We start from the raw sequence: 55497 nt of genomic DNA, 5'->3' as shown, positions 1-55497 counted from the left end.
GTGCGCCCTGACCGATCGGTTCCTGGTGGTCAGGGGGGATCTGCGCACCTACAAGATCCATCTGGGGTCGGCGAACATCCTCATGGAGCCCAACGACGCCTACCTGTGCGTCGTCTCCGCCGGCGACCCGCGCGCCGGGCTGTTCCTGCCCTTCGAGGAGGACGGCAAGCTGGCGCTCATCCTCAGCAAGGCGTTCCTGCTGGCCGGCGACACCGCCATCACCGACCCCACCATCACCCGGCAGATCCTGGCGCCCTGACGGCTCTAGGCGGCCACTCCGGCGGGGCGGCGTACCGGGGCGGTGGCGACGATCCGGCCGGTGGCGGTGTCGATGGCCGAGACCAGGTGGGCGCGGGTGCTGCAGACGTACAGGCGGCTTCCCTCCCCGGACAGGGTGAGCGCCTCGGGGCTCTCGCCGACCTCGGCCCGGGAGACGATCCGCCTGGTCAGGGTGTCGATGCCGAGGACGCTCCTGCTGTAGTAGTGGGTGACGTAGACCCGGTCGTGGGCCGGTGAGGCGGCGATGCCGTAGGGGCCGGACTCGACGCCTATGGTGGCGACCTCCTCCAGGGTGGCCGTGTCCAGGACCAGCACGTGGTTGTCCTGGCCGGGCAGGTTGGCGCCGGTGGTGGTGACGTAGACGTGGGCGCCGTCGCGGGTCACGGCGACGCCGTTGGGGTGCAGGCCGACGGGGACGGTGGCGATCACCTTGCCGGCCGCCGTGTCGATCACCGACAGGTCGTGGCTCTCGAAGTTGGTCACGTACAGGCGATCGCCCGACAGCGCGGGGGCGGCGGCGTTGCGGCCGACGGCGATGGTGGCGGTCACGGCGCCGCGCCGCAGGTCGATCACCGACACGTCGCTGCTCTGGTAGTTGGTGACGTAGGCGTGGCGGCCTTCGGGGTCGACGACGATGCCGCCGGGGTGGTCGCCGACGGGGATGCGGCCCACGACGGCCAGGGTGGCGGTGCTGATGACGGTGACGCTCCCTCCGCCAAAGTCGGTGACGTACAGGCGCTCGCCCGCCAGCGCCGGCGCGTACGGCCGCGCCCCCGCGCCGACGCTCGCCAGGTGTTCGAGGGTGACGGCGTCGAGCACGGCCACGGACGAGGTGTCGGGGCCGGCCACGTAGATCCGGTCGTTCATGAGCTCGCCGCCGACAGGAGCTGGCCGGCCGCGAGGTCGCGGTAGAGGCCGTCGGCCATAAGCAGTTCCCGATGAGTTCCCGCCGCGCGCACTCTGCCCTCCTCCAGGACGATGATGGTGTCGGCGTTGACCACGGTCGACAGCCGGTGGGCGATCACGATGACGGTGGTGGTGGCGGCGATCTCCTCGACCGCCTGCCGCAGGGCCAGCTCGGAGGCGGCGTCGAGCTGGGAGGTGATCTCGTCGAGCAGCAGCAGCCGGGGACGCCGCAGCAGGGCGCGGGCGACCGCGACGCGCTGGCGCTGCCCGCCGGACAGGGTGGTGCCCCGGTGGCCGACCGGCGTGTCGAGTCCCTGGGGGAGCTGGTCGAGCAGGGGCGTGAGCCCGGCCCGCGCCAGCACCTCGTGGATCTGCTCGTCGGTGGCCTCGGGCGCGGCGTAGCGCAGGTTGTCGCGCAGCGTCCCGGCGAGGATGGGCGCGTCCTGCTCGACGTAGCCGATGGCCGCCCGCAGCTCGGCCAGCGGCCAGTCCCGCACGTCGCGCCCGGCCACCTCGACGGCGCCGTCCTCGACGTCGTAGAAGCGCTCCAGCAGGCCGAACAGCGTGCTCTTGCCCGCTCCCGACGGGCCCACGACGGCGGTCATGGTCCTGGGCGCGACGCTGATGTCCACGTCCCGCAGTACGGCGCCGCCGCCATAGCCGAAGCGCACGCCGCGGAAGCGAACCGAGGCCCCGTCGCCATCGGGGTCACCGGGCGCCTCCAGGGGTTCGGCGGGCAGGCGGTCGACCTCCTGGAGGCGGCGGACCGCGGCCAGACCCACCTGCACCTGCGTGAACGCCGACAGGATCTGGCCGATCGGGCCCGACAGGTACATCAGGCAGAACAAGAACATGATCATCGAGGGCAGCGTCAGCGTGCCCTGGCTCACCCGCAGGCCGCCCAGGCCGAGCACGACGAGGAAGGTGACCTGCGTCGACAGGGTTCCGGCCACGCCGGTCGCCGACTGCCAGCGGGCGGCGGTGATCGCGTGCCGCCACGCCGTACCGGATGCCCGCGCGGCGCGCGCGCTCTCGCGGCGCTCGCCGCCGCTGGCCTTGACCGTCCGGTAGGCGCCGAGCACGCGCTCCACGATGGCGCCGAGCAGCCCGACGGCCGCCTGCGTGCGCTGGGTGGCGGCCGAGACGCGCGGCATGACCAGGGCCATCCCGGCCAGCGTGAGCGCCAGGACCGCGGCGGTGGCGCCCAGCAGCACCAGGTCGGTCGTGGCCATGAGCGCGAGCGCCCCGGCGCCGAGTACCAGGCCGGTGGCTCCGGTGACGACGGCGTTGGTGGTCGCCGAGCGCAACAGGGTGATGTCGGCGGTGAGCCTGGACATGAGGTCGCCGGGTTCGAGCCGGTCGAAGTCGGCCAGGCGCAGGCGGAAGACGCGCTCGGTCAGCCGGTCGCGGGCGGCGCGCACGACGTTCTCACCGGCGACCTCCAGCACGTAGCGGCCGCAGGCCGACAGCACGGCGCCGGCGACGAGCAGCGAGGTGAGCAGGGCGAGCGTGCCGAGCACCGGGGTGCCGGCCAGGAGGTCCTCGGTGACCATCTTGGCGGCCACCGGCTGGATCAGGCCCGCGGCGCCGCCGGCCAGGCCGAGCAGGCCTCCGGCCAGGATCCGGCCCCGGTGCGGGCGTACCTGGGCCAGCAGGGCGCTCCAGGCGGCCATCACGGCCCCCAGGTGACGGGCAGGCGGGTGACGCCCTGCAGGGACAGCGCGGGTTTGACCGGCAGGCTCCCGGCGGGCTCGGCGAGCCGGAGCGTGGGCAGGCGGGTGAGCAGCGCGCTCAGCGCGGTCTCCAGCTCGGCTCTGGCCAGGTTGCTGCCCAGGCACTGGTGCGGGCCGTGGCCGAAGGTCAGGTGGCGGGCGTCCCGGCGGCCCAGGTCGAGGTCGTCGGGGGCGGGGAAGGCCGCTGCGTCGCGGTTGGCGGCGGCCAGGAGCACGACGACGCCGTCGCCGTCCCTGATCAGCCGGTCGCCGAGCGGGATGTCGGCGGTCGCGACCCTCGGCAGCGGGTCGGCGACGCTCGTGTGGCGCAGGAGTTCGTCGACGGCCTGGGGCATCGTGGCGGCGGTGAGCGCCTTCAGCCCGCCCGGCCTGGTCAGCAGCGTGAACACGCTCAGCGCGAGCGTGTTGGCGGTGGTCTCGTGCCCGGCGATGACCAGCATGGCGGCCATCTCCTCGGCCTGCCGTCCGCTCAGCTCGCCGTCGGCGACCCGGCGGGCCAGGGCGGAGAGCACGTCGTCGCCCGGCCGGGCCGCCTTGTCGCGCAGGAGCCGGGCCAGTAGGTCGTAGACCACCCGGAACGGCGGGCCGGTGGACGGGTCGAGAAGCGTCGGCCAGCGCAGGTGATCGGTGAAGACGGCCTGGTCCTCGCGCGGCACGCCGAGCACCGCGCAGAGCGTCAGCGCGGGCAGCGGCGCGGCCAGAGCGCTCACCAGGTCGGCGGGCGGTCCCGCGCCGATCATCGCCGTGATCAGCCCGTCGGCCAGCGAGCGCAGGTGCGGGCGCAGCTCGCGCACCCGGCGCGGGCCGAAGTGGGGGATGACCATCCGCCGGTGCTCGGCGTGCAGGGGGTCGTCCATCTCCACGAAGCTCAGCGCCTGCCTTTTGCGCTCCGGGTCCGGCGGCGGCGCGCCCTTCTCCCGCGCCAGGTGCGGGTGGGCCGGGTGCAGGGCGTCCGACGACAGCCGCGGATCGGCCAGCAGCGAACGCGCCCGCGCGTGGCCGGTCACCACCCAGACCGGGGTGCCGTCGCGCAGGACGGCGCGCGCCAGCGGGCCGTGCCCGCGCAGCCGGTCGTACCCCGGCGGCGGGTGGTGGGGGCAGCCGCGTGGCATCGGGATCTCCGGCAGCTCGCTCATGGGGTGGCCTCCCGTGGCACCTGCAGCAGGACGCGGTGGTAGCCCGGCGGGGCGGGCTCGTCGACGGGCCGGCCCTCGGCCAGGACCCAGGCGTGCGCGCCGAACGGCGGCAGCACCCGCACACCCGCGCACCAGGTCGGCCAGCTCCCCCGCGACCTGCACAGCAGCGCGGTGGCGATCGAGCGGGGCAGGCAGCCCTTCGGGCTCGCGCACGCCCTGCTGGTGCGGGTGACCACCTCGCGGGCCCGGCTGGCCTCGGCGTAGGTGGCCGGGCGGGTGCCCGCGCTGACCCGGCCCAGCACCCTGACGATGGTGCTCGGCGAGCGTCTGGCCAGCGCCTTCGCGGCCAGCACGGCCAGGCGGGCGCGCCAGCGCTCCAGCGGCGGGTACGCCCGCGGCGCGAGCGCCATCGTGGGGTCGACGCTCATGCCGGCCTCCGCACGAGGATGCCCATGGTCACGAGGCTGTCCATGAGGTGGGCGACGTCCTGGGCGGCTTCGCCGCCGTCCACGTCGAAGGCCGCGACGAGCCGGTCGACGGCGTCGCCGGGGTCGCCGGACTCCAGCGCGGAGCGCAGCACGATCGCTCCGGTGGGGTTGAGGCTCCAGTACTCGCCGCGTACCTGGTGGAGCAGGGCCATGCCGTAGTCGGTGTCGACGGCGGAGATGTCAGGCGCCAGCGCGTACACGCTCGTCCTCCTTCACGGTGCGCAGCCACATCTCGCACGCCAGCGTGGGCTCGATGCGGCGGTGCTGGGTCAGCACGTCGATCGGCCCGCGGCAGGTGGCGCGGAAGAGATCCGGGTCGATGAGGCCGAGCTCGCCCAGGAGGCTGTCCTCGGCGAGTGCCATGATCTGGTCACGGTGCTTCCTGCTGCCCATGACCGCGCCGGCGGAGGTCTCCGACTTCGTGGTACGGCCCAGCGTCACCGCGGGCACGATGCCGCGCATGGCGTCGGCCAGCACCGGCTTGTACCTGGCCGGGTCGTAGCGGTCCCCGGGCCTGGCCGCCAGCGCCGCCTCGACGACCCGGTCGTCGAAGAAGGGCGCGGACAGGGTGATGCCCCGGGCGGCGGCGATCTGCTGAAAGTCGCCGACCATCTGGCAGCCGCCGTGGATCGCGGCGAGGTTGTGGTGCGCGCCGCGCCCTCGTGCCAGCGGCAGGTGGCGCGCGGCCGCCTCGCGCAGTTCACCGGCGGCCAGTTCGACCGCGTACGGCGTCGCCCACGCGGGCATCGTCGGCGGCAGATCCCACCCCAGCGCGGGCCCGTCCACGCCGTGCCCGTCGCGGCCGAGGCGGTCGGCGGCGGCCCGCATCCACGCGTCGTACGCCCTGCCGGTCACCAGGTGCCGCAGCGTCCGCCGCAGCGGCCAGCGGTTCTTGGCCGCTGCCGTCAGCAGGTGGCGCGTCCCGGTGAGCGGCGCCTGCCTGATCAGCGTGGGCAGCCAGGTGGGCATCATCGTGGCGGCCTCGTCCCCGCCCAGCCCGGCCAGGTGGGCGGCGGGCGCGTACGCCTGGCCGCGCCGCAGGATGTGCGTGAGCCGGCTGCGGTGATGCAGCAGCAGGAACGGCGCGTCGAAGCGCTCGTGCGCGCCGAGCATGTCGTGGTAGACCAGCGGGCACTCCTCCGCGGAGATGATCTCGTGCCGCACCGGGTGTCCGGCGGCGGCCAGCGCGGCGGCGGTGCGCCCCGCCCACAGCACGTCCTCGTCCATGGGGTCGGGCTGGGCGGCGGTCAGGGCCACGACGTCGGCGCCGGTGCGGGCGGCCAGGGAGCAGACCGACGAGGAGTCCATGCCGCTCAGGTGCGCGACGACCGTGCGGCCGGGCCCCGCGCGCAGGGCGACCGCCTCGCTCAGCGCGGTTCTGAGCGCCTCGACCGCCTCCTCGCGCGCCATCGGCTCGGGATAGCTCCACCAGCGCGCCTGTGTGAGGCCGCCGCGCTCGTCGAGGACGGCGTCGTGGCCGGGCGGCACGGCGTCGACGCCGTCCCACACCGGCAGCCAGTTCAGCGGCCACGGCGGGTGGGCGAACAGCAGCCGGGTGGCGAGCCTGGCCGGGTTCGGCGCGGCCCCGGTCAGTTCCGCCAGCACGAGCGCCCGGTTCGCCGCGACGGGCGTCCCGCCGACCCGGCAGGTGTACACCCTGCGCAGCCCGGAGGCCGTCCCCCGCACCCGGACCCGGCCGCCCTCCGACACCATCAGGTACGCGCTGCCGGGAGCCGTCGCCGGCAGGCCGGGCGCGCCCCCGGACAGGTGCTCCTCGCTCATCGCGTGCTCGCCGAAGGCCGCGACCGCCGCGCCCGCCCTCCTGCCGACCGTGAGCGTGCCGGGCTGCCAGCGCCCGATGAGCCACGGCCGTCCGGAGGGGTGGCTCACCTCGTGCGCGCCGCCGCGGGTGTCGTGGATCCGCCGTGCCACGTCCGTGCTCTCCTCCCGGTCGGGCAGGACGGTGAACCATGGGTCTTCTGTCACGGACAAGGTCGCTCTCCCCTCCTTCGCGGTACGGCAGGCGGCCGGGCGGCCGCCTGCAATACCTCATGGGCGGTTAACGGCAGTAGTTCGGGTAGATCCACTCCCAGTGCGGGCCGCCGCAGCCCCCGTTGGTCAGGGTGTGGAAGTCGCCGGCGAACGTGATCTCCGGGCGTTCGTAGACGCGCATGTCATTCACCTCCAGGTGTCCGCTACCAGTCGAGACGGTCGGTAAGCCATTCCCAGACACAGCCGCAGCCGGCGTTCGTCAGGGCCGTGAATCCGCCTTCCGGCGTGATTTCCGGACGTTCGTAGACACGCATTCAGCTCACCTCCTTTCCTGCTCGGCCTTCGATCCGGCCGGGTTCCGGCTCCGGATCCCGAACCTGGGCGGGACCGTGGGGCGAGAGCGCCTCGATCCCGGTCATCAACCGGAGCATGCGGGCCAGCAGCAACGTCAGCACCAGCAGCCACACCAGCGCCCCGTAGACCAGGATCGTGGTCATGCCCGCCTCCTCTCCCTGTGCGCGGACTGGACGGTGAGGTAGGTCCCGAAGGCCGCGGGCAGGCCGATGACCAGGACCGTCAGGCCGAGCGCGTCCGCCACCGCCCCCGCGTGCACGGCGGGCGCCCCGGTCAGATACACCACCAGCGCGGCCAGTGCGCCCGCCGCCATCGCCGCCGCGCGCACCGGCGTCACCCAGGACAGGTGCGCCTGCCCGAACAGGCACCCGCAGGCGAAGCGGTCCCCGCGCGCCAGCGCCGGAACCGAGATCGCGATGAAGCACAGCGACAGCGCTCCCGCCATCGCACATCCCGCGACGGTCAGCGGTGGCGGCCCCAGCAGCGCCACCGCAGTGAGCAGTTCCACCGCGCCGAGCCCGACGGCGAAGACGGTGCTCTCCCGGCGCATCACCCGGAACTGCACCGCCGCGCGGGCGGCCGAGCCCGGCCGCACCACCTTGCCCACCCCCGCGACGCCGAACAGCAGGGCCAGGACGATCCGCACCGCCAGCACCGCCGGCGCGCCGAGCGATTCCCACGAAGTCGTTATGACGCTCACGGGTCCGACACTGCGTCGGTCTTGCCCGTCTCACCAGGGAAATGAGATGCGATGAGAAATCCGGGCGGGATGAGCTGGGCATTTGCCATGGTTCGTCCCGCCGCGCGGTCATCCCCAGGATGGCATGGTGGAAAATGACGGAGGCCGTCGTGACCGGGGGGACGGATGCCGGAATCTGAGGCACGGCAACAATTCGCTTTCATGCTGCAGTCGTGGAAAAAGCGCTCCGGCCGCAGTTATCAGGCGCTGGGCCGGCGGCTGGAGCTGAGCCATTCGACGGTCCACCGGTTCTGCACGGGCAAGCAGCTGCCGCAGGACGCCGCGCAGGTCGAGCGGCTGGCCGCCGCTCTGGGCGCCGACCGGCAGGAGGCGGAGATCCTGCGCGGGGTGTGGCGGCTGGCGCGGGAGGCACCGCCGGCCAGGCCCGACGCCGCGCCCCCGCCCCCGCCCTCGCCCGGCGAGTTGCCCCACGACGATCTGCCGCGTGACATCGCCGACTTCACCGGGCGGGCGGAGGAGCTGGGCGCGCTGCTCAAGGCCGGCGGCACGCCCAGCGGCGTCTGGACGGTCGACGGGATGGCGGGCGTGGGCAAGACGACGCTCGTCCTGCACGCGGCGCACCAGCTCAAGGAGGGCTATCCGGACGGACGGATCTTCCTCGACCTGCACGGGCACACCGCCGGCGTCGCGCCGATGCCGGCCTCTGACGCGCTGAAGGCGCTGCTGAGCGCCGCCGGAGTACCGGAGGAGGGCATTCCCGCCGAGGCCGGCCGGCGCGCCTCCCTGTGGCGTTCGGCGCTGGCCAGGCGGCGCATGCTGATCGTCCTGGACAACGCCGTCGACGCCGAGCAGGTGATGCCGCTGTTACCCGGGGCCACGCCGTCCCTGATGATGATCACCAGCCGGGCCCGGCTGGTGGACCTGGACGGCACGGGCACGATCACGCTGGGCGAGCTCAGCGCCGAAGACGCCCTGGCCATGTTCATGAAGATCGCCGACGCCGGCCCGCCCGCCGACCTCGGTGACGCCGAGGAGACGGTACGGCTGTGCGGCTACCTCCCCCTCGCCATCAGGATCGTCACCGCCCGGCTACGCCACCGCCTGTCGTGGACCCCCGGCCACCTCAACGAGAAGCTGCGCCAGGAGCACCGGCGCCTGGCCGAACTCCAGGCGGGCAGCCGCAGCGTCATCGCCGCCTTCTCCACCTCCTACGGCAAGCTCGGCGGACCGGCCCGCCGGATGTTCCGCCTGCTCGGCCTGATCCCCGGCGTGGACGTGGGCCTCGCGGGCGCCGCCGCGCTGACCGGCCAGCCGGTCGAGGCCGCGGAGCCGCTGCTGGAGCAGCTCATCCAGGCGCACCTGCTGCAGCGCCCGTCGGCCGACCGCTACCGCTTCCACGACCTGGTGCGCGACTACGCGCGGGCGGTGCTGGCCGAGCGGGAGCAGCAGGAACACCGGCAGGCCGCCCTCGGCCGGATCGTCGAGCACTACCTGCGCATCGCCGACCACGCCGCCGAGCTGATCGAGCCCAGCAGACGCCCCAACCCGCTCACCGGCCCGGTCGCCGCCCCCGCCCTGCGCCTGGCCGACCGCCGGGAGGCGATCTGCTGGCTCGAACGCGAGCTGCCCAACCTGATCGCCGCCATCGAGAGCGCCGCCGCCGGGGGCCTGCTCGTCCACACCTGGCAGCTGGCCCGCTCGCTGTGGCACTTCTTCCTGCTGCGCGGCGACACGCGCGACTGGATCCACACCCACCGGCTGGCCCTGAGCGCCGTGCAACGGCTGGGCGACCGCGAGGGCGAGGCCGAGACGCTCAAGAACCTCGGCGTCGCGTACTGGCTGTCGGACGACCGGGAGGGCGCCATCGCGCTGCACCACCAGGCCCTGGTGCTGGACTGCTGGAACGGCGACCCGGTCGGGCAGGCCAAGACGCTGACCCATCTCGGCTACATCCACCACCGCGCGGGCGAGTACGCCGTGGCCGCCGACCACTTCCTGCTGTCCGTCATGCTCTACCGGGAGGTGGACGACCCGGTCGGGGGCAACCGCGGGCTCAGCGGGCTCGGCGACAGCCTGCGCAGGATGGGGCGGGCGGAGCGGGCGATGCCGTACCTGCTGGAGGCCTTGTCCCTGAGCAGGAGCGCGGCCGATCCGTGGGGGGAGATCCAGGCGCGCACCGCGGTGGCGCTGGCGCACCTGGAGGCGGGCGAGGCGGGGCTGGCCTGCCGCCACCTCGTACGCGCGCTGGAGCTGAGCAGGCTGCTGGGCGACCGGCTGAGCGAGAGCACGGTACGCACGGCCCTGGGAGCCACGTGGCTGGAGGTCGGCGACGCCGGGATGGCGCGCAGGCACTTCACCAGAGCCCTGACGCTGAGCAGGCAGAGCGGCGACCGCTGGGGCCAGACGGAGGCCAGCGCGGGCCTGAAGGCCGCGCGCACCCGGCAAGGGTAAAGGGAGCAAAGATCACGAGGTCCCGGCGGGCACATGACGGCCCCGGCGGACCGCGTCCCTGCCCAGCGGACCTGCCGACTAAACGAAAGGCTCGACATCGGAAAACTAGCAGGTGAGGCACTCTCCGGCGAAAGCTCACATAGGAAAGGTTGCCGTTTTCGTTAGAGATCGGCCCCTCTATTTATTTGCGCTTTAACGTGGGTGCCGCGAAACAGCTCGAAGCGCCGGTCGCGGCGGCTTCCCGCCCGGCGGGCACGGACCTCCGACACCGCGCTGAACAGGCATGATTGACGCTTTTCCGGGGTCGCGCGGCCGATTATCGGGCGGGGCCTCCCGGGCGCCGCGTCAAACCCTGCCCAAATACTCCCCTAATGGCCGATATGACGCGATTCGGGTGTTAGCGTCCTATTTGTCAGCACAGGCAGCACTCGCATGTGAGTGCACGCACAAAGGAGGGGGATCATGACTCCTGTCGGTTTCCCTACGCGTCACTGGGATGACTGGGGATGGGGCGGCGGCGGATGGTGGGGCGGCCGCAGACGCTGCCGTCGTCGCCGCCGCTGCGGCTGCGGGCGGCGGAGGTGGTGGTGGTAACCACCACTGGGAAGAGCCGGCGGGTTTCCCGTCGGCTCTCCCTTTCCGCCCAGCCGGGGGCGCGATCGGGCCCGCACGGCCCGGAGCTCGCGCCCGCCGTCATGATCCGCAAGACCTTCGCCGAGTTCTGGCCCGACACCCGCGGCGTCCGCAGGCTGTTCGTCATCGGCGGCGTGCTCGCCATCGTGGCGGCGCTGTGCGAGGTGGCGGCCATCGGACTGTTCGCCGTCATCACCGACGAGGTGCTCGCCCGGCAGGATCTGGGGGCGTTCTGGACCCCGGCGCTCACCTGGCTCGGCCTGGCGGTGGTCGCCGGCATGGCCGCCTTCGGCGGCGCCTACATCACGGCGCTGGCCGCCGAGCGCTTCCTGCTGAACCTGCGTGACCGGGTGTTCGCGCACGTGCAGACGCTCACCCCGGACTTCTTCAACAACCGGCGCCTGGGCGACCTGATGGCCCGGCTCACCGACGACATCGAGGCCATCGAGACGCTGGTCGGGTCCGGCCTGGTCAAGGCGTTCACGACGGTCATCAGCGTGATCGTGTTCGCGACCGCGGCGTTCATCGTCCGCTGGGACCTCGCGCTGATCACCTTCGCGCTCATTCCCGGGTTCGTCATCATCTCCAAGCTGTTCGCGGCCAAGTTCAGGGGCGCGGCCGCCCGCGAGCGGCAGAGCAACGGCATGATGAACAGCGTCATCGAGGAGAGCCTGTCCAACCAGACCCTGGTGCAGGCCCACAACCGCCAGGAGGCCGAGGCGGGCCACCTGCACCGCCAGGGCGAGACCTGGCTGCGGGCCAACATGTCGCAGGCCTGGCTGTCCGGCCTGTACGGCCCCGCCGTACAGGTGCTCGAGACCATCTGCATGATCGTCATCCTGGGATTCGGCGCGTGGGAGATCTCGGCCGGCCGCCTGACGATCGGCGGGCTGCTGGCGTTCGCGGCCTACCTCGCCTTCCTCTACCCCGCCGTCCAGAACCTGGGCGAACTGGCGCTTACCGTTTCCGAGGCCGCGGCCGGCTCCGACCGCGTGATGGAGGTGCTCAAGGCCCGTCCCGGCGTCGCCGACAGCCCAGCCGCCCGGCCGCTGATCGGGCCCGTGCCCGGCCGGATCACGTTCGAGCAGGTGGGCTTCACCTACCCGAACCGGACCAGGCCGACGCTGGCCGGACTGTCCTTCACCGTCGAGCCCGGCCAGACCATCGTCTGCACCGGCCCCAGCGGCGCGGGCAAGTCGACGCTGGCCAAGCTGCTGCTGCGCTTCTACGAGCCCACCAGCGGCCGGATCCTGCTGGACGGCACGGACATCCGCGACATCACCAGCACCTCGCTACGCGACCACATCACGATCCTGCAGCAGGAGAACCTGCTCTTCTCCGGTACGGCCCGCGACAACATCGCCTACGGCAAGCCCGGGGCGAGTTTCGAGGAGATCGTGGCCGCCGCCAAGCTGGCCGACGCGCACGACTTCATCAACCGGCTGCCCGACAAGTACGACACCCCGCTCGGGCAGCGCGGGCGGCTGCTGTCCGGTGGGCAGCTCCAGCGCATCGCGATCGCGCGTGCCCTGCTGCGCAACGCGCCGGTGCTCGTCCTGGACGAGCCGATGACCGGCCTGGACGCCGCGACGGCGGCGCGCGTGCAGGAGCCGATGCGGCGGCTGATGGAGGGCCGCACGACCATCCTGATCACCCACGACCTGCGGCACGTGCCGCCGGACGCGGCGATGATCGTGCTCGAACCGGTCCGGCGGTCCAACCGGATCCGGCTCAAGCACATGCCGCCCGCGCTGTCGCGCCTGGGCCGCTGACGTGACCGGGTCCGGGAGGGCCCGGTCGCGCGGGCATCGCGCCGCGCCGGCGCGTGCCCGATGGGCCGGCACCGATCGGCCCGTCGAGGCGCTCAGTGGTGTTCCTGCCGTGGGAACACCACCTCGCCGACGATCAGCTGGACGGCCGCGGCGACCGGGATGGCCAGGAGCGCGCCCACGACGCCGAGCAGGGCGCCGCCGATGAGCGCCGCCACGATCGTGGTGGCGGCGGGCACGTCGACGGAGGACTTCATCACCCTCGGCGCGATCAGGTAGTTCTCGATCTGCTGGTAGACGACGAAGAACACCAGCGTGGCGATCGCCACCGGCACCGAGACGAACAACGCCACCAGCGTGGCCACCGCCGCGCCGATGCCGGCCCCGATCAGCGGGATGAGGTCGGTGATGGCGACGATGAGGGAGAGCGGCAGCGCGTACGGCACGCCGGCGATCGACAGGAAGAAGAAGCTGGTCACACCGGCGATGAACGAGATGATCAGGTTACCGGCCACGTACCCGCCGACCCGGTTGAGTATCTCGTCGCCGAGCAGTTGCACGCGGGCGCGGCGGCTCCTGGGGACGAGCCGGTAGCCTGTGCGGGTGACCGAGCGCAGGGAGGCCAGGAAGTACAGGGTGAGGATGAGCACGGTCAGCGCCGAGAACACCGCGCTGACCAGGACTCCGGCCACGCCCAGCAGCCCGCCGAAGACCTGCCGGCCGAGATCTCCGCTGGTCAGGTAGGTCTGCAGGCGCTCCAGCAGGCCGTAGCGCTGGTCCAGGTCGCGTATCTGGGGGTTGTTCTGCAGTTGCTCGACGTAGGCGGGGACCTGGTCGATGAACTGGCCGGCCTGCTGCGACAGCGCCGGGACGACCGCGAGGCCGAACCCGGCGAAGAAGGCGATCACGCCGGCGAACACCACCGAGATCGCGGCCCAGCGCGGCAGGCCGCGCTGTTGCAGCCACCGCACGGCGGGGTCCAGGCCGACGGCCAGGAACAGCGAGACGACGATCAGGATGATCATCGAGGCGGCCGCGGTCAACGCCTGGACCAGCATCCAGGCGGTCAGCACGCCGAGGGCGGCGGTGAAGCCGAACGTGAACGGGCTGCCGCCGAACGGCCGTCCCGGCTTGCCGAACGGCATCATCCCGGCGGGCTCGGCCGGCCCGCGAGGGCCGGGCACCGGCGTGCCGGGCTCCGGTGTGCCGGGCTCCGGCGTGCCGGGGCCGCTCCCCGCGGCGGGGGCCGGGCGCCGGGCGGGGTGGGACGGGTCGGGCGCGGGCGCGTCGTCGGACATGGCGGCTCCTGAACGTGAGGGACGACATCTGCCCTCACCGGCCGCCTTCTACCGTCCTGACCGCGCCCGCGGGCTCAGTGAGCGATCCGCGCGTGGCCGGTCTCGCCGTCGGACAGGAACGACGCCAGGGCCCGTCCCTGCTCGATCACCTCCGCGTGCTCGGCCCGGGAGAAGGCCCGCAGCGGGGTGACGGTCACGACGCCGGACTCGACGGTCCAGGTCGCGGCCACCCGGCCGTCGGCCAGGACGACGCGGGTGCCCGCGACCGACACGCCGCGGTGGGCGTCGTCGACGATCCGGGTGCGATCGTCGTAGCCGAGGAGCGCGTTGTCGAAGGCGGGCAGGAACCGCACCGGGGCGGGCGTGTCCGGGTCGGGGCGCGGGGCGCCGGGGAGGTCCAGGAGTTCCCGGCCTCGTTCGTCGCGGAAGGCGACCAGCTCCGCGCGGATCGACGCCACCGCCGCGGGCAGTCCGGCCAGGCCGCTCCAGGCGCGCACGTCGGCCGTCGCGGCGGGGCCGTAGGCGGCCAGGTACCGCCGGACCAGTGCCGCGCCGGCCGGATCGGCGCCGTTCGCGGGCGAGGGCACGACGTCCCGGCCCAGCCAGGTGGACAGCGGCGTGTTGCGCACGCCGCCCTTGGTCCGCCACACCCCGCGCGGCGGCATCTGCGCCATCGGGATGAGCGCGGCCACCAGCATCTCGCCCAGGGCCCGCGTCCCCGGCTCCGGCCAGCGATCGGCCACCGCGCGGGCGAGCTCCGCCATCGAGCGCGGCTCGCCGTCGGCCATGACGGCCAGGCCCGCCGCGGCGAGTTCGCCCAGGTCGACGCCGGCGAGCTCGCGGCGGTAGGTCCCGAGGACCCGCTGCCGCAGCATGGCGTCGTGGCGGGGGCGCCAGGCCAGGACGTCCTCGGCGGTGAGCAGGTGAACGGTTCTGCGCATGAGGTGGGTACGGACCACGCTCCGCCGTACCAGCAGATCGGACAGCTCGGCCGGATCGAACGCCCGCAACCGCGACCAGAGCCCCACGAACGGTTCCTGCGGCTCCTGCGCCTGCAGCCCGCACAGGTGCGCGACGGCGTCCAGGGCCGGCAGGTCGGCGCGGTCGAGCAGCATCTGACGGGCGAGGGTGGCGCGGTTGAGCGCCCGGGTGCCGAGTACGGTCATCCTCCAAAGATCGCAGAAGAAGCGGTCAGTTTGTGTCCTCTTCTCAGGGCAACATAGAGGTCATGCTCAAGACGTCGGCACGGCTGCTGTCGCTGCTCTCCCTGCTCCAGGTACGCCGCGACTGGCCCGGCGCCCTGCTGGCCGAGCGGCTGGAGATCAGCCCGCGCACCGTGCGCAGGGACGTGGACCGGCTGCGCGAACTCGGCTACCCCATCGCGGCGGTGAAGGGCCCCGACGGCGGCTACCGGCTCGACGCCGGCACCGACCTGCCGCCGCTGCTGTTCGACGACGAGCAGGCCGTCGCGCTGGCCATCGCCCTGCAGAGCGCGGCCACCAGCGGCGCCGGCATCGAGGAAGCCGCCGCGCGGGCGCTGAACACCGTCCGGCAGGTCATGCCCGCCCGGCTGCGCCGCCGCATCGACACCCTCCAGATCACCGCGGTCGACCGGGCCCGTCAGCACCCCCCGGCCGACAGCGGCGTGCTCACGGTGCTCGGCGCCGCCGTCCACGCCCGCGAGGTGCTGCGCTTCGGCTACGCGGGGGCCGACGCGCCGCGCCGGGTGGAGCCCCACCACCTGCTGACCTGGGGCGGCCGCTGGTATCTGGTCGCCTGGGATCTCGACCGCGGCGACTGGCGCACCTTCCGTGCCGACCGCGTCACCCCGCGCACCCCGTCGGGTCCCCGCTTCACCCCGCGTGATCTGGGGGACGTGGCGGCGTTCGTGGCCGAGAGGTTCCGGGGCGTCGACGCCTCCGGCGACTGGCCCTGCCGCGGCGAGGTGATCCTCAGCCTGCCCGCCGCCGACGTCTCCCCCTACGCCCGCGACGGCGTCGTGGAGGAACTCGGCCCGGACCGCTGCCGGCTCATCCTCGGCTCGTGGTCCTGGCCCGGCCTGGCCGCTGCCATCGGCCGGTTCGACGCCGACATCGAGGTCGTCGGGCCACCCGCGCTCAAAGACGCCTTCGCCCACCTTGCTCGCCGTTATGCGAAAGCATCAGGATAAAACCCCGGAGGCCGCTATTTCTGCTGAGCGCGACACTCCTTTGGAAAACGCCTTAGTCTGCGGGCTCATCGGCACGGCCGGCCTGTTCGTTCTGGCGGAGGCGGCGGGCCGGCTGGGAATCGTCTCCACGGCGCAATTCCCGCTGGCCTCCACCGTGCTGGCCACCGCCGCGCGACTCGCCATGGATCCGGCGTTCCTGCTGGATGTCGGCGCCACCTTCGCCGGCTGGGCGCTGGGACTGCTGCTCACCGTGGCGGTGGCCGTACCGGCCGGGCTCCTGCTCGGCAGCGTGCCGCCGATCGAGGCGGCGCTGCGGCCGGTGATCGAGTTCCTGCGGCCCATCCCGTCCGTGGCGCTCATCCCGCTGGCCGCGTTCGTCTTCAGCGAGCGGCTCGACATGAAGATCGCGATGATCGTGTACGCCTCCGTCTGGCCCGTGCTGATCAACACGATGTACGGCCTCAAGGAGGTCGATCCCCTGGCCAAGGAGACGCTGCGGGCCTTCGGGTTCGGCCGGATCGCGGTGTTGCTGCGGGTCTCGCTGCCGAGCACGGCGCCGTTCATCGCGACCGGGATCCGGGTGGCCGCGACGATCGCGCTCATCCTGGCCATCAGCACCGAACTGCTGGCCGGCGGGTCGAGCGGGATCGGCGCGTTCATCATCCTGGCCGGCAGCAGCCCCGACGGGCTCACGCTGACGGTGGCCGCCACCGTGTGGGCCGGAGTGCTGGGCGTCGTCACGAACGGCGCGTTCGCCTGGGCGGAACGCCGCCTCTTCCACTGGCGGGCGGCCCGGTGATCGCGCGGGTCGTGGTGGTGCCCGCCGTCCTGATCGTCTGGGAACTGGCCACTCGGGCCATGGCGCATCCGTTCTTCCCGCCGCCGTCGGTGATCGTGGCGCACATGCGCGAACTGTGGTTCACCGGCTCCCCCGCCCGGCTCTGGCTGAACGACACGGCTCTGGCCAACTTCCCGCCCAGCCTCGGCAGGCTGCTCGCGGGCTGGGCCGTCTCGGGCGTGGCCGGTGTCGCGCTGGGCGTGGCCCTGGGCCGGTCGCCGCTGCTCTACCGGCTCCTCGACCCGGCCGTCCAGTTCGGAAGGGCGCTGCCGCCGCCCGCGCTGCTGCCGTTGATGCTGGCGCTGTTCTCGACGGGGACCCGCATGCAGATCGCCGTGATCACGTTCGGGATCGTCTGGCCGGTGCTGTTCAACGCGGCCGACGGCGCCCGCCACGTGGACCCGCTGCATCTGGACACGGCGCGGGCCTTCGGCCTCTCGCGCGGGCAGCGCGTGTTCCGGGTGATCCTTCCGGCCGCCGCACCGAAGATCTTCGCGGGGCTGCGCCTCAGCCTCTCCCTGGCCCTGATCCTCATGGTCATCGCGGAGTTCTTCAGCACCGAGGGCATCGGCTTCCAGCTCCGCGCCGCCCAGCGCGCCTTCGACCTGCCGGGCGTCTGGGGCGCCATCGTGCTGCTGGGCGTGCTGGGCTATGTGCTCAACCAGGGCTTTCTTTATCTGGAACGCCGCATCCTCACCTGGCATGACACCGCGCAAGATAACAGGTCATGACATGGGAGCCATTCACGAGTAGTCTCAAGATCACCGTTATATCGGCCCTTGGAGCTCTTATGTTAGAGTTTCGCCGCTTTTCTCTCTTTTGTGCCGCCACGCTGGTGATCGCCGCGTGCGGCGGCAATTCGGCCGGGCAGGAAAATGGCCGGGAAAAGACCGATATCACGATCGGCATGCTGGCCCTTCCCGAAGTGGCGCCCGTGCAACTCGCCATCGACAAGGGCTACTTCGCCGCCGAAGGGCTCAAGGTCGAGGTCGAGGTGATCGCGGGCGGCGCGGCGGCGATGCCCGACCTGGTCTCCGGCAAGCTCGACGTCCTGCACAGCAACTACGTCTCCGCCCTGGCCGCCTCCGCCGGCGGCGTGGTGAAGACCAAGATCATTGGTGACGCCTACGTGGCCAAGCCCGGCAACTTCGTCCTCATGACGAAGAAGGGCTCGCCGATCACCACGGTCGCCGGGCTCAAGGGGGCGACGATCGGCGTCAACACCCTGAACAACGTCGCCACGCTGTCCGTGAGCGCCCTGCTGAAGCCCGCCGGGCTCACGCCGGCGGACGTCAGCTTCGTCGAGCGGCCCTTCCCCGAGATGGGCGCGGCGCTGGAGGGCGGCCAGGTGGACGTGGCCTTCCTGCCCGAGCCGTTCCACCAGGCGGCGGCCAAGAAGGGCGCGGTCGTGCTGAGCGACATCTTCACCGGGCCCACCGCCGACTTCCCGATCTCCGGCTACCTCACCACGGAGACCTTCGCGCGGAGCAACCCGAAGGCCGTGGCCGCCTTCCAGCGCGCCGTGCGCAAGGCCGCCGGCCTGGCCGTCGCCAGCCCCGCCGAGATCGCCCCGGCCCTGGAGAAGTACACGAAGATCGACCGCGCCACGGCCGGCGAGATGAAGCTCGGCGGCTACTCCACGTCCGTCGACGCCGCGCGGCTCCAGCGGGTGGCGGACATGATGCTCGAGTTCGGCTACCTGAAGCAGAAGTTCGACGTCACACCGATGCTGGCCGGAGGTGCCTCCTCATGATCGCTCCCTACCAGGCGGTGGGGCTCGTGCCCACCATGCGCGGCATCCGTCACCGCGAGGACATCCACCACAACATCGACCACATCGGCCACCTGATCAAGGCCGCCTCCTGGCTGTCCAGCCTCGACCTCCCGGTACGGCTGATCGCGATCCCGGAAGGCGCGCTCCAGGGCTTCAACGACGAGGTCCTCGACCTCGACCACGAGGACTTCGCCGCCAACTGCGCCATCGACGTGCCCGGCCCGGAGACCGCCCGGCTGGCCGAGCTGGCCGTCCGGTGGGACGCCTATCTCATCGCCCAGGCCAAGGCCCGCCACCCGGAGTTCCCCGGCCTGTTCTTCAACCTCGGCTTCGTCATCGACCCGCGGGGCGAGATCGTGCTCAGGCACTACAAGACGGTGCCGCTGCTGCCCGTGGAGCACTCGGTGACGCCCCACGACGTGTGGGACCGCTGGGTGGAGCTCTACGGCGAGACGCTCGACAGCTTCTACCCGGTCGCCGACACCGAGATCGGCCGCATCGGCATCCTCATGGCCAACGAGGGCTCCTACCCGGAGAACGCCCGCGGCCTGGCCATGAACGGCGCCGAGATCATCTACCGCGGCCCCTACCCCCACCCGCACGCCGGCAACGGCATCTACGAGGTCCAGAACCGCGCCAGGGCCCTGGACAACAACGCCTACCTCATCGCCTGCAACCTCGGCACCTACTACCTCGACGCCGACTCCGAGCACCCGATCGACGCCTTCGGCGGCCAGTCGATGATCGTCGACTACAAGGGACAGGTGGCCGGCCGGCACGACTACAGCGGCGGCTCGTCCTGGGTCGCGGGCACGATCGACATCGGCGCCCTGCGCCATTTCCGCTCCACCGCCCAGTGGGACAACTGGATCAAGGACCTGAAGACCGAGCAGTACCGGGTCATCTACGACCAGCCCATCTATCCCAAGAACATGTACCTGACGCGCAAGCCGTACACCCACGCGGAGTTCCGCTCGGAGGTCATCAGCCGGCAGATCGAGCTCATGCACGATCGCGATGTCTGGGTACGTCCGGAGAAGTCCTGACCCGGCGCGGCCAGAAGTTCTCGGCGAACAGGCGGGCCACCAGCTCGCCCCTGCTGGACACCCGGACCTTGCCGAAGATCGCTTTGATGTGGTCGCGGACGGTGTGCGGGGAGATGAACAGGCGGCCGGCGATCTCCCCGGTGGTCAGGCCGAGCGCGATCAGCTGGGTGATCTCCAGTTCGCGGGGCGACAGCTCGTACGCCTCGGCCACGATGACCGCCATGTCGGAGGCGGCGGCGGGCTCGATGACCAGGACGGTCGGGCCCGCCGCACCGCCGGGGCCGCTCATGGCCGAGGCGTGGCACACCAGCCAGTGCCCGTCGGCGGCGCGGATGCGCACGCGGGCGGCCTGACCGGGCGCGCAGGCGCGGGCCTGCAGGGCGGCGGTGACGATCCAGATGGGCAGGCGCACGCCCAGCTCGCTGCCCGCCGACGGACCGGCGGGGAGTCTGGCCAGGTAGTGGCGGGCCTCCTCGTTGACCGACGTCGCCCGTCCCGACGCGTCGAACAGCACCAGGCCCGGACCGGGCGCGTCCGGCGCCGGCCGTAGGCCGGCGGGCCGGGCGAAGGAGCGCAGCCGCGCGGCCAGCGGCGCCGACAGGCTCGCCACGAACTCCAGCTCCTCCGGCCCGAACGGCGCCCGCCCCTTGTCGCGGAACAGGCTCACCACGCCCCACGTCCGCCGGCCGGTGCGCAGGACCGCGCGCAGCTCCTCGTTCTCCGCCTGCCAGGGGCGGCCGCCGCCGTGCCGCCGGCTCGCCACGGCCACCTCGGCGCGGGCCAGGTCGCGGAAGGCGAAGGGGCTCTCCCCCAGGATCTCGCTCTCCCAGTAGGCCGCGCAGTGCTCGCCGCCGCCGAGGTTCTCCACCCGCATCGGGGCGGTGACCAGCCCGGTCTCCGGGTCGGTCGCCGACCACACCGCGGCGTCGAAGGCCACGACCCGCCGGAGCCGCGCCGAGGTGACGGCGAACAGCTCGTCGGCGTGCCGCGCCCGTTCCGCGCGAGCCAGCACGTCGGTACGGCGCCGCCGTACCGCGGAAGGAGAACCCACGCCTCCACCCTGCCTGTTCACGGGCGGATACGCGCATCCCCCAGATGAGGGATGGGCCCGGGGCGGGGCGGCGGCCAGCATCTCCCTCATGAGAATCGCCATCGTCGGAGGCGGGGCCGCCGCGGTCGCCCTGCTCGACTCCCTGGCCCGGCTGGACGCGCGGCCCGCCTCCGTCACCGTGTTCGAGCCGTCGGCGCGGCTGTGGAGCGGGCGGGCGTACGGGCCCGACCTTGACGCCGTGCGGGTGAACGCGCCGCCCGTGATCATGTCGATCCGCGACGGCGACCAGGGGCACTACGCGCGCTGGCTCGGCGAGCGGGCGGCGGCGCACCTGGACGAGCGCTTCGGCGTGCCGCTGGTGCCGCGCGCCCTGTACGGCGAGTACCTGCACGAGACCGCCACCGCGGCGGCGGCGCGGCTGCCGGTGGACGTCCGCCGCGACCGGGTCACCGGCGTGGCGCGGCGCGACGCGGAGCTGGTGGTGCGGACGTCCGGCGGCCACGAGCAGGCGGTGGACCGGATGGTGCTGTGCGTCGGCAGCGGGACTCCGCACGACCTCTTCGGCCTGGCGGGCACGCCCGGCTACGTCGCCGACCCCTACCCGCTCGCCCGCACCGTGCGGGACGTGCCGCGAGGCGGCGCGGTCGCGGTGATCGGCAGCGGGCTGACCGCGGTCGACGTGGCGGTCGCCCTCGCGTCGGCGGGCCACGCGGGCCCGATCACCCTGCTGTCGCGCAGCGGCGTCCTGCCCCACGTGTGGCAGCGGCCGGTCCGCCACGAACCGCGGCACCTGACGGCGGCCCGTCTGCGCGAGGTCCGCACGACCGGCGACGTGGCCCGGCTGGTGCGCGCGGAACTGGACGATCTGGGCGAGGACTTCGACGCCTTCGCCGCCGACCTGCTGGCCACCCCGTTCGAAGATCCGGCCGTACGGCTGCGCCGCCAGCTCGCCGCGATCGACGCCCCGGAGCTGGGCCGCCGGATCGTGCAGCAGGCGGCGCACACGCTCGGCCCGCTGGCCTGGAGCGTTCTGGAGGACCGCGACCGGCTGACCGGCGCGCACCACCGCACGGCCGTCAGCCTCAGCTCGCCGATGGTGCCGGTGAACGCCGTCCGGCTGGACCGGTTGCTGGAGGCCGGGCAGCTCACGCTCGTCCGCGGCCTGAGCGCGGTCGTGCCGTCGGACCCGGGCTTCCGCATCACGGCCACCGGCGGCGGCTCACGGGCCGACGTCGTGGTCAACGCCGTCAACCCGCCGCCGCAGGCGGTGCCCGAGCCGGCCGCGTCCCTGGTCGCCTCGCTGCTGGCCGAGGGCCTGGCGGCGACGGCGCCCGGGGGCGGGCTGGAGGTGCCGGCCGGCGCTCCGCTGCACGTCGTGGGCGATCTGGCGGCGGGCGGGACGTTCGTGACCTCCAGCATCCCGGCGGTCGCCGCCCAGGCCGCCGCCACCGCGCAGGCGCTCACCGCTCAGTAGCCCACGCACCCCCCGCGCGGATACCCCGGTCATCAGATCCTCCTCAGGCTGGGTGCTCTCGATTCCGGCCGGGGACCTCCCGCGCGCCGATGGACACCCGCCGGAACTCCGGCCCGCCGTGCGCGACAGCCGCCGATGGGTCGGGGAGGATCTCGACGTAGCCCTCGGCGCCGTTCACCCGGATGAGCTGGCCGTCCTTGATCCGGCTTGTGGCTCCTTCCACGCCGGCGACCGCGGGCAGCCCGTACTCGCGGGCCACCACCGCGCCGTGCGTCATCACCCCGCCGACCTCCATGACGACGCCCTTGACCGAGACGAACAGCGGAGACCAGCTCGGGTCGGTGAACACCGTGACGAGGATGTCCCCCTCGCGCACGTCGGCCTCCGCGATGTTCAGGATGACCCGCGCCCGGCCCTCGACGACGCCCGACGACACGGCGATGCCCGCCAGCGCCCCGTCCGGCAGACCTCCCGCGTCGTACTCGCCGCTGATCACCTCGCCCTCGGAGGTGATCACTCTCGGCGGCGTGAGCTTCCGGAACGTCTCGTGCTCCGCCCGCCGCCGCTCGATGAGCTCCGGGTCGAGATCACCGGTGCGGACGACATCCCTGAACTCCCCGATCGACAGGTAGTACACGTCCTCGGGCGCCGTGATGACCGCGCGCGCGGCCAGCTTGGCCGCCTCGTCCATGAGCGCCCGCTTGTAGATCTCGTAGCGCAACAGCAGGGAGTGCTTGGAGTATTCGCGGTAGCCGATGAAGTGCCGGATCAGGCTCATCTTCCTGGCCGCCTTCCTCGCCTTGCGTGCGCCGCCGGGCAGCTTCCGCAGGCGGTCCAGGAGGTCGTTCATGGCGCGTTCGGCCTCGGCGCGGCCCCGCTCCGCCTTGCGGCGGCGCTCGCCGGGCGGGAAGTTCCTGACGCCGCTGAGCAGGAGCGGGACGAGCAGCGTCGGGTTTTCGCTCCAGCGGGTCCTGGTGAGATCGATGTCGCCCGCGCAGTGCATGCCGTACCCGCGCAGATAGTCCTCGATCGCGGCCTGTACGGCGGAGCCGCCCGCGAAGGCGGCCAGCCCGTCGAAGAACGTGTCGCGCCCGGCCGTCTCCAGGTAGCGCACGATGTCCGGGTGCGCGCGCACCACGTCGGCGACGTCCAGCAGGTCCAGCCCCATGGCGGCCACCACGTTGTGGTCGGCGGACTGGGCGACGGCGTCGGCGGCGTTGGACACGCCCAGCCAGGCCTTCATGTGCTTGTTGACCCAGTTCACCGACTGGATGCCGAGAAAGGCCGCCGCCACGCTGCGCGGGTCGAAGGTGAGCTCGGCCAGCACCTCGTGGTCGGCTTCGATGTGGGCGAACAGTTCCTCGCCCGACTTCCCGGCGATCTCGCGCCGCAGCCGCTCCACGGTCTTCTCGGTGTGCGCGATGAGCGCGGGCACGACGCCGGGATCGTCCTCGCGGGCGAGTTTCAGGTACTGCCTGACGATCGGCAGCGGGCCGCCCGCGCCGAAGTCGAGCATGGAGGTTCTGCCGCGCGCCAGCGAGGCGGTGAAATCTTCGCGCTTCAGCACGGCGCGCAGGGCGCCGGCCATCAGCACGTCGACCTGGTCCAGGCTCTTGAGCGTCGCGGGCCTGGCCCAGAACGAGGTGAGCTCGGCGGAGACGTCCTTGTAGAAGCGGTTGCCGGCCACGACGCCCGCCGTGCGGCCCAGCTTGTCGTGCAGCAGCTCGAAGAACGACAGCCCCAGCGGCGCGAAGGCGTCGGTCATCATCTGCCGGTGCCCGTAGGAGATGTACACGTGGTTCTTGCCGTCGGCGGCGGGCGGCACGGGGTAGAGCGTGGTGATCGGCCGGCTCTGCAGGATGTGGAACTCGCCGTCGCGTAGCGCCCACTCGATGTCCTGGGGCGCGCCGAAGTGCGCCTCGATCGCCCGGCCCAGGGTTTCGAGCCGCAGGATCCGCGCGTCGTCGAGCGTCTGCGCGTTCTGCCTGGCGGGCTCGACCGGGTGCTCCTCCGTGCCGCCGTCCGGCCGGGCGCGCAGTTCCTTCGTCTGCTCGGCGATCTTCGTGCCGATGATCCGGCCGGCTCTGACCCGGTAGTTGTCGGCGTTGACCAGCCCGGAGACGAACGCCTCCCCCAGCCCGAACCCGGCGTCGATCGAGACCACCGCGCGGTTGGCGGAGACCGGGTCGGCGGTGAACATGATGCCCGCCGCCTCGGGGAAGACCATCTCCTGAACGACCACCGCCAGGCGGACCGCCCGGTGGTCGAAGCCGTTCCTGACGCGGTACGCGCTCGCGCGGTCGGTGAACAGCGACGCCCAGCACCGCCGGACCGCGTCGATCACCGCGTCGGCGCCGCGCACGTTCAGGTAGGTGTCCTGCTGGCCGGCGAAGGAACTGGACGGCAGGTCCTCGGCCGTGGCGCTGGAGCGCACCGCGCAGGGCACGTTCTCGCCACCCATCCGGCCGAGGCGGGCGACGATGTCGTTCCGGATCGGCTCGGGCACGGGCAGGTGCTCGATGGCGGCGCGCAGGCGGGCGCAGGCGGCGGCGATGCCCTCGCGGTCGTCGGCGCGCAGCCCGGACAGCGCCTCGATCAGCGCGGCGATCGACGGCTCGCGCTCCACGACGTCCAGGTAGGCGTCGGTGGTGACGCAGAAGCCGTCCGGCACGCGGACACCGGGCACGGACGACAGCTCGCCGAGGTTGGCGCCCTTGCCTCCGGCCAGGGCGATCCGTGTCTTGTCGATGTCGTGGAAGCCGAGCACGTAAGCACTCATGACCGTTTCCTGTCTCTATGGGGAACGCCGATTACGATACAGTACAGATCTGTATTGTAACTAGGCACTATGCTCCCGCCCGAGGAGGTACCCGGACATGACCGACACCGCGCGCACCCCGCGCTCACCCGGGCGGCCCCGCAGCCAGAAGGTGGACGCGGACGTGCTCGCGGCCGCCCTCGACCTGCTGATCGAGCGCGGCGCCGCGGAGACCAGCATCGAGCAGGTCGCCCAGCGCGCCGGGGTGACGCGGGCCACCGTCTACCGCAGGTTCCCCGACAAGACGACACTGCTGATCCAGGCCATCGAGTCCGTGCACCAGGACCACGACCCCGAAGCGCTGGAGTGGCCGGACACCGAGCACATGCTCGACGACTGGGCGCGCTACCTGAGCGAGCCCCGCAACCGCCGCATGCTGCGCCGGCTCTACGGCGCGGTGGACGACCACCCGGAACTGCTGCTGGCCTACCGGAACGCGCACGGCGGGCGGCGCGCGGCGGCCGAGCACGCGGCGCTGCTGCGCACCCGCGAGCGCGGGCAGCTTCCGCCCGAGCGGGACATCCAGGTCGTCCTGGAGATGCTCAACGGCGCGATACTCCACCACCTGGGCGCCTACCCCGACACCGAGCCCCCCGAGGCCGTCAAGTCCTACTTCCTCGCGCTGCTTCGCCAGGTGGGCTACCGACCGGTCTAGGAGGTCGCCCGCTGGATACTACGGCACTCTTCCCGACATATCGCCTGGCCAGCGCCGCCGGCCACCGCCGGAGAGAGTCCAAGAACTCGGTCCAATTCCCCCCATGTCGAACACCTGTTCCTATATAATGATCGCATGGATCTGAAACCGAAGGGTCTGCCCGATCTGTGGCGTCCGCCGATCGTGGAGTACGCGGAGGCGATGTTTCCGGTGCCCGACAGCGGCGAGGCGCGCTACCTGCTCGCCTGGGGCGACGACCGCGACGGCGAGCGCTGGGGCTACCTGCTGTGGCGGCCGCAGACGCTCGCCACCCACGAGGGCGTACGGCACAGCGGCCACGTGCGCTGGGTGCACTGGCAGGACATCCGCCCCGTGGCGGGAGAGGACTACGAGACCGTCCCGGTCTGCGATCCCCTGCTGGCCGGGCACGACGATCCCATCTGACCGCCGAGGGGCTGTCGATTCTCCGGGTGCTCACGCGTCATGAGGCGTGAGCACGCATCGGAGAAAGGCAGAACCCATGACCGACATCCAGGCGGCCATCGCCGCCGAGCGCCGCGACCTGGCCGCCCTCCTCGCCGGGCTGACCCCCGAGCAGTGGCAGACGCCCTCGCTGTGCGCGGGCTGGCGGGTACGCGAGGTCGCCGCCCACCTGTCCATGGCCTTCAGGTACTCCATGCCACGAGTCGTCCTGTCCATCCTGCGTGCCCGCGGCGACTTCCACCGGGCCTGCGACCGCCTGGCCAGGCGCGACGCCGCGGCCATGGACACCGGGCGGCTCGTGGCGGCCCTGAGCGGCAACGCCGAGCACCCCTGGACCCCACCGGGCGGCGGGCCAGGGGAGGCGCTGCGGCACGACGTGATCCACGGGCTCGACATCACGCTCCCGCTCGGGCTGGACAGGAAGGTCCCGCCGGATCGCCTCATCCTGGCGATGCCCGCCGACCTGACGGCCAAGAGCGTCACGTTCTTCGGGGCCGACCTCGACGGGGTCCGCTTCGCCACCGACGACCTCGACTGGAGCGCCGGCACCGGCGACCTCGTCAGCGGCCCGGCCCAGGACATCCTGCTGGCGGTCACCGGCAGGAAGCTGCCCGCCGGGCGGCTGTCCGGAGCCGCGGCCGCCCGTTTCACCAGCTCATGAGAAAGGTCAGGTCAGCGGGCCGGTTGCCTTCACCTGGACGCGGACGCTGTCTCCCGGCAGGTAGGAGATGGGGATCTCGGTGATGGCGGTGATGCGCGTGCCCGCGGGGTCGGCTCCGGCGCGTACCGCGGCGTCGACGGCGGCTCGCCTGGCGGCTTCGAGGCAGGCCTCGCGGCCGCCGTCGGAGAACTGGTAGGTCCGGTCGAGCGTGCCGGACGCCTCGGCGATGGCGGCGCCGATGGCGTTGGCGACCGCCGCGTACTCGTGGCGGTGCACGACGCTGACGCCCGGGATCTCGTCCGGGATCAGGTGCGCGCCGCCGCCGACGGCGACCAGCGGCAGGTCGGAGCGGGCCACCTTGATGCGGTCGGCCAGCCTGCCGATCCGCTCGTCCACCCAGGACAGGGCCTGCCCGATGAGCGGGCGGGACACGTCGGCCGCGCGGCCCGGCTCGCCGGCCGTCAGGCGTCCTGCCAGCACCGACACGTCGGTGAGGGTGAGCGTGTCGCCGCCGAAGACGCGGGCGCGCTCGGTCAGCCGATGCGCGACGCTGTCCGGCCCGATCCGCAGGCCCTCGTCCGCGCGGACCACCGTCCCGCCGCCGAGGCCGACGGAGATGAGGTCGGGCATGCGGTAGTTCGTCCGTACGCCGCCGATCTCGACCGGGAGGGCCGACTCGCGCGGGAAGCCGTTGACCAGCATGCCGACGTCGGTGGAGGTGCCGCCGACGTCCATGATGATCGCGTCGGCCAGCCCGGACAGGTGGGCCGCGCCGCGCATGGAGTTCGTCGGGCCGGAGCCGATCGTCATGACCGGCCGGCGCGCCGCCTCCGCCGCGCTCAGCAGCGTGCCGTCGTTCTGCGTCATGTAGATCTCCGCCCGCAGACGGTGCGCGGACAGCGCCTGTTCGAGGCCGGTCACCACCTCCGCGCCGACGAAGCGCAGCGCCGCGTTGAGCGTCGCGGAGTTCTCGCGTTCGAGCAGGCCGAGCCCGCCGATCTGGTGTCCCAGGGTGACGGGGAAGTTCTGGCCGAGTTCTTCGGCGAGGATCTGCCCGGCGCGGATCTCGTGCTCCGGGTTGGCCGGGGAGTGCACGCCGGTCAGCGCGATGGCGTCGACGGCGGTGCCGCAGGCCTTGGCGAAGGCGCGCACGGCGTCCTCGTCGAGGGGGCCCATCGGGCTGCCGTCGAACTCGTGGCCCCCGCGCACGACCGCGCTGTACGCGCACACCAGGCCGGCCAGGTCACGCGGCCAGTCCGCCAGCGGCGAGATCGACATCGTGGCCGGGGCGCCGATGCGCAGCACGCCGACCCTGGCCAGGTTGCTTCTGGCGATGAGCGCGTTGACCGGGTGGGTGGTGCCGAGCATCACGTGGCTGACGTCGGCGGGCCGTACCCGGGCGAGCACGGCGGAAAGGCCCGTCCCGATGCCGTCGAACAACGTCGCGGTCGTCGGGGTCTTGTGCCACGTCACGACCTGCCCGTCGGGGTCGATGGCGACGACGTCGGTGTTGGTGCCGCCGACGTCGATGCCGATGCGGATGGTCGTCATCGGGTCCCTCCGATGGGCACGAAGTCGAGGTCGTAGCCGAACGCGCGCGGTCCTGCCAGCGCGAGCCCTTCCGGCGTGTGCCACTGCGGCAGCGCAGGCATCGCGATCACGTGCAGCCGCTGGCCGTAGGCGACCGCCTCGGTGGTCATGGCGGTGCCGGTCTCGGTGTCGAGCAGGGTGATGAGGTCGGGGACCATGGCCTTCGGCTCGCCGTCCTCGAAGGCGATGAGGTTCTCGTTCTGCACCTCCACGCGCATGGCGCGGCCCGGGTCGTCGAGGTGGGTCAGCGTGATCGTGCCGCGGGCCCAGCCGCCGGTGGTGCGGCGTTCGATGTCGGCCACCTTGCCGGTGAACAGGATCTCGGCCTCGCAGAACCGCAGGAACTCCTCGTACGCCCCCGGCCTGCCCTCCTGGATCGCCCGGATCCTGCGCCCGATCTCCAGGCAGTAGGTCAGCGAGCCGTTCGCGCCGAACCGCGCGCACTCGCCGGCGGTGACGGCATAGGCGCTGACCACCGCGAGCATCCCCATCTGGGCCACGCACGAACGGGCCAGCTTCTCGCCGGTGGCGTTGTCGACGGAGTCGAAGAACACGTAGTTGCCCATGGAGTCGGCCATGGTCATCGGCGTGGAGGAGAGCCCGGCGAGGGTGAACAGGCTCATCTCGATCTGCGGGAACGCGCGCCTGATCGCGTCGGCGTCCACGCAGGGCAGCCCTAGTTCGGCGGCGACCACGAGCGGGAACAACGAGTTCAGGCCGCCGTTCTCCAGCGGTAACACCGCCACGCCCGTGCGGCCGAGGTGGCTTTCCAGGGCTCTGAGCACCCGGCCGGCCTCGTTGCCGTTCGGGAACTTCTCCACGACGACCGTGGGCGCCCCGACCATGCAGATCGGCAGGAGCAGGCCGTCCGGGTCGAGGTCGGCGGCGTTGACGATCTCGATGGGGCCGTGCTTGGCGATGGCCTCGCGCAGCATGATCTTCGCGATGTAGGGGTCACCGCCCCCACCGGTGCCCAGGACGACCGCGCCGAGCGCGAGGTCCTCGACGTCGTCGAGCGTGATGCGGTTCACGAACCCACCTCCTGATGGTTCATCCGTCGATCTCCACTTCGGCTTCGATCTCCACGGGAATGCCGAACGGGAGCGAAGCGACTCCCACGGCCGAGCGCGCGTGGAGCGCGCTGTCCTCCGGCCACAGCTGGTGGATCAGATCGGAGAAGCCGTTGATCACCGCGGGCATGCGGGTGAAGCCCGGTGCCACGTTGACCATGCCGAACACCCGCAGCCAGGCCGTCACCCTGTCCAGGTCGCCGAGGGCCGCGCGCAGGCTGGTGACCATGTGCAGCCCGGTCGCCCTGGCCGCCGCGTAGCCCTCCTCCACGCTCACCTCGGCGCCGACCCGTCCCGCCGGGCCGTCCACCGACCAGTCGGGCAGCAGCGGTCCGTGCCCGGACAGATAGGCCCGGTTCCCCCGCACCCGGACCGACGGGAAGGGCAGCCGCAGCCCGTCCGGCGGAATGAGCGGCGCCGGCAGGACGAGGCCGAGTTCCCTGATGCGTTCCTCGACGCCCATCGCGCTCACACCCCTTCCGCGCGGGTACGGCGCAGCGCCTGCGCGGCGAACTCGGCCACGTACCGCGACATCCAGTCGGTGAAGGCGGCCTGGTCCGTCATGGCCAGCATGCGGTGGGCGGCGTAGTCGGCCCGCGCCCGCCGCAGGAACGCGTCGTCGTGCTCGCCCATGATCCCCATGAGCCGGTCGGCGGCGTCGAGCATGCGGAACGCCGACAGCAGCCTGGTCTCGTCCAGGGCGAGCGGCGCGCTGCAGACCAGCACCGTGACGGTCTCGTAGAGGGCGCGGTCCAGTTCCTCGCCGGCCGCGGTCATCGCGCGCCGTCCTCGAAGGCGGCGCCGAAGGCGTTGTGGTGCAGCCCCGAGGTGAATCCGCGCACCGCGGGCGAGGCCGTCTCCTTGGTGACGTAGCCGATGGCGACCGTCACGTCGGGGCGGATGTGCGCGGGCAGCCCGAACAGGGCGCGGACCGCCTCGTCCGCCCAGCTGGTGACGGTGCAGATGCCCAGGTCCAGCGTCTGCGCCATGAGCGCGAGGTGCGCGCAGGCCGCGCCGGAGTCCAGGCGGCTGACGTGCTCGACCATGCGCGGGCCGCCGGTCGTGCCGGCCTGGTCGAGGTCGGAGCACAGGGCGAGCATGGCCGGGGCGTTGTTCAGGAACCCCGGCAGCACCTGCCGCGCGGTGGCCAGCAGCACCGGATCGTCGACGACGACCACGTGGCGTACGCCCGAGCGGGCCTGCTGGGCGCGGGCCGCCGCCCAGGCCATCCGGCCCAGGACCTCGGCGGGCACCGGGCGGTCCTCGAAGATCCGGTGCATACGGCGGCGCCGCATGCCGTCGGCTATGTCGAGTGGCTTGGCATCGATCATGTGCGCTCCCTGGGGGGTTCGGGAAGGTTGTGCCTGACCCTAAGCCGGGCCAGACAAAAGGGATATGTGCGATAGCACATCTCAAATCCTCATCTTGTGCGCATCGCACACCTGGGACTATCGTGCGGCTGATGACGGTGGTCCGCGAACTCCTGCTCAGGCCCGACATCGGCCGGGCCGTCACGGTGCTCTGCGACGCCGGGCACTCCCGCGACATCGCGCGGGTCACGCTCATCGAGGACATGCGGGCCATCCCGCCCGCCCCCCACGGCCAGGTCGGGGTCTGCACCGGCAGAGCCTCCGACGAGATCAACCCCGACCTGCTGGACGTCGCGGTGGGCTTCGCCGCCGGCGCGAACGTGGCCGCGCTCGCCCTGGTCGGGCTGCCCCCCGACCGGCCGCTGCCGCTGACCGTCAGCAGGCTGGCCGAGCGGCGCGGGCTCTCGCTGCTGTCGGTGGAGCGGGGCACGGACCTGGCGCGGCTCGTGATCGCGATCGAGCAGGAGCTCGCCCTCGGGCCGATGCGCACGATCTCCCGGGCGGCGGCCGCGCTGGCGGCCCTGGACCGCGCGGAGCCGGGGCCCGACCCGATCGGCGAGCTGGCCGCGCTGGCCGGGCGCGAACTCGGCAGGCCCGTCACCGTCGAGCGGCGCCCGGACGGCGAGGGGGCGCCCGTCACCGCCGAGCAGCACCCCGATGGGGAAGGGGTGCCCGTGACGGTCGCCGGGGCGGTGCGGGCGCGGCTGAGGTGCGCGCCGGCCGGGGACGCCTCCGACGCGGTCGTGCGCCTCGTGCTGCACCGGGCCGCCTCGCTGGCCGGGCACACGATCGAGCAGGCCCGCCGTACCTCGGAAGGGCCGGCCGCGTCGCGGGCGGCGCTGCTGGCGGAGCTGCTGCTGAGCGCGCCCGAGGACGCCGGGCCGCTGCTGGCCAGGACGCGGCGCGCGGGCTTCGTCGTCGACGGCTGGCACACTGTGATCCACATCGAGCTGGACAACCTCGACAGCCTCACCGGCGGCGAGGCGGCGCGCCACGAACTCACGGTCGAAGCCCGCCGCCTGGCGCTGCAGGCGGCCTTGAACGACGGCGCGGACTGGCAGCGCGCGGACGCCGGCAGCGCGCTCACGCTGGTGCGGACCGACCGGTCCGAACCCGCCGCCACCCAGCCGAAGGCGCTCGCCCGCACCGCGAGCGCCGTGCTCGCCAGGCTCAAGGAGCAGTTCGCCGGCCTGCGCCTGTACTGCGGCGTCGGCGGCTCCTACCAGGGGCTCGAAGGCCTGCAGACCTCCGCGACCGAGGCGCGCGCCGGCGGGGCGGCCGCGCGCACCGCCCGCCACCAGGACCGTCCGCTCGCCTTCCGCGACCTCGGGTTCCGGCGCGTGCTGCTGCAGTGGTACGCCATGAACAGCTCGCGCGTCGTCGTCGACCGCCTGCTGGCCCCGCTCGACGAGCTCGGCCCGCGGCGCAAGGACGAGGCCATCCGCACGCTCCAGGCCTTCCTCGACCACCCCGGCTCGCCCCGCGACGCGGCGGCGGCGCTGGGCGTGCACCGCAACACCGTCGCCAACCGGGTCAAGAGGCTGCTCGACCTGCTCGACATGGACGGCGACAACGCCGACCACCGCCTCCTGCTGCAACTGGCCTGCCGCGTGGCCGCCCGAGCGAGCCAGGATGGACCGGTCGCGACCCCGATAGCCTCTGGATCCGGGGCCGGACACCCGGCAGGCGCACAGAAAGTCGGTACGAGATGACGGCGGAAAAGCTCGGGGATCTGGCGGAACGCTTCTGGCGGTGGCGAGTCGCGGCCGCTCCCGACTCCGGCGACGACATCACGAGGGTCGAGCGTCCGCCCGGCTGGGTGCCGGACTGGTCGGCGGCCTCGGTGGCGGCCCGGCGGGAGACGTGGCGTTCCTACGACGCGGAGCTGCGCGCGCTCGACCTCGACGGGGCGCCCGTCCCGGTCGGGGTCGACGCCAGGCTGCTGGGGTCGGCGCTCGCCCGGGTGAGGTGGGAGCTGGACGTCCTGCGGGCCTGGCAGCGCAACCCCTGCTTCTACCTGGACCAGGCGTTGGTGGCCGTCTACAACCAGCTCCTGCCGGCGCCGCCGTTCACCGTGACGCGAGCCGCCTCGATCGTCGCCGCGCTGGACGCGATTCCCGCGGTGCTGGCCCAGGGCCGCGAGAACCTGGCGGGCCACGCCGCCGCGCCGTTCGCCCGGTCGGCGCTGACGCTGCTGGAGAGCGCGGGCCCATCCCTGAGCACCGCGATGTCGGCCCTCGCGCCGCTCCTGCCGGACGGCACGCGGCTGGGCGAGACGACGCGGGCGGCCGTGCGCGCGCTCGACGACTTCGCCGTCTGGCTGCGCGGGCAGCTGCCCGCCTGCACCGACCGGACGGCCGTCGGGGCCGGCGCGCTGGCCTTCTTCCTGCACGAGGTCGCGCTCCTGCCGTACGGCGCGCGGCAGGTGCGCGCCATGGGGCGCCGGGAATGGGACAGGGCCGAGGCGCTGGAGGCCGCGCTCCGGCACCGTCACCGCGAGGCGCCCGACCCCGCCCTGCCCACCGGCACCGCCGCCCTGGTCGAGACGGAGGCGGCCGACGAGCTGGCGTTGCGGGCCTTCTACACGGATACGGGCCTGCTGAGCCAGCCCGCCACCCTGCGCCACTACCTCTTCGCCGAGATGCCCGCCTACCTGGCGCCGCTGTCGTGGCTCGGCGTACCGCACGAGATCGGCGTCGAGTCGCGTCCCGGCGCCGACGCGATCAGATACGTCGAGCCGCCCCGGCCCGACCTGCCGTACTTCGAGCTGGCCGCCGCCCGCGACCCTCTGGTCCAGCTCGCCCACGAGGGCGTCCACGCCCAGCAGCTGGCGCTGTCGTGGCACCACCCCGATCCGGTACGCCGCCGCTACCACGACTCGGCGGCCAACGAGGGCATCGCCTTCTACCACGAGGAACTCATGCTGCAGGCGGGGCTGTTCGACGGCTCCCCGCACAGCGCCGTGTTCGTGGCCAACGCCATGCGGCTGCGGGCGCTGCGGGTGGAGGTGGACGTCGCGCTCGCGCTCGGAGACCTCACACTGGACCAGGCCGCGGACGTCCTGGCCGATGCGGTGCCGATGGACAGGGCCACGGCGTGGGAGGAGGCCGTGTTCTTCGCGGGCAACCCCGGGCAGGGGCTGAGCTATCAGATCGGCAAGCTGCAGGTGCTCGACCTGCTGGCCGCCACCCGCCGCAGCCAGGGCGCGGCGTTCGATCTCGGGGCCTTCCACGACCGGCTCTGGCTGGAGGGCAACGTGCCGCTCGCGCTCCAGCGGTGGGAGTCGCTCGGCCTCACCGACCACATCGAGGAGGCCGACCGGCTGGCCGAACTCGGGTAGCGCGGCCGGCTCTACGATGGCGCCCATGGAGGGGAACGCTTCGGACGTCGTGCGGGCCTGGGACGCGCGTGCCGACCACTATCTGCGCCTGTTCCGCCACGAGCTGGAGGGGAAGCCCTTCGACCGGGAGGTCCTCGACGCGTTCGCCAAGCGAATCGGCGACGGAGGCAGAGTGTGCGACGCGGGCTGCGGGCCCTGCGGTCACGTGACCGCGCTGCTGGCCGCGCACGGCCTGGACGCCTTCGGCGTCGACCTGTCGCCGCGCTGCGTGGAACTGGCCAGAAGCGAGCAGCCCGGATGCCGGTTCGAGGTGATGGACCAGCGGGCCGTCACGCCGGCGCTCGACGGCCTGGTGTCGTACTACTCCCTGCACGACCAGCCCAAGCGGGAACTGCCGGCCGCGCTCACCGCGTGGGCGGCGGCGATCCGTCCGGGCGGTCAGCTCCTGGTCGTCGCCAAGGAGGGATCCGGCGACGGCGTCATCGCCGATCCGCTCGGCAGTGAGCTGCGGGTCTACTGGGCCGAGTTCACCGCGCCAGAACTGCGTGCCGCGGCCGGGGCGGCCGGTTTCCTCGTGGACGACGTCACCGTCCGCGAGGCGTACGAGGACGAGATCCCCACCAGGAGGATCTACCTGTCCGCCACCCGCTCAGCCGACCCGGCGGGCTCGTAGCGCTTCCAGGGCCTTGTCGGCGTGGACGGACATGCGGATCTCCGACTTGACCACCGCCAGCACGCGGAAGTCGGTGTCGATCACGAAGGTCTGGCGCCGGGTCGGCGCCAGGGCCAGCCCCCGCCGCACGCCGAACCTGCCGGTGACCGTCCCGTCCGGGTCGGACAGGAGCGGGTAGCCGAGCCGGTGCGTGTCGGTGAACTCCCGCTGCCGCTCCACCTCGTCGGTGCTCACGCCGACGGGCCGCGCCGACTCCTGCGCGAACTCGGCCGCCAGGTCGCGGAAATGGCAAGCCTCGCGGGTGCAGCCCGCGGTCAGCGCCGCCGGGAAGAAGAAAAGCACCACGGGACCGTCCGCCAGCAGGTCCGACAGCCGGCGCGGCCGGCCCGTCTCGTCGGGAAGCTCGAAGTCCTCGACGAGGTCGCCCGTTCTCATGCGACGACCTTACGTCTCGCCGGCCGCCCGGTACTCGGTGGGGGTCTGGTCGTGGGCCTGGCGGAAGGCGCGGTAGAAGCTGGAGCGGGTCTGGAAGCCGCTGGCGTGCGCGATCCGGTCCACGCCCCAATCGGTGCCGGACAGCAGGCGGCGGGCGTGGGCGAGGCGGAGCTGGGTGACGTACTGCCAGACGGGCATGCCGAGCGCCTGCTTGAAGGCCAGCGCCGCGTAGGTGGGGTGCACTCCGGCCGCCTGCGCGATCTCCTCGACGGTGAGGTCGCCGGTGTAGCCGCGGGCGATGACGGCGAGCATGCGTTCGGCCGAGCGGGCCTCCACGGCGCCGGTGGCCGGTCGCCTGCCGGTCGCGAGGCGGGCGAGCCTGGCGTGGAGCTCCAGCAGGCAGATCTCGGCCTCGTCGGCCACCGGGCGGCGGCCCAGGCGCAGCTCCTCCTCCCAGCGGCGCATAAGGAAGCGGTCGTGGGCGGATTCGCGGGCGGTGCCGTACAGGAAATGGCCCTGCAGGAGGCGGTCGAGCGCGCTCTGCAGGGCGGGCTGGCCGATGACGGCGCTCAGCGGGACGGTCACCCAGAGGAAGTCGACGTCGCGCTCGGACACCAGCCGGTGCGGGTAGCCGCCCCAGAAGACGGCGAGCCTGCCGCGCGGCAGGTCCACCGCGCCCGCCGAGGTGGTGTAGCGGGCGGTGCCGGACAGGACGAGGTTGAACTCCAGCTCGGGGTGGATGTGGGACCGCGGCATCGGTCCCGAGGTCACGTGGAAGGCCCGCAGGCCGATCACCTGGGCGAGGGGCACGACCTTGAGAATACGCGACTCCTTGCCGATTGCGCGTGGATGCCCGGCGGGGGTGCGGCGCAGGAGGGTGGAGACAACACCCCTTGATGCGGAGGTACGCACCATGTCCGAGCTCGACGACTTCATGTTCGACCTCAACGGCTACCTGATCCTGGAGAACGCGGTCGACCAGGACCTGCTGGCGCGGCTCAACGCCGAGTTCGACGCCTTCCCGCGCGATCTGGCCCGCGGCGAGTGGTACCGGGGCGGCCAGCGGCGCGACTACACCCCGGAGACCGGGTTCGAGCTGCACCAGGCGGTGGCGGCCGGGCGGCCGTTCGAGGAGCTGATCGACCATCCGAGCTGGTTCGAGCTGGTCAAGCACTACGCGGGCGAGGAGGACAGCTACATCCCCGGCGTCTTCATCGACGAGACGATCGCCTCGATCAGGGAGTCGGGCGGGCACCATCCCGTGCACTCCGGCGGCTACCGTACGGCGCTGCGCTGCGGCTACCGCTACGACCACGGCGTCTTCCGCTGCGGCCAGGTCAACATCATCCTCGCGCTCACCGACATCGGGCCGGGCGACGGCGCGACGATGGTGGTGCCCGGCTCGCACAAATCGAACTTCAAGCATCCGCTGGCCGGCGACTACGCGCGCGGCGACCGGATGGACACCCTGCCCGGCGCGATCCCGGCGTATCTGAACAAGGGCGACGCGCTGCTCTTCGTCGACGGGCTGATGCACGGCGGCTCCACCCGGACGAACCCGGGTGAGCGCCGCGTCCTCATCTACCGGTACGGGCCCGTCTGGGCCGGCAGCCGCTACGGCTACGCCTACGACGACGCCTGGCTGAAGGAGCTGCCGGAGCGTCGGCGCAGCGTGCTCTACCCGGTGCCGCGCGTCCATGTCGGCGACCCCTGCCCGGCCGAGCCCGGCAACCGCTGAGTTCCGGAGTCCCCGTCGTCGGCGAACAGGTGGCGGTCGTGGTGGGCGACGGCGTACTCGATGGCGCCGAAGACCACGCACTCCTCCCCCAGCGTCGAGGCGCGGACCTCGGGCATGCGCATGCACACGCGTTCGAGGCGTTCGCGCAGCGGCGGCAGCAGGACGTCGGCCGAGCGGGAGAAGCCGCCGCCGAGCACGACGACCTCCGGGTCGAGCAGCAGCACCATGGCGGCGGTGCCGACGGCCAGGTCGTCGACGAAGCGTCCGACGCAGTCCAGGGCGACGGGGTCGCCGTCCCTGGCCGCGGCGAGCGTGTGTCCCGCCGCGTCCTCGGGCGGCACGTCGGCGGGTACGGCGGGGCAGGCGTGCAGGTGTTCCGGGGCGTCGTACCAGCGCGCCTCGGGCAGCATGGCGATCTCGCCGGCGGCCGCGCCGTACCCCCGGTGGAGTTTGCCGTCGATGATCAGGGCCGATCCCATACGCCGTCCGATGTGCAGGAAGACGACGTCGCCGGCGCCGCGCGCGGCCCCGCGCTTGGACTCGGCGAGCACGGCGAGCCTGCTGTCGTTCTCGATCAGCACCTCGCACGGGAACATGCGGCGCAGCTCGGCGGCCAGGTCCAGGCCGCGCCAGGCGGGGATGGCGGCGGAGAAGACGACGTGGCCCTCGCGGGTGACGACGCCGTTGGTGCCGACGGCCACGGTCCAGAGGTCGGTCATGCGCTTGTCGCTCAGGGCGAGGCAGCCGTCCACCGCGCGCTCTATGGCGGCCAGCCGGTCGGCGAGCGGGGCTTCCGGCAGGACGGGCTGCCTGGTCTCGGCCAGCACCTCGCCGTCGAGGTCGGCCAGCGCGGCACGGACGTTGTGCGCGCCTATGTCGATGCCCACCAGGTAGCCGCTGTCGGCGCGGAAGCGGTAGCGCCGGGCGGGGCGGCCCATGCTGCCCGCGGTCGGCGGGACCTCGACGACCCAGCCGAGTTCGATGAGCTCGTCGACGACGTCTTTGGTGGAGGGTCTGGACAGGCCGGTCCGCTCGGCCAGGGCCGACAGCGTGAGCGGCCCGGCCCCGCGCAGCTCGCGCAGGGCCGACAGCGAGTTGAGCTGTCTCAGCCGGGACAGGTCACCGCCGCGAAGGTTCGTCATCGTCCTCCCTAATGGAGCTTTCCTGGTTATGTGAGCAGTATGCCAGTGCGCACTTCGGCTCGTTTTCCTTGGTTTTCGCTACGAAATCGGCATTGACCCGCTGATTGCCACGGTGCTAGTAATGAAGCACTCCTTCGTAAGTAGCGAGAGGAAACAAGCCTGATGCCGTTCGCAGACGTCGGCGAGGTCAGCTGCGACCCCCGGAACGCGCTGGTCTTCGAACACGGCTGGCAGTCGTGGAGCCCGACAGGCGCCTACCGCCTGGACGACCGGCCGCCCCGTGCGGCCGACCCCACGATCCAGACCCTCTGCTACCGCCCCGAGACGCCGGTGCCCGCCGGCGTGTTCCAGGGCGAGGGCCTGCTCGCGATCGACCCCGGCGACGGTGGTCCCGTCGAGTTGTGGTCCGCGCCCGGCCCTCTGCACGTGCCCTCGATCCGGGCCCGGCGCGAGCACGACCGGCTGATCGTCTCGGCCGACGGCCCGGTACGGCACAGCCGTACCTCACAAAGCCTGGACCGGGCGCTGCGCGACTGGGCCCGCACGATCGCCACCGGGCACGCCCCCGAGTCGTTCCCCGCGGTGCCGCCCATGTGGTGCACCTGGTACGGCTACTGGGACAAGGTCACCGAGGCCGACGTCCTGGAGAACCTGGAGCTGGCCCGGCGGCACCGCGTGGACGCCGACATGTTCCTCATCGACGACGGCTACGAGGCCGGGATCGGCGACTGGCTGGACTTACGACCGGAGTTCGGCTCGCTGGAGCGCGCGGTCGGCGCGATCACCGACGCCGGCAAGCGGGCCGGGATCTGGGTCGCCCCCTTCCTGGCGGGCCACCGCAGCCGGATCTTCCGCGAGCACCCCGACTGGCTGGTGCCCGGAGTGTCCGCCGGGCACATGTGGGACCAGGACCTCGCCGTCCTCGACGTCACCCACCCCGACGCCGCCGCCCACCTCGTCCACGTCTTCGAGCGGCTGGCCGCGATCGGCCTGACCCATTTCAAGCTCGACTACATCTACGCCGGCGCGCTCCCGGGCCGCCGCCACCAGGACGTGGATCCGATCGCCGCCTACCGCAGGGGCCTGGAGCTGATCCGCGAGGGCGCGGGACCCGGCGCCACCATCCACGGCTGCGGCGCCCCGATGCTGCCCAGCCTCGGCCTGGTCGACATCATGCGGGTCAGCCCCGACATCGCCCCCACGCTGCTGCCGAGGTCCGGCGACATCAGCCAGCCGTCGCAGCTCGGCGCCTCCCTGGCCGGGGCGGCCAGGGAGTTCCTGCACGCCCGCTGGTGGGTCAACGACCCCGACTGCCTCATCGCCAGGCCCGAGGTGGAGGCCCGCGAGGACTGGGCCGCCCACATCGCGGCCACCGGCGGGCTGCGCGGCTCCAGCGACCCGATCGCCGCGCTCGACGCGTGGGGGCTGGAGACGACCAGACGCCTGCTGGTCCCGACCAGGACGGATCCGTCGTGACGGCCGACGCGCGGCCCCTGTCGGCGGCGAGCGGCCGGCGGCGCCGCGGGAAGGCGCGCCGCGGCTGGCGCTCCCTGCACCCCTACGTGTTCGTCGCGCCGAGCCTGTTCGGCGTCGTCGCCTTCCTCCTGCTGCCCGTCCTCATCGTCTTCGGCCTCAGCCTGTTCGACTGGGAACTGCTGTCGGAGCCGGTCTTCGTCGGCCTGGACAACTACGTCGCGATGGCGGCCGACGGCACGGTCTGGAGCTCGCTCGGCGTCACCGTCCTGTACGTCCTGCTGTGCATCCCGCTGCAGACGGTGCTCGCGCTGGCGCTGGCGATGCTGGTGAACCAGAAGCTCAGGGGGATCAAGTTCTTCCGCGCGCTGTTCGTGATCCCCTGGATCGCGACGCCGATGGTGCTCGGCCTGGTCTGGAGCTGGATCTTCGACCCGAGGGACGGCGCGATCAACCGGTTCCTGGAGGTGTTCGGCGTCACCGGGCCCGCCTGGCTGTCGGAGACCTCGCTGGCGCTGCCGGCGGTCGCCCTGGTCAGCGTCTGGCAGAACACCGGCTACAACATGCTGTTCTTCCTCGCGGGGCTGCAGGGGATCCCGCAGGAGCTGCACGACGCGTCCTCCGTCGACGGGGCCACGCCGCGCCAGCGCTTCTTCCGGGTGACGCTGCCGCTGCTCAACCCCACGATGTTCTTCGTCATGGTGACCAACATGATCGGCGCCTTCCAGGCCTTCGACACGATCTACTCGATGACGGCGGGCGGGCCCAGCGAGTCCACGACGGTCTTCAACTACAAGATCTTCCACACCGCGTTCAGGGAGTTCGACTTCGGCTACGCCGCCACGCTGTCGATGCTGCTCTTCCTGATCATTCTGCTGGTGACGACGGCGCAGATCCGGTTCTTCAGCAAGCGCACCACCTACGACCTGAGCTGAGGCAGACCGTGAAGCGATTCCTCCTCTACGCCGTCCTCGTCATCGGCGCGTTCGTCTCCGTCTTCCCCTATCTGCTGGTCGTCCTGACCGCCTTCAAGGACCGCGCCCAGCTCCACACCACCGCGCCGTGGCTGCCCGGCGACCCGATGACGACGGCCAACCTGGAGAAGCTGCTGGGCGGCGACTTCCCCTCCTTCATCCTGAACACGCTGCTCATGACGCTCGCGCTGACGGCCGGGCAGCTGGTGTTCACCACGTTCGCCGCCTACGCGTTCGCCAGGCTCCGCTTCCGCGGCAGGGAGGTGCTGTTCTGGCTGTTCGTCGCGACCATGATGGTGCCGGTCGCGGTGACGGTCATCCCGCTGTTCCTCATCATGCGTCAGCTCGACCTCATCAACACCTGGGGCGGGCTGCTGGTGCCGTACATCCTCGGCACGCCGTACGGGATCTTCCTCATGCGGCAGTTCTTCCGCGGCCTGCCCGCGGGGCTGGAGGAGGCCGCGCGCATCGACGGCGCCGGGCCGCTGACGATCCTTCTGCGGGTACTGCTGCCGCTGTGCAAGCCCGCGCTGGGCACGCTGGCGATCATCACCGTGATCTCCACGTGGAACAGCTTCATGTGGCCGCTGATCATCACCAGCGGCGACGAGACCAAGGTCATCACCGTCGCCCTCGCGGCGCTCAAGGTGGGCATCGGGGTCGACTACACGGCGATCATGTCCGGCGGGCTGATCGCGCTGGTCCCGATGGTCGTGATCTTCATTTTCTTCCAGCGTTACATCGTCCGGTCGGTCGTGTTGACCGGGCTGAAGTGAAAGGCGTACCCCCCATGAAATCCCCCCGTCTCCGCCTCGCCCTGGCGGCGCTGACCCTGCTCCCCCTCGCCGCCTGCGGCTCCGGATCCTCCGACGCCGGCGGACCGGTGACGCTCACCTACCGCATCTGGGACGAGCAGCAGAAGGTCGGCTACGACAAGGTCATGGCCGCCTTCGAGAAGGCCAACCCGAACATCAAGGTCAAGATCGAGGTCCTGCCCTGGGACGACTACTGGACCAAGCTCACCGCCGACGCGGTCGCGGGCAGCGGCCCCGACGTGTTCTGGATGCAGGTCACCTACTTCCCCGAGTTCGCCACCAAGGGCGTGCTGGCCGACCTCGGCTCGCTCGGGCTGGACACCGCGAAGTACCACCCCAACGTCGTCGCCTCCAACACCTATGAGGGCAAGCTGTACGGCGTGCCCAAGGACTGGGGCATGCCAGGCATCCTGTACAACAAGGACCTGTTCAAGAAGGCCGGCGTGGAGATGCCGGACAAGCTCACCTGGGCGCCCGACGGCTCCGGCACCCTGCTGGAGCTGGCCAGGAAGCTGACCGTGGACGAGGCCGGCAAGCACCCCGGCGAGGCCGGCTTCAACGCGGCCAAGACCAAGGTGTACGGCTTCGCCTCGGCCAACCACTCGCAGACCCAGTGGATGAACTGGATCGAGTCCAACGGCGGCAAGCTCATCGACAAGCCGTTCGGCAAGTACACCTTCAACGACGACGCCTCGGTCCAGGCGGTCCAGTTCGGTGTGGACCTGGTGAACAAGCACCAGGTCTCGCCGCCGGCGAGCCAGACGAACCCGCCCACCGGCACGGCCGCCGACATGTTCAAGGGCGGCCAGGTCGCCATGTACCCGGCCAACAACGCGCTGCTGCCGTTCGTGGCGCCCGAGGCGGCGTTCGAGATCGGCGTCGCGATGATGCCGGAGGGCCCCAAGGGCCGCTCGGCCAACATCAACGGCCTGGGCGAGGCGGTGTACGCCAAGTCGAAGCACCTGGAGGAGGCCAAGAAGCTCGCCGCCTACCTGGGCACCGAGGAGGCGCAGAAGTCGATGGCCGACCAGGGCTTCGCCTTCCCCGCGCTCAAGGGCGACGCGCTGGCGCAGGGCTACGTCGACTTCTGGAAGACCACCAAGAAGATCGACGTCACCCCGTACCTGGAGGAGTCCAAGGGCACGACGTTCAACATGCCGATCGTGACCGGCTGGACCGGCTTCGAGCAGAAGCTGAACTCCATCTTCAACGAGATCTACCTGGGCCGGACCCCGGTGAAGCAGGGCCTCGACCAGGCCGTCACGGACGGCAACGCGACCATCAAGTAGGAGTCCCTCATGATCACCCGGCGATCGTTGTTCGCCGGGGGCGCCGGCGTGGGCCTGACCGCCGCACTGGGGGACTCCCCGGTGCGCGCGGCGGCCCGGCGCGCCCCCTTATCCGATGTCTTCCGGCTGGGCGTCGCCTCGGGCGAGCCCGCCCCCGACGGCGTGGTCCTGTGGACCCGCCTGGCCATGGATCCGCTCGCGCTCGACGGTCTGGGCGGCATGCCGAACCGGCCCGTTCCGGTGTCGTGGCAGGTCGCCAAGGACGAGAACTTCCGGCGCGTCGTGCGCGCGGGAGCCGCGGTGGCCCGCCCCGAGGCGGCGCACAGCGTCCACGTCGAGCTGCACGGGCTCGACCCCGGCGCCGACTACTTCTACCGCTTCCGCGCCGGCTCCGAGATCTCGCCGGCCGGCAGGACCGTCACCGCCCCCGCCCCGGGCACCCGCGGCCGGGCGCTGAACCTCTCCTTCACCTCCTGCGCCGACTACCAGACGGGCTGGTTCACCCCGTACCGGCGCATGGCCGAGGATCATCCCGACCTGATCGCCTTCCTCGGCGACTACTTCTACGAGTACGGCGACTACCGCGCCCCGGTGCGCGACCAGGCCGGCGGCGAATGCCTCGACCTGGCCGGATACCGTCTGCGCCTGGCGCAGCACCGCGCCGACCCCGACCTGCAGGCGGCGCACGCGATCGCGCCCTGGACCGTGGTCTGGGACGACCACGACGTGGAGAACGGCTGGGCGGGCGACGTCCCCGAGCAGCCGGACCCGCCGTTCCTGCCGCGCCGGGCCGCCGCCTTCCAGGCCTACTACGAGAACATGCCGCTGCGCCGCGCCCAGCGCCCGGACGGCCCGGCGCTGCGGTTGTACCGCAGCATCCGCTGGGGCGCGGTGGCCAACCTGCACCTGCTCGACACCCGCCAGTACCGCGACCTGTACGCCTGCACGGGCCGGTCCGGGACCGTCGGCCCGGACTGCGCGGAGCGGTTCGCGCCGGAGCGGACCATCCTGGGCCGCCGGCAGGAGGCCTGGCTGGAGGGCGAGCTGCGCCGTTCCCGCGCCACCTGGGACCTGCTGGGCCAGCAGGTCTTCATGATGGAGATGGACTGGGTGAACGGCGAGGCCAAGGGCTGGTCCAACGAGGGCTGGGACGGCTACGTCGCCTCGCGGGACAGGCTGGCCGCGGCCATCGAGGACAACCGGCGCAACGGCGTCGTGCTCACCGGCGATGTGCACTCCCACTGGGCGGGCGAGATCAGGCGCGAGTCCAGGCCGGTGGCGGTCGAGCTGGTCACCACCTCGGTGACCTCGGCGGGCGACGGCCTGGACGAGTACCCCAACACCAAGCAGCTCCTGGCCGAGAATCCGCACGTCAAGTTCTTCAACGGCCGGCGCGGCTACGTGCGCGCCAAGGTCACCACGAGCGAGATGAGGGTCGACTTCCGCTCACTGCCCTACGTCACCCGGCCGGACGCCCCCGCCCACACCTCGGGCTCCTTCGTCATCGAACCCGGCAATCCCACCCTGAACCCAGCATGAGCAGGTGGGTTGATTTTCTGTACTCACTCCCCTAGCGTCTGGGCATGATCTCTGTCGTCCTGGTGGCGGGCGCCTCGTCGGGCGTAGGGCTGGAGACCGCGCGGGCACTGGCCCGTCGCGGTCATCAGGTGTACGGCACCAGCCGCGTGGCGGCCCGCGTGGACCTCCCGGGCGTGACCCCGCTGGCCCTGGAGGCCGGCGACGAACGCTCCGTCCGCGCGTGCGTCGACCACGTCCTCGCCCGGCACGGGCGGCTCGACGCGCTCGTGTACAGCGTGGGCTTCTACACCGCCGGTGCGGTGGAGGAGACCTCGGACGAACTGGCCCTGGCCCAGCTGGAGGCGTACCTGCTGGGCGCTCACCGCCTGGTCCGCGCGGTGCTGCCCGCCATGCGCGAGCAGGGCGCGGGCCGGCTGGTCCTGATGAGCTCCACCGCGGCCGTCGCCGCCATCCCGTTCCACGCGATCTACTCGGCCAGCAAGGCCGCCCTGAACCACTACGCCGAGGCGCTGCGCGACGAGGTCGCGCCATTCGGGGTGCGGGTGGCGTGCGTCGAGGCCACCAGCGTGCGTACGGGGGCGGCGGTCGCGATGCGCGAGAGCGACCCGATCCCCGGCTACGAACCCGTACGCACGCGGGTCATCGAACGCTTCCGGCGGCTGCAGCTCGACGGCCCGTCGCCGGTGCCGGTGGCCGACGGCATCGTCCGGGCCGTCGAGGCCCGCCGCCCGCGCCCCGTCTACCGGATCGGGGCGCAGGCCCGCATGCTGCCGTGGCTGCGCGCCGTACTCCCCGATCCGGTGTTCCGGCGGCTGTACGGCCGCTTCTTCCACGTCAGCCGCCCTGGGTGACCCGGATCGTGGTCGGGTCGAACAGCCCGAGTATCAGGCTGAACGTGGCGTTCTTGGTGGCCACCAGCACGGTGGTGTCGGCGACGGGCACCAGGTCGCCGTTCTCGAACAGCGCCGACTCGGCCTCCAGCCACAGCTTGCAGCCCTCCTCGCCGGGCTTCAGCGTGGCCTCCTCAACCAGCTTGGTGTAGCGCTCGTTGGCCAGGTGGGCGAAGTTGGCCCCCTTCGGCGCCGCGGGCCCGCTCAGGAAGCCGACGAGCTGCGAGGGCAGGGTGACGCCGATCGGCAGCCAGGCCACGTCCCAGTCCTGGGTGGCGTTGAGCGACTCGGCCAGCTTGGTGTCCAGGACGCCGTTGAGCTTGATCTCCACGCCCAGCTTCTTCCAGGTGGCGGCCAGGTACTCGGCCGCCGCCTGGATGCCCGCGCCCTTCGTGGTGACGTAGAGGTAGCGCAGCGACAGCCGCTTGCCGTCCTTGACCCGGATCCCGTCGGGGCCCGCCTTCCATCCGGCGGCGTCCAGCCCCGCGGCGGAGGCGGCGGCGTCGAAGGCGGGCACGTGACCGGCCACGCTGTCGCCCTTGCACGGCCTGGGCTCGGCGACCATGCCGGTGGCCGGTCTGCCCGTCCCGCTGGTGGCGATGCCGCCCAGTTCCTTCAGGTTGACGGCCTGGGTCAGCGCCTTGCGCACGGCCGGGTCCTTGGTGGGCCGGTCGTCGCCCTGGTGGTAGAAGAACTGGTGCTGACCGGCCGACGGCAGCATCTTGCCGATGCCGGGCGCCGCCTCCAGGCGCGTACGGTCGGCGCCGTAGAACGTGGCCCCGTTGATGCTCCCGGCCAGCAGCAGGTTCGCGGCGGTCTGCTCGTTGGGCACGACCTTCAGCACCACCTTGTCCGGCAGCCCCTTCGACGTGGCCCCGTTCGGGCCCCAGGCGTAGTCCTTGCGGACCTCGAAGGTGTAGGAGTCGCCGGGCGCGGCCGACTTCAGCACGAACGGGCCCGTACCGGAAGTGGCGCGGGCGATGGACGCGCGGTCCTTCACCCCCTTGCCGCAGACGATGAACAGGCTCTCGGCGCTCTGCAGGATGAAGGAGAACGGCTTGGGCGTGGACAGCGTCACCGTCCCGGCTGCGTCGTCGGCCACGGCCTTCATCCCGACCGGCAGCAGGACGCCGTAGATGGGCGACTTGGTGGCCGGGTCGGCGATGTGGTTGACGTTCTGCGCGACGTCGGCCGGGGTGAGCTTGGAGCCGTCGGAGCAGGTGACGTCCTTGCGCAGGGTGAAGGTCACCGAGTCCGGCTTGACCTCCCACTTCTGCGCGAGCGCGGGCACGATCGTGCCGTCTTCGGTGCTGGCGACCAGGGTGTCGTAGGCGACCGAGAGCACGAGGTTCGTGGCGCCGAGCACGCCGGTGGCCGGGTCGAGCACACCGGGGTCGGCGGACAGGGCGTAGGTGAACGTGCCGCCCGCGACCGGACCACCGGCGGGGGCCTGCGTACCCCCGCCACCACACGCGGCCGTGACCAGAGCCAGGGCGGCGAGCACCGCTGCTTTCTTCATGCACGAACAGTGGTACCTGCCCGCCACCGCATCTTCGTGCCACCCGACGAAACTCCGCCGCTCCCTCGTGCCACACACCCGAGCCACCCGATGGGCGGTCGCCCCGCGGAAGGCTCAGGGGCGGCCGGTGAGGGTCTGGAGGTGGTGGCGCAGGGTGCGGGCCATCAGGCCGGGTGGCATCCGGTCCGGCCGGAGCACGCCCTCCAGCGTCAGCCCGTCGATGAGGGCGGCCAGCCGCTCGGTCTCCAGTTCCGCGTCCAGCGGGCAGCGCCTGGCCAGGCCGTCGACGATCCGGCGTACCAGCTTGCGCATGCCGTCGTGGGACTCGCGGGCCAGCGGCTCCAGCTCGGGCCGGGTGCGGGCGGCCGTCGCGAAGGCCAGCCACACCGTGGTCTCCTCCCGCCGCTGATCGTCGAGCGGCAGCAGTTCCGACAACATCCGCTGCGCGCCCTCGGCCCTGGCGTCGCGGTCCTGCTCGGCCAGCAGCGGCCCGACCCGCTCCATCAGCCGCGCGGCCACCCGGTCGAGCGAGGCCCGCATCGCGAACACCATCAGGTCCGTGTGGCTGTCGAAGTAGTGCCTGACCGAGCCGATGGCCAGCCCGGCCTCCGCGGCGACGTTGCGCAGGGACGCGTGCTCGAAGCCCGCGCGGCGCACGACGCGGAACACCGCGTCCACGACCTCGTCCCTGCGGGCTTCCGGATCGACCACCTTCGGCATGTGGCCTTTATAGCACACCCCTGCTACTTTATTTGGCATGGACGTGCTAAAAATACTCCTCATCGTCGGCCTGATCGGCTACGTCGTGGCCGGGCGCATGCGCGGCCGGCCGCTCGTCGCCAAGGACGTCTACGTGCCCCCGGCGGTCATGGCCGCCATCGGCGCGCACGGCCTGCTGCAGCGCGACCTGTCCGCGGCCGACCTCGGGTGGCTGGCCCTCACGATCGCGCTCGGGGTGCTCTTCGGCGTGATCCGCGCCGCCACCACCGTCGTGTACGCCCGCGAAGGCGTCCTCTGGCACCGCTACACCTGGAAGACCCTGGTGGTCTGGGCCATCACGCTGGCCATCAGCCTCGGGGTGGGCGCGCTGGCCGTGGCGGCGGGGATGCATGCCGAGGCCAGGTCCATGCCGCTGTCGATCGGCGCCGGACTGCTCGGGGAGGCTCTGGTCATCGTGTTCAGGTCGCGTACGGCCGGCGTCCCGTACGCCGGGCGGGAAAACACCCGGCGGCCGCTCTGAGATCTCTACACTGAGGCCGCCCCTTCATCCGCGACCCCCGACCCAGCGAAGCAAGGGGTTGGACGGGCCATCCCGTCGCCACACGAGAACCGATCACCCAAAAGGAGATTGGAATGCGTAAGTCGTACAAATTCGCACTACCGGCCCTGCTGGCAGCCGGCCTGCTCACGGCACCGGGCGCGCTCACCTCCACCGCCTCCGCCGCGACGGCCCAGTCGGCGAGCGCGATGGCGCTGACCCTCGACAGCGCCGGCTGCGAGGCGATCGCCCGGCGCTTCCTCTGCGAGGTCCACTTCAGCGGCGCGGTCGCGCCGGTCGCCATCCGCTGGTTCGTCAACGGCAACGCCATCCCGTCCTTCGACAACCGCTCCTTCGTGGGCATCGGCTGCCAGCCCACGTTCAGGTACGACATCCGCGCCGTGATCTCCGACGGCACCGGCGCGTCCGTCCAGTTCCACACCACGCCCACCTGCCGCTCGGGCACCCCATAACCTCCGGTGCGGCGGCCCGCCGGGCCGCCGCACCGTGGGTGGAACGTCAGGCGGCCTCCTCCCGGGGGAAGAAGGGGAGGGCCTGGTAGACCTGGTCGGCGGCGGCGAGGATCCGCTCGGCGTCGTCGACCGGCGGGTGGATGTACTCGTTGATCCGCCGCTTGATGTCCGCGCCCGCGGCGCCCGAGGCCATCACCTTGCGGTCCCAGCCCCGGGTGAACACCCCGCCGGCCCCGCCCAGGTCCAGGCACGTGACGTACGGAGCCGGCGTGAAGTCGCGCAGCGGCCTTCCGAGCAGGTCGGCGGCCGCGTTGTACCCGGCGACCTTGCCGAGCGGGGTGGCGTGCTGGCAGGCCTGCATGACCGTGTGCCCGGCGTCGGACGGCGCCGCGGCCGTGTCACCGGCGGCGAACACCTCCGGCAGCGCGCGCAGCCTCCGGTCCACCGGCACCCGGCCGAGGTGGTCGAGTGCGCCGGAGACCTGCCGGGTGAGCTCGCTGGCGCGCAGCCCGACGGACCAGACCACAGCGTCGGCCGCGACCTCGGTCCCGTCGGACAGCACCGCGTACCCGTCGCCGACCTCCGTCACCGTGGTCGAGAGCCGGCGTTGCACGCCCAGTTCGTCCAGCGCCGCCTCGATGTGCGCGCGCGGGCCGGGGCCGAGCTGATGCCCGACCACCTCCGACCGGTCCACCAGCAGCACCCGGCCGCGCGCGGCCAGCGCGGTCGCGGCCTCCAGCCCGACGAATCCGGCGCCGACGACCACGGCGGAGTAGTCCTCGATCCCCCGCAGATGGCCGGTCAGCCGCCGGGCGCCGTCCAGGGTGTCGATGTCGAAGAGCCGTTCCGCGCCCGGCAGGCCCCGCGGTTGCACGAGCCTGCTGCCCGCCGCCAGCACCAGGCGGTCGTAGCCGATCTCCACACCGTCGGCCACCACGACGCGGCGGCCGGTGTCGATCGTGCTCACCGTGGCCCGCACGTGCTCGACCCCGATCGGCCCGAGAAACCTGCTCAGCTCCACCTTGGCCAGGTCCGGCTCCGGCTCGTACAGGCGCGGCCGCAGCACCAGGTGCTCGTTCGGCGCGATGAGCGTGATGCGCAGGTCCGCGTCCGCGCGGGCCAGCGCCGCTCCCGCCGCGCTCCACACGCCCGCGAAGCCACCTCCGATGATCACAACGTGAGCCATCGTCCCGTCCTCTCTCAGCTTTCACCCCCGGGAACGGGGGGTTGCGGCAGGGAGACAAGACAGCGGGCTCAGATGTGACCGAGGTGGGCGAGTTTTTCGGGATTGGCCAGTCTCCTGAACGCCGTGATCCGCCCGCCGGCGACCTCCACGGTGTCGACCCAGACCAGCTTCCCGCCCGCGTACGTGGCCATGGCCGGCCTGCCGTTCACCTCGATGATCCGGTACGCGTCGGGGCGCAGGATCTCGATCGTGCGCACGGCCAGCATGGCGATGAGCTCGGCGCCCTGGAGCGGCCTGCGCGCCGCGGTCACCTTGCCGCCGCCGTCGCCGACGTAGACCGCCTCGGGGGCCAGCAGTGCGATGAGCTCGGCCATGTCGCCCGCGTCGGCGGCCGCCTTGAACGCCTTGAGCACCCGTTCGACCTCGGCTTTGGACGCCGGGGGCGGCTCCTCGGCCGCGGCGACCCGCGCCCTGGCGCGGGAGGCGAGCTTACGGCTGGCGGCCGCCGTGTTCCCGAGCACGCCGGCGACCTGGTCGAAGGGGAAGTCGAAGACGTCGTGCAGCACCAGCGCGACACGTTCGGCGGGCGTGAGCGTCTCCATGACGACCAGCATCGCGGTGCCCACCGACTCGTCGACCAGCACCTGGGCGGCGGCGTCGGGGCCGGTGAGCAGTGGTTCCGGCAGCCAGGGGCCCACGTAGGACTCGCGCCGGACCCGCGCCGAGCGCAGCACGTTGTACGACGTCCTGGCGGACACGGTCACCAGCCAGGCCCGCAGATCCCGCACCTCGGACAGGTCCGCGGCGGCGGCGCGCAGCCAGACCTCCTGCGTCACGTCCTCGGCCTCGGCCACGGTGCCGAGGATCCGGTAGGCCGCCCCGAAGATCGCGGGACGATGCGCCTGCCAGTCCGCCTCCACCATCCCGGCCTCCTCGAATCGGTGAGCGGCCTCCGATTCTAGGCACGCGCTCAGCCGTTGAGGACCTCGCGCAGTTTGCGGGCGAAGGCCTCCGGCTGCCCGGCGTAGCCGAACTCGCCGCCGAGGAAGCCGCCGTGGTGGCTGGGGAAGACCGTGACCCGCTGGCCGAGCAGTTCGGCCGTCGCCACCGCGGTGCGTCCGGTGAAGACGTCCGCCGACTCCTCCCCCACGGCGACGACGACCCGCGTCGGGGCCGCGGCGAGCGCGCCGGTGTCGGGCCGGTAGCCGCTGACCGCCCAGGACCGGTCGGACAGCAGCGGGTCGTCGCGCGAGCCGTCGTCCTCGGCCGGCATCCCGAACGCGGCCGGATCCGGCGCCGGCTGGGCGAAGTAGTCGTCGGTGAACTCGCCCTTCCACCCGGTCATCACCATGAAGGCCGCCATCCCGGCGCCCCAGCCGTTCTTCTCGTACGCCTCGCGGACGCCGGCCCTGGCGCGCCCGGCCGCCTCGGCGTCGGGCAGCACCGGGATGAGCGGCGGCTCGTGCGCCACCAGCGTGACGACGTCGCCGGGATAGGCGGCCACGAGCGCGAGCGCGGTCACCGCGCCGCCGCTGCTGCCGAACATGTCGACCGGGCCCGCACTGAGGGCCTCGATGATGGCGTGCACGTCGGCGGCCTGCGTGGTGGGCGTGTGGTCGTCCCGGCCGTCCTTGCGGGTGCTGCGGCCGAGCCCGCGCGGGTCGTAGGTGATCACCGTGCGCTCGGCGGAGTGCTCCGCCAGGGAGCTGAAGCCGGTGGCGTCCATGGGCTGGCCGATCAGGAACAGCGGCGGGCGTCCGTCGGCCGTGGGCAGCGGCCCGTGGACGTCGTAGACGAGGTCGACCTCGGGAGTCGTGAGCGTGTGCGTGGTCATGACGATGTAGACCCCTTTCGTGCCGGTAACTCATCGGACCCTACTCCGGCCCCCTGACGAACTCGTGAATGCGCGCCCGGCGCTACCCTGACCTCTGTGAATCCTCCAGCCCGTGACCCCGGCCGGCGCATCCGCGACACCCTGGACCGGCTCGACCGCGACGTCGACGCCTGGTTCGCGACCGCCGATCCGGCCGGCCTGCCGTACCTGATGCCGCTGTCGTTCCTGTGGGACGGCGAGGCGATGCTCGTCTCCACCGCCAGGACGAACCCGACGGCCAGGTTCATGGAGGCCACCGGCAGGGTCAGGGTGGCGCTCGGGCCCACGCGCGACGTCGTCCTGATCCACGGTGAGCTCCGTGAGGTGATCCCGTCCGCCGAGCTGCCGGCCGAGGTCGGCGACGCGTTCGCCGCCAAGGCCGGTTTCGACCCGCGCAAACAGGGCGCCTCCTACCCCTACTACCGCATCGTCCCGCTCCACGTGCAGGCCTGGCGCGAGGTGAACGAGCTCGCCGAGCGCGACATCATGCTCGACGGCCAATGGATCGACGTGACGTAGAGCGGGGTTTGTCGGGGGCGGTGGTTATGGTCCCGGCCATGATCGCTTGTTTGGGACGGGCCGCGATGACGGCCCGCACCGCCCCGGCGGACGGGGCGCCCGCATGAACCCCTGGCGGGAGGTCCTCGACCGCATCGAGGCGGGCGAGGACGAGGAACTGGCGAGGTTCCTCAACGGGCTGAACGACCTGGGGCGGCGCGCGGTCGCCATGCGGCTGCCCGCCCACCTGACCGAGGAGTTGCGCGGCGGGGTGGAGGCGCGCTGGGAGATCGAGGGCCTGGCGCCCGGATACCGGCTGGCGGGCGCGGCCTGCTTCACCGGCGCCCGGCAGGTGGCCACCTGGCTGAACCGCAGGGAGCTGCGCCGCCCGGTCGACGCCGAGCGCGACGCGCGCCGGATCATGTCCGTGCTGCGCGGCCGTAGCGTGGAGTGGCGCCGTGAGCTGGCCTTACGGCTGGCGGACCGGCTGCGCCCGCGGACCGGCAGGTCGCGGCGGGGCGACGAGGGCATGCCCGGCTGGGATCTGACCGCCGCCCTGGTGGCCGAGACGGGCATCGAGCCGCCCGGCGGCGACGCCTTCGTCGTCGGCTGGGTGTGGCGGCTGGTGCTGCGGCGGCGCTGGAACCGTGGCGGCCTCGACGGCGATCCGCTGCTCGATCTCCTGGTGCCGCGCCTGTTCACGGCGCAGGGCGTGGCCGGTCCGCTGGCCCTGGACGAACGGTGGAACTCGGGGCTGAGCATTCTGGCCGAGCTGGCCGTGCTGGCCGACGAGGGCAAGGTGGCGCGCGCGACGCTGGTCGGCGGCTGCGCCGGACGGTTCCTGGCCGATGGCCCGGCCGAGGAGATCGCCCCGTTCGTCCGGCTCTGGCGGTTGCTGGCGCCGGAGCCGGACGAGCTGCCCGTGCTCGACTTCGTCCGCCTGCTGCCGCGGGCGTCGTCGCCGCTGGCGCGGCTCGCGCTGGAGGAGCTCGGGCGGGCGGAGGACGCGGGGCTGCTGGACGACGACCTGTTCGCCGAGGCCGTGGGGGCGCTGGCGTACCGGCGGGAGAAGACGTTCGTGCGGGCCGCCGTGCGGTGGCTGGCGCGCACACCCGCGCCGAGGGGCGGCGGCGCGGTGCGCGCGCTGGCCCCGGTGTTCGAGGTGGACACGCCGGCTCTGCGCGAGCGCGCGGTACGGCTCGCGCTCACGCTGGCCCCGCACGCCGGCGCCGCCGGCCGGGAGGCGATCCGCGCGGCCGCCGTCCTGCTGCCCTCAGGCCTGCGTGAGCAGGTGGCCGCCGCCTATGGCGCGAGCGCCGGGGCGGAGCCCGAGCCGCCGGTGGCCGCCGTCCTGCGCGCGAGCGCGTTGCCCGCCCTCGCGCCGCCGCCGGCCGCGCCGATCGAGGTGGTCGCGGCGCTGCGGGAGCCGGGCGCGCCGGAGGAGCCGCACGCGTGCGAGCGGGTGCTGGCCGGGCTGGCCGCGCTGGCCCACCGCGACCGCGACGCGATGGCGGCGGCACTGCGGCCGTGGTGGGCGCGGCACCTGCCGGTGCCCGGCGGCTCCGGACCGCACGTCTACGACCACTATCTCGGTTACGACCGCGGCGTGCACACCCTGCTGGCCCGATGCGTGCTGGCGCTCGTCGATCCGGAGCGGAGCCGGGAGGTGAGCGCGGTGTCGGCCGAGTCGGACGCGTACCACGCCGCCCACGACTGGCCGCCCCAGATCCTCCTGCGGCGCCGCCTGGAGGAGGTGATCGCGCTCTTCGAACGCGGGCGGAGCGTTCCCGCGCTGCTGGCCACCCCGACCGAACCCACCGGCCACGTCGCCGCCGCGGTGCTGGTGGAGCGGATGGAGGCGCTCGGGAACGCCGAGCCGCTGCCCGCCGACTTCGAGCAGGCGCTGCTGCGGCTGCCCCGCCAGACCGACCCGGGACTGCTCGCCCGCGCGGAGCGGCTACCGACGCGGGCGGGGCGGACCCTGGCCGCCTGGCTGCGCGCGGGCGGGTGGCCGGACCCCGCCGTGACGTGGGAACTGCGCGAGGAGCGCGCCGCCTACACCTGGACCCGCCAGTTGCTCCCCACGATCGAACCGCCCGCCGGCCTGCCCGGATGGCTGGCGGAGCTGTGGACGCTCAAGCCCCGCCACGTCTCCCTCTCCTACCCGCGCGACGCCATCTGGTGGCCGATGATCATGCCTTCGCACCGCGAGATCGTGGCCACCGCGCTCGTGCGCTGCATGCCCCTTCTCCCCGAGGCGAACGACGTCAGAACCGACGCCCTGGCGGCCCTGGCCCATGGCGAAGGCCCCGTGGGCACGGCCACCGCCCTCGCGATCGCGGGCGGTCTCGGACACCGCCGCGACGCGCGACGTGCGGCGGCGCTCGACGCGGCCCGCACGCTGGCCGCCCGCGGCCAGCTCCCCGCCGGCGACCTAGGCCGGGCCCTCGCGAAACTGCTCCGGCACCGGCTCGTCCCGCTCAAGCGGATCACCGGCTCGCTCGGCGAACTGACCGAGACCGGCGCGCACACCGAGGTGTGGCACGCGCTCGCCGCCGCCCTCCCGTCCCTGCTGCCCGGCCCCGGCGAACGACCGCGCGCCGGCCTGGGCGACCTGCTGGGCGTCGGCGTACGGGCGGCCGCCCTCGCCGGCACCCGGAGCGAGATCGCCGGGCTGGCCGAGATGGCCGCGCGCAAGGGCTCGAGCCTCGTCCTGTACGAGGCCCGCCGCCTGCACGAGGCCATCTCCGCGTGACCCGGCCGGTGCCCGCCGTGCGCGGGCACCGGTAGCGCGGGGTCAGATCTCGTCGACGGACATCGCGCCCTCGTTCGGGCGCCGGGCCAGGTCGATGCCGAGTTCCTCCGCCGCGCGGAAGACGTCCTCGTCGGTGTCGCGCAACTCGATGGACATGCCGTCACTGGAGAGCACCTCGACGTTCAGGCACAGCGACTGCATTTCCTTGATGAGCACCTTGAAGGACTCCGGAATGCCCGGCTCGGGGACGTTCTCGCCCTTGACGATGGCCTCGTAGACCTTGACCCGGCCGAGGACGTCGTCGGACTTGATGGTCAGGAGCTCCTGCAGGGCGTAGGCCGCGCCGTAGGCCTCCAGCGCCCACACCTCCATCTCACCGAAGCGCTGGCCACCGAACTGGGCCTTACCGCCGAGCGGCTGCTGGGTGATCATGGAGTACGGGCCGGTGGACCGGGCGTGGATCTTGTCGTCCACGAGGTGCAGCAGCTTCAGGATGTACATGTACCCGACGGCGATCGGATAGGGGAACGGCTCCCCGGAACGTCCGTCGAACAGCACCGCCTTGCCGCTCTCCTGCACCAGCCGGTCGCCGTCGCGGGTCTCCAGCGTGTGCCCGAGCAGGCCGACGATCTCCTCCTCGTTCGCGCCGTCGAAGACCGGCGTCGCCAGGTTGGTCCGCGGCTCGACCCGCTCGAAGCCCTTCTCCCGCAGGCGCTGCGCCCAGGCCTCCCTGACCCCGGAGATGTCCCAGCCGCGGGCGGCGATCCACCCCAGATGGTTCTCCAGGACCTGACCGATGTTCATCCGGCCGGGCACGCCCAGCGGGTTGAGGATGATGTCGACCGGCGTGCCGTCCTCGAGGAACGGCATGTCCTCGACGGGCAGGAT

Annotated in this window: 51 protein-coding genes and 1 pseudogene (1 of these 52 only partly in view); 26 read left to right on the top strand and 26 right to left on the bottom strand. The window is 72.5% G+C overall.

Annotation, left to right across the window (positions count from 1 at the left end; genetic code table 11):
* On the top strand, positions 1-259 hold the 3' end of the coding sequence (locus ACIBI5_RS51450; RefSeq protein WP_397258713.1) for a DUF4132 domain-containing protein. 1766 nt of this gene lie to the left of the window's left edge; only the last 259 of its 2025 coding nucleotides appear in the window; the start codon falls outside the window, past its left edge; the stop codon is at positions 257-259.
* Positions 260-264: 5 nt separating this feature from the next.
* Here ACIBI5_RS51450 and ACIBI5_RS51445 read toward each other — a convergent pair whose 3' ends face one another.
* The 8 genes from ACIBI5_RS51445 to ACIBI5_RS51410 all read right to left on the bottom strand — a co-directional run bounded on the left by ACIBI5_RS51445 (position 265) and on the right by ACIBI5_RS51410 (position 7588).
* Positions 265-1146 (bottom strand): hypothetical protein, encoded by an 882-nt coding sequence (locus ACIBI5_RS51445; RefSeq protein ID WP_397258711.1) that lies wholly within the window; start codon positions 1144-1146, stop codon positions 265-267.
* Positions 1143-2858: an ABC transporter ATP-binding protein gene (locus ACIBI5_RS51440; protein ID WP_397258709.1), complete on the bottom strand. Its 1716-nt coding sequence runs from the start codon at positions 2856-2858 to the stop codon at positions 1143-1145. The genes ACIBI5_RS51445 and ACIBI5_RS51440 overlap by 4 nt, the downstream gene beginning before the upstream one ends.
* The gene (locus ACIBI5_RS51435; RefSeq protein WP_397258707.1) at positions 2858-4054 is read right to left on the bottom strand and encodes a cytochrome P450; all 1197 of its coding nucleotides are present in this window, start codon (positions 4052-4054) and stop codon (positions 2858-2860) included. Before ACIBI5_RS51435 ends, ACIBI5_RS51440 begins: the two co-directional genes overlap by 1 nt.
* Complete coding sequence (locus tag ACIBI5_RS51430) at positions 4051-4482, bottom strand: lasso peptide biosynthesis B2 protein (protein ID WP_397258705.1); 432 nt, start codon at positions 4480-4482, stop codon at positions 4051-4053. Before ACIBI5_RS51430 ends, ACIBI5_RS51435 begins: the two co-directional genes overlap by 4 nt.
* Positions 4479-4742, bottom strand: coding sequence for a lasso peptide biosynthesis PqqD family chaperone (locus ACIBI5_RS51425; protein ID WP_397258703.1), 264 nt, complete (start codon positions 4740-4742; stop codon positions 4479-4481). Before ACIBI5_RS51425 ends, ACIBI5_RS51430 begins: the two co-directional genes overlap by 4 nt.
* The gene (locus ACIBI5_RS51420) at positions 4723-6528 is read right to left on the bottom strand and encodes an asparagine synthase-related protein (protein WP_397258702.1); all 1806 of its coding nucleotides are present in this window, start codon (positions 6526-6528) and stop codon (positions 4723-4725) included. The genes ACIBI5_RS51425 and ACIBI5_RS51420 overlap by 20 nt, the downstream gene beginning before the upstream one ends.
* 320 nt (positions 6529-6848) lie before the next feature.
* On the bottom strand, positions 6849-7031 hold the full coding sequence (locus ACIBI5_RS51415) for a hypothetical protein (protein ID WP_397258700.1): 183 nt from the start codon (positions 7029-7031) through the stop codon (positions 6849-6851).
* Positions 7028-7588 (bottom strand): MauE/DoxX family redox-associated membrane protein, encoded by a 561-nt coding sequence (locus tag ACIBI5_RS51410; RefSeq protein ID WP_397258698.1) that lies wholly within the window; start codon positions 7586-7588, stop codon positions 7028-7030. Before ACIBI5_RS51410 ends, ACIBI5_RS51415 begins: the two co-directional genes overlap by 4 nt.
* A 201-nt stretch (positions 7589-7789) precedes the next feature.
* On the opposite strand from ACIBI5_RS51410, the gene ACIBI5_RS51405 reads away from it, so the two are divergent.
* Positions 7790-10039, top strand: a complete 2250-nt coding sequence (locus tag ACIBI5_RS51405; protein WP_397258696.1) for a helix-turn-helix domain-containing protein — start codon at positions 7790-7792, stop codon at positions 10037-10039.
* Between the two features lie 506 nt (positions 10040-10545).
* Positions 10546-12444 (top strand): ABC transporter ATP-binding protein, encoded by a 1899-nt coding sequence (locus tag ACIBI5_RS51400; RefSeq protein ID WP_397258693.1) that lies wholly within the window; start codon positions 10546-10548, stop codon positions 12442-12444.
* Between the two features lie 92 nt (positions 12445-12536).
* Here ACIBI5_RS51400 and ACIBI5_RS51395 read toward each other — a convergent pair whose 3' ends face one another.
* The gene (locus ACIBI5_RS51395; protein WP_397258691.1) at positions 12537-13739 is read right to left on the bottom strand and encodes an AI-2E family transporter; all 1203 of its coding nucleotides are present in this window, start codon (positions 13737-13739) and stop codon (positions 12537-12539) included.
* Positions 13740-13813: 74 nt separating this feature from the next.
* Complete coding sequence (locus ACIBI5_RS51390; RefSeq protein ID WP_397258689.1) at positions 13814-14905, bottom strand: winged helix DNA-binding domain-containing protein; 1092 nt, start codon at positions 14903-14905, stop codon at positions 13814-13816.
* Between the two features lie 62 nt (positions 14906-14967).
* Here ACIBI5_RS51390 and ACIBI5_RS51385 point away from each other — a divergent pair, with 62 nt between their 5' ends.
* The 5 genes from ACIBI5_RS51385 to ACIBI5_RS51365 are packed head-to-tail and all read left to right on the top strand — an operon-like array spanning position 14968 to position 19567.
* The gene (locus ACIBI5_RS51385) at positions 14968-15909 is read left to right on the top strand and encodes a helix-turn-helix transcriptional regulator (protein ID WP_397258687.1); all 942 of its coding nucleotides are present in this window, start codon (positions 14968-14970) and stop codon (positions 15907-15909) included.
* A gap of 40 nt (positions 15910-15949) precedes the next feature.
* Positions 15950-16708 carry an ABC transporter permease gene (locus ACIBI5_RS51380; RefSeq protein WP_397258685.1) on the top strand — a complete coding sequence of 253 codons (759 nt, stop codon included), beginning with the start codon at positions 15950-15952 and terminating at the stop codon, positions 16706-16708.
* Entirely contained in the window at positions 16705-17478 is a 774-nt protein-coding gene (locus ACIBI5_RS51375) for an ABC transporter permease (protein WP_397258683.1), read from the top strand. The genes ACIBI5_RS51380 and ACIBI5_RS51375 overlap by 4 nt, the downstream gene beginning before the upstream one ends.
* Positions 17475-18500, top strand: a complete 1026-nt coding sequence (locus ACIBI5_RS51370; RefSeq protein WP_397258681.1) for an ABC transporter substrate-binding protein — start codon at positions 17475-17477, stop codon at positions 18498-18500. The genes ACIBI5_RS51375 and ACIBI5_RS51370 overlap by 4 nt, the downstream gene beginning before the upstream one ends.
* On the top strand, positions 18497-19567 hold the full coding sequence (locus ACIBI5_RS51365) for a nitrilase-related carbon-nitrogen hydrolase (protein ID WP_397258679.1): 1071 nt from the start codon (positions 18497-18499) through the stop codon (positions 19565-19567). The genes ACIBI5_RS51370 and ACIBI5_RS51365 overlap by 4 nt, the downstream gene beginning before the upstream one ends.
* Here ACIBI5_RS51365 and ACIBI5_RS51360 read toward each other — a convergent pair.
* Positions 19524-20618, bottom strand: a complete 1095-nt coding sequence (locus tag ACIBI5_RS51360; protein WP_397258677.1) for a response regulator transcription factor — start codon at positions 20616-20618, stop codon at positions 19524-19526. The two genes, ACIBI5_RS51365 and ACIBI5_RS51360, sit on opposite strands and share 44 nt — an antisense overlap.
* A gap of 88 nt (positions 20619-20706) precedes the next feature.
* Between ACIBI5_RS51360 and ACIBI5_RS51355 the strand changes: the two genes are divergently transcribed.
* On the top strand, positions 20707-22092 hold the full coding sequence (locus tag ACIBI5_RS51355) for an FAD/NAD(P)-binding protein (protein ID WP_397258675.1): 1386 nt from the start codon (positions 20707-20709) through the stop codon (positions 22090-22092).
* A 43-nt stretch (positions 22093-22135) separates the two neighbouring features.
* On the opposite strand, the gene rph is transcribed toward ACIBI5_RS51355, so the two are convergent.
* Positions 22136-24871 (bottom strand): rifamycin-inactivating phosphotransferase, encoded by a 2736-nt coding sequence (rph, locus tag ACIBI5_RS51350; protein WP_397258673.1) that lies wholly within the window; start codon positions 24869-24871, stop codon positions 22136-22138.
* Between the two features lie 97 nt (positions 24872-24968).
* On the opposite strand from rph, the gene ACIBI5_RS51345 reads away from it, so the two are divergent.
* The 3 genes from ACIBI5_RS51345 to ACIBI5_RS51335 all read left to right on the top strand — a co-directional run bounded on the left by ACIBI5_RS51345 (position 24969) and on the right by ACIBI5_RS51335 (position 26709).
* On the top strand, positions 24969-25565 hold the full coding sequence (locus tag ACIBI5_RS51345; RefSeq protein ID WP_397258671.1) for a TetR/AcrR family transcriptional regulator: 597 nt from the start codon (positions 24969-24971) through the stop codon (positions 25563-25565).
* Between the two features lie 135 nt (positions 25566-25700).
* Complete coding sequence (locus ACIBI5_RS51340; RefSeq protein ID WP_397258669.1) at positions 25701-26009, top strand: hypothetical protein; 309 nt, start codon at positions 25701-25703, stop codon at positions 26007-26009.
* Positions 26010-26085: 76 nt separating this feature from the next.
* Positions 26086-26709, top strand: coding sequence for a maleylpyruvate isomerase family mycothiol-dependent enzyme (locus ACIBI5_RS51335; RefSeq protein ID WP_397258667.1), 624 nt, complete (start codon positions 26086-26088; stop codon positions 26707-26709).
* 6 nt (positions 26710-26715) lie between these two features.
* Here ACIBI5_RS51335 and ACIBI5_RS51330 read toward each other — a convergent pair whose 3' ends face one another.
* Genes ACIBI5_RS51330 through ACIBI5_RS51310 form a run of 5 tightly spaced genes read right to left on the bottom strand, consistent with a single transcriptional unit; the run spans position 26716 to position 30700 of the window.
* Positions 26716-28260 carry a hydantoinase/oxoprolinase N-terminal domain-containing protein gene (locus ACIBI5_RS51330; protein WP_397258665.1) on the bottom strand — a complete coding sequence of 515 codons (1545 nt, stop codon included), beginning with the start codon at positions 28258-28260 and terminating at the stop codon, positions 26716-26718.
* On the bottom strand, positions 28257-29330 hold the full coding sequence (locus ACIBI5_RS51325; protein ID WP_397258663.1) for a DUF917 domain-containing protein: 1074 nt from the start codon (positions 29328-29330) through the stop codon (positions 28257-28259). The genes ACIBI5_RS51330 and ACIBI5_RS51325 overlap by 4 nt, the downstream gene beginning before the upstream one ends.
* 19 nt (positions 29331-29349) lie before the next feature.
* On the bottom strand, positions 29350-29832 hold the full coding sequence (locus ACIBI5_RS51320; protein ID WP_397258750.1) for a RidA family protein: 483 nt from the start codon (positions 29830-29832) through the stop codon (positions 29350-29352).
* Between the two features lie 5 nt (positions 29833-29837).
* A complete protein-coding gene (locus ACIBI5_RS51315; RefSeq protein WP_397258661.1) occupies positions 29838-30146 on the bottom strand; it encodes a DUF6092 family protein in 309 nt (102 codons plus the stop codon).
* The gene (locus ACIBI5_RS51310) at positions 30143-30700 is read right to left on the bottom strand and encodes a nitroreductase family protein (protein WP_397258659.1); all 558 of its coding nucleotides are present in this window, start codon (positions 30698-30700) and stop codon (positions 30143-30145) included. Before ACIBI5_RS51310 ends, ACIBI5_RS51315 begins: the two co-directional genes overlap by 4 nt.
* A gap of 131 nt (positions 30701-30831) precedes the next feature.
* Here ACIBI5_RS51310 and ACIBI5_RS51305 point away from each other — a divergent pair, with 131 nt between their 5' ends.
* Genes ACIBI5_RS51305 through ACIBI5_RS51295 form a run of 3 tightly spaced genes read left to right on the top strand, consistent with a single transcriptional unit; the run spans position 30832 to position 34752 of the window.
* Complete coding sequence (locus ACIBI5_RS51305) at positions 30832-32451, top strand: PucR family transcriptional regulator (RefSeq protein ID WP_397258658.1); 1620 nt, start codon at positions 30832-30834, stop codon at positions 32449-32451.
* Entirely contained in the window at positions 32448-34079 is a 1632-nt protein-coding gene (locus ACIBI5_RS51300; protein WP_397258656.1) for a DUF885 family protein, read from the top strand. Before ACIBI5_RS51305 ends, ACIBI5_RS51300 begins: the two co-directional genes overlap by 4 nt.
* 25 nt (positions 34080-34104) lie before the next feature.
* Complete coding sequence (locus tag ACIBI5_RS51295; RefSeq protein ID WP_397258654.1) at positions 34105-34752, top strand: class I SAM-dependent methyltransferase; 648 nt, start codon at positions 34105-34107, stop codon at positions 34750-34752.
* Here ACIBI5_RS51295 and ACIBI5_RS51290 read toward each other — a convergent pair.
* Both ACIBI5_RS51290 and ACIBI5_RS51285 read right to left on the bottom strand, forming a co-directional pair.
* Complete coding sequence (locus tag ACIBI5_RS51290; protein ID WP_397258652.1) at positions 34729-35187, bottom strand: peroxiredoxin; 459 nt, start codon at positions 35185-35187, stop codon at positions 34729-34731. The two genes, ACIBI5_RS51295 and ACIBI5_RS51290, sit on opposite strands and share 24 nt — an antisense overlap.
* A gap of 9 nt (positions 35188-35196) precedes the next feature.
* Entirely contained in the window at positions 35197-35997 is an 801-nt protein-coding gene (locus ACIBI5_RS51285) for a helix-turn-helix domain-containing protein (RefSeq protein WP_397258650.1), read from the bottom strand.
* 103 nt (positions 35998-36100) lie between these two features.
* On the opposite strand from ACIBI5_RS51285, the gene ACIBI5_RS51280 reads away from it, so the two are divergent.
* Complete coding sequence (locus ACIBI5_RS51280) at positions 36101-36925, top strand: phytanoyl-CoA dioxygenase family protein (RefSeq protein WP_397258648.1); 825 nt, start codon at positions 36101-36103, stop codon at positions 36923-36925.
* Here ACIBI5_RS51280 and ACIBI5_RS51275 read toward each other — a convergent pair.
* A complete protein-coding gene (locus ACIBI5_RS51275; RefSeq protein WP_397258646.1) occupies positions 36865-38067 on the bottom strand; it encodes an ROK family transcriptional regulator in 1203 nt (400 codons plus the stop codon). The two genes, ACIBI5_RS51280 and ACIBI5_RS51275, sit on opposite strands and share 61 nt — an antisense overlap.
* 162 nt (positions 38068-38229) lie before the next feature.
* Between ACIBI5_RS51275 and ACIBI5_RS51270 the strand changes: the two genes are divergently transcribed.
* Genes ACIBI5_RS51270 through ACIBI5_RS51245 form a run of 6 tightly spaced genes read left to right on the top strand, consistent with a single transcriptional unit; the run spans position 38230 to position 45008 of the window.
* Positions 38230-39543, top strand: coding sequence for a glycoside hydrolase family 36 protein (locus ACIBI5_RS51270; protein WP_397258644.1), 1314 nt, complete (start codon positions 38230-38232; stop codon positions 39541-39543).
* A complete protein-coding gene (locus ACIBI5_RS51265; protein ID WP_397258642.1) occupies positions 39540-40475 on the top strand; it encodes a carbohydrate ABC transporter permease in 936 nt (311 codons plus the stop codon). The genes ACIBI5_RS51270 and ACIBI5_RS51265 overlap by 4 nt, the downstream gene beginning before the upstream one ends.
* Before the next feature lie 8 nt (positions 40476-40483).
* Positions 40484-41290 (top strand): carbohydrate ABC transporter permease, encoded by an 807-nt coding sequence (locus ACIBI5_RS51260; RefSeq protein WP_397258640.1) that lies wholly within the window; start codon positions 40484-40486, stop codon positions 41288-41290.
* Between the two features lie 14 nt (positions 41291-41304).
* Positions 41305-42618 (top strand): ABC transporter substrate-binding protein, encoded by a 1314-nt coding sequence (locus ACIBI5_RS51255; protein WP_397258638.1) that lies wholly within the window; start codon positions 41305-41307, stop codon positions 42616-42618.
* A 9-nt stretch (positions 42619-42627) separates the two neighbouring features.
* Positions 42628-44157: an alkaline phosphatase D family protein gene (locus ACIBI5_RS51250; protein WP_397258636.1), complete on the top strand. Its 1530-nt coding sequence runs from the start codon at positions 42628-42630 to the stop codon at positions 44155-44157.
* Between the two features lie 44 nt (positions 44158-44201).
* On the top strand, positions 44202-45008 hold the full coding sequence (locus ACIBI5_RS51245; RefSeq protein ID WP_397258634.1) for an SDR family oxidoreductase: 807 nt from the start codon (positions 44202-44204) through the stop codon (positions 45006-45008).
* Here ACIBI5_RS51245 and ACIBI5_RS51240 read toward each other — a convergent pair.
* Positions 44992-46566 (bottom strand): ABC transporter substrate-binding protein, encoded by a 1575-nt coding sequence (locus ACIBI5_RS51240; protein WP_397258632.1) that lies wholly within the window; start codon positions 46564-46566, stop codon positions 44992-44994. The genes ACIBI5_RS51245 and ACIBI5_RS51240 overlap by 17 nt on opposite strands.
* Positions 46567-46680: 114 nt before the next feature.
* Entirely contained in the window at positions 46681-47286 is a 606-nt protein-coding gene (locus ACIBI5_RS51235; RefSeq protein ID WP_397258630.1) for a TetR/AcrR family transcriptional regulator, read from the bottom strand.
* Between the two features lie 37 nt (positions 47287-47323).
* Between ACIBI5_RS51235 and ACIBI5_RS51230 the strand changes: the two genes are divergently transcribed.
* Positions 47324-47806, top strand: a complete 483-nt coding sequence (locus ACIBI5_RS51230; protein ID WP_397258628.1) for a hypothetical protein — start codon at positions 47324-47326, stop codon at positions 47804-47806.
* A 113-nt stretch (positions 47807-47919) separates the two neighbouring features.
* The gene (locus ACIBI5_RS51225; protein ID WP_397258626.1) at positions 47920-48297 is read left to right on the top strand and encodes a hypothetical protein; all 378 of its coding nucleotides are present in this window, start codon (positions 47920-47922) and stop codon (positions 48295-48297) included.
* Between the two features lie 46 nt (positions 48298-48343).
* Here ACIBI5_RS51225 and ACIBI5_RS51220 read toward each other — a convergent pair whose 3' ends face one another.
* The 3 genes from ACIBI5_RS51220 to ACIBI5_RS51210 form a co-directional block, all read right to left on the bottom strand.
* Positions 48344-49483, bottom strand: a complete 1140-nt coding sequence (locus tag ACIBI5_RS51220; RefSeq protein WP_397258624.1) for an NAD(P)/FAD-dependent oxidoreductase — start codon at positions 49481-49483, stop codon at positions 48344-48346.
* Positions 49484-49551: 68 nt separating this feature from the next.
* Positions 49552-50406, bottom strand: coding sequence for an RNA polymerase sigma factor SigJ (sigJ, locus tag ACIBI5_RS51215; RefSeq protein ID WP_397258622.1), 855 nt, complete (start codon positions 50404-50406; stop codon positions 49552-49554).
* 47 nt (positions 50407-50453) lie between these two features.
* Positions 50454-51317: an alpha/beta fold hydrolase gene (locus ACIBI5_RS51210; protein ID WP_397258620.1), complete on the bottom strand. Its 864-nt coding sequence runs from the start codon at positions 51315-51317 to the stop codon at positions 50454-50456.
* 96 nt (positions 51318-51413) lie between these two features.
* Between ACIBI5_RS51210 and ACIBI5_RS51205 the strand changes: the two genes are divergently transcribed.
* Both ACIBI5_RS51205 and ACIBI5_RS51200 read left to right on the top strand, forming a co-directional pair.
* The gene (locus ACIBI5_RS51205) at positions 51414-51875 is read left to right on the top strand and encodes a pyridoxamine 5'-phosphate oxidase family protein (RefSeq protein ID WP_397258618.1); all 462 of its coding nucleotides are present in this window, start codon (positions 51414-51416) and stop codon (positions 51873-51875) included.
* Between the two features lie 103 nt (positions 51876-51978).
* A complete protein-coding gene (locus ACIBI5_RS51200) occupies positions 51979-54609 on the top strand; it encodes a DUF6493 family protein (protein ID WP_397258616.1) in 2631 nt (876 codons plus the stop codon).
* 42 nt (positions 54610-54651) lie between these two features.
* Here the strand turns inward: ACIBI5_RS51200 and ACIBI5_RS51195 are convergent.
* Positions 54652-55497: pseudogene (locus tag ACIBI5_RS51195) on the bottom strand (DNA-directed RNA polymerase subunit beta); the annotation flags it as partial.

The sequence above is a fragment of the Nonomuraea sp. NPDC050540 genome (assembly GCF_044457485.1).
Classification (GTDB): Bacteria; Actinomycetota; Actinomycetes; order Streptosporangiales; family Streptosporangiaceae; genus Nonomuraea.
This window is presented reverse-complemented; position numbering and strand designations above follow the sequence as displayed.

What these genes read in the sequence shown, in the direction of transcription:
- ACIBI5_RS51445 (WP_397258711.1), bottom strand. Translation starts at nt 1,146, where the DNA reads ATGAACGACCGGATCTACGTGGCCGGCCCCGACACCTCGTCCGTGGCC.
- ACIBI5_RS51440 (WP_397258709.1), bottom strand. Translation starts at nt 2,858, where the DNA reads ATGGCCGCCTGGAGCGCCCTGCTGGCCCAGGTACGCCCGCACCGGGGC.
- ACIBI5_RS51435 (WP_397258707.1), bottom strand. Translation starts at nt 4,054, where the DNA reads ATGAGCGAGCTGCCGGAGATCCCGATGCCACGCGGCTGCCCCCACCAC.
- ACIBI5_RS51430 (WP_397258705.1), bottom strand. Translation starts at nt 4,482, where the DNA reads ATGAGCGTCGACCCCACGATGGCGCTCGCGCCGCGGGCGTACCCGCCG.
- ACIBI5_RS51415 (WP_397258700.1), bottom strand. Translation starts at nt 7,031, where the DNA reads ATGACCACGATCCTGGTCTACGGGGCGCTGGTGTGGCTGCTGGTGCTG.
- ACIBI5_RS51405 (WP_397258696.1), top strand. Translation starts at nt 7,790, where the DNA reads ATGCTGCAGTCGTGGAAAAAGCGCTCCGGCCGCAGTTATCAGGCGCTG.
- ACIBI5_RS51400 (WP_397258693.1), top strand. Translation starts at nt 10,546, where the DNA reads ATGGGGCGGCGGCGGATGGTGGGGCGGCCGCAGACGCTGCCGTCGTCG.
- ACIBI5_RS51395 (WP_397258691.1), bottom strand. Translation starts at nt 13,739, where the DNA reads ATGTCCGACGACGCGCCCGCGCCCGACCCGTCCCACCCCGCCCGGCGC.
- ACIBI5_RS51390 (WP_397258689.1), bottom strand. Translation starts at nt 14,905, where the DNA reads ATGACCGTACTCGGCACCCGGGCGCTCAACCGCGCCACCCTCGCCCGT.
- ACIBI5_RS51385 (WP_397258687.1), top strand. Translation starts at nt 14,968, where the DNA reads ATGCTCAAGACGTCGGCACGGCTGCTGTCGCTGCTCTCCCTGCTCCAG.
- ACIBI5_RS51370 (WP_397258681.1), top strand. Translation starts at nt 17,475, where the DNA reads ATGACATGGGAGCCATTCACGAGTAGTCTCAAGATCACCGTTATATCG.
- ACIBI5_RS51365 (WP_397258679.1), top strand. Translation starts at nt 18,497, where the DNA reads ATGATCGCTCCCTACCAGGCGGTGGGGCTCGTGCCCACCATGCGCGGC.
- ACIBI5_RS51355 (WP_397258675.1), top strand. Translation starts at nt 20,707, where the DNA reads ATGAGAATCGCCATCGTCGGAGGCGGGGCCGCCGCGGTCGCCCTGCTC.
- rph (WP_397258673.1), bottom strand. Translation starts at nt 24,871, where the DNA reads ATGAGTGCTTACGTGCTCGGCTTCCACGACATCGACAAGACACGGATC.
- ACIBI5_RS51345 (WP_397258671.1), top strand. Translation starts at nt 24,969, where the DNA reads ATGACCGACACCGCGCGCACCCCGCGCTCACCCGGGCGGCCCCGCAGC.
- ACIBI5_RS51340 (WP_397258669.1), top strand. Translation starts at nt 25,701, where the DNA reads ATGGATCTGAAACCGAAGGGTCTGCCCGATCTGTGGCGTCCGCCGATC.
- ACIBI5_RS51335 (WP_397258667.1), top strand. Translation starts at nt 26,086, where the DNA reads ATGACCGACATCCAGGCGGCCATCGCCGCCGAGCGCCGCGACCTGGCC.
- ACIBI5_RS51330 (WP_397258665.1), bottom strand. Translation starts at nt 28,260, where the DNA reads ATGACGACCATCCGCATCGGCATCGACGTCGGCGGCACCAACACCGAC.
- ACIBI5_RS51320 (WP_397258750.1), bottom strand. Translation starts at nt 29,832, where the DNA reads ATGGGCGTCGAGGAACGCATCAGGGAACTCGGCCTCGTCCTGCCGGCG.
- ACIBI5_RS51315 (WP_397258661.1), bottom strand. Translation starts at nt 30,146, where the DNA reads ATGACCGCGGCCGGCGAGGAACTGGACCGCGCCCTCTACGAGACCGTC.
- ACIBI5_RS51310 (WP_397258659.1), bottom strand. Translation starts at nt 30,700, where the DNA reads ATGATCGATGCCAAGCCACTCGACATAGCCGACGGCATGCGGCGCCGC.
- ACIBI5_RS51305 (WP_397258658.1), top strand. Translation starts at nt 30,832, where the DNA reads ATGACGGTGGTCCGCGAACTCCTGCTCAGGCCCGACATCGGCCGGGCC.
- ACIBI5_RS51300 (WP_397258656.1), top strand. Translation starts at nt 32,448, where the DNA reads ATGACGGCGGAAAAGCTCGGGGATCTGGCGGAACGCTTCTGGCGGTGG.
- ACIBI5_RS51295 (WP_397258654.1), top strand. Translation starts at nt 34,105, where the DNA reads ATGGAGGGGAACGCTTCGGACGTCGTGCGGGCCTGGGACGCGCGTGCC.
- ACIBI5_RS51290 (WP_397258652.1), bottom strand. Translation starts at nt 35,187, where the DNA reads ATGAGAACGGGCGACCTCGTCGAGGACTTCGAGCTTCCCGACGAGACG.
- ACIBI5_RS51280 (WP_397258648.1), top strand. Translation starts at nt 36,101, where the DNA reads ATGTCCGAGCTCGACGACTTCATGTTCGACCTCAACGGCTACCTGATC.
- ACIBI5_RS51275 (WP_397258646.1), bottom strand. Translation starts at nt 38,067, where the DNA reads ATGACGAACCTTCGCGGCGGTGACCTGTCCCGGCTGAGACAGCTCAAC.
- ACIBI5_RS51270 (WP_397258644.1), top strand. Translation starts at nt 38,230, where the DNA reads ATGCCGTTCGCAGACGTCGGCGAGGTCAGCTGCGACCCCCGGAACGCG.
- ACIBI5_RS51255 (WP_397258638.1), top strand. Translation starts at nt 41,305, where the DNA reads ATGAAATCCCCCCGTCTCCGCCTCGCCCTGGCGGCGCTGACCCTGCTC.
- ACIBI5_RS51250 (WP_397258636.1), top strand. Translation starts at nt 42,628, where the DNA reads ATGATCACCCGGCGATCGTTGTTCGCCGGGGGCGCCGGCGTGGGCCTG.
- ACIBI5_RS51245 (WP_397258634.1), top strand. Translation starts at nt 44,202, where the DNA reads ATGATCTCTGTCGTCCTGGTGGCGGGCGCCTCGTCGGGCGTAGGGCTG.
- ACIBI5_RS51240 (WP_397258632.1), bottom strand. Translation starts at nt 46,566, where the DNA reads ATGAAGAAAGCAGCGGTGCTCGCCGCCCTGGCTCTGGTCACGGCCGCG.
- ACIBI5_RS51235 (WP_397258630.1), bottom strand. Translation starts at nt 47,286, where the DNA reads ATGCCGAAGGTGGTCGATCCGGAAGCCCGCAGGGACGAGGTCGTGGAC.
- ACIBI5_RS51230 (WP_397258628.1), top strand. Translation starts at nt 47,324, where the DNA reads ATGGACGTGCTAAAAATACTCCTCATCGTCGGCCTGATCGGCTACGTC.
- ACIBI5_RS51225 (WP_397258626.1), top strand. Translation starts at nt 47,920, where the DNA reads ATGCGTAAGTCGTACAAATTCGCACTACCGGCCCTGCTGGCAGCCGGC.
- ACIBI5_RS51220 (WP_397258624.1), bottom strand. Translation starts at nt 49,483, where the DNA reads ATGGCTCACGTTGTGATCATCGGAGGTGGCTTCGCGGGCGTGTGGAGC.
- sigJ (WP_397258622.1), bottom strand. Translation starts at nt 50,406, where the DNA reads ATGGTGGAGGCGGACTGGCAGGCGCATCGTCCCGCGATCTTCGGGGCG.
- ACIBI5_RS51210 (WP_397258620.1), bottom strand. Translation starts at nt 51,317, where the DNA reads ATGACCACGCACACGCTCACGACTCCCGAGGTCGACCTCGTCTACGAC.
- ACIBI5_RS51200 (WP_397258616.1), top strand. Translation starts at nt 51,979, where the DNA reads ATGAACCCCTGGCGGGAGGTCCTCGACCGCATCGAGGCGGGCGAGGAC.